The sequence below is a fragment of the Vibrio sp. J1-1 genome, assembly GCF_021728395.1.
GTDB lineage: Bacteria > Pseudomonadota > Gammaproteobacteria > Enterobacterales > Vibrionaceae > Vibrio.
On record NZ_JAKKCM010000012.1, the window covers coordinates 57,672 to 115,342 of the forward strand.

The 57,671-nt window shown below is 43.1% G+C and carries 52 protein-coding genes (2 of these 52 cut by a window edge); 27 read left to right on the forward strand and 25 right to left on the reverse strand.

All coding sequences use genetic code 11. The annotated features are described in order from the left end of the window. Positions 1-411, forward strand: partial view of an ACP phosphodiesterase gene (locus L3V31_RS17545; protein ID WP_237317868.1) — the 3' portion only. Its footprint begins 186 nt before the window's first position; the window shows 411 of its 597 coding nt (coding positions 187-597); its start codon lies off the left edge, out of view; it ends in the stop codon at positions 409-411. Positions 412-478: 67 nt separating this feature from the next. Beyond that, on the forward strand, positions 479-1,729 hold the full coding sequence (locus tag L3V31_RS17550; protein WP_237317870.1) for a DEAD/DEAH box helicase: 1,251 nt from the start codon (positions 479-481) through the stop codon (positions 1,727-1,729). Positions 1,730-1,784: 55 nt separating this feature from the next. Here L3V31_RS17550 and L3V31_RS17555 read toward each other — a convergent pair whose 3' ends face one another. After that, positions 1,785-2,573 (reverse strand): EAL domain-containing protein, encoded by a 789-nt coding sequence (locus L3V31_RS17555; protein ID WP_237317872.1) that lies wholly within the window; start codon positions 2,571-2,573, stop codon positions 1,785-1,787. Positions 2,574-2,754: 181 nt separating this feature from the next. Further along, on the reverse strand, positions 2,755-3,387 hold the full coding sequence (locus L3V31_RS17560; RefSeq protein WP_237317873.1) for a hypothetical protein: 633 nt from the start codon (positions 3,385-3,387) through the stop codon (positions 2,755-2,757). Positions 3,388-3,593: 206 nt separating this feature from the next. Here L3V31_RS17560 and L3V31_RS17565 point away from each other — a divergent pair, with 206 nt between their 5' ends. From L3V31_RS17565 to L3V31_RS17575, 3 genes are all read left to right on the forward strand, one after another. Next, complete coding sequence (locus tag L3V31_RS17565; protein ID WP_237317875.1) at positions 3,594-3,836, forward strand: DUF2164 domain-containing protein; 243 nt, start codon at positions 3,594-3,596, stop codon at positions 3,834-3,836. A gap of 169 nt (positions 3,837-4,005) precedes the next feature. Next, positions 4,006-4,545: a cytochrome b gene (locus tag L3V31_RS17570; protein ID WP_237317877.1), complete on the forward strand. Its 540-nt coding sequence runs from the start codon at positions 4,006-4,008 to the stop codon at positions 4,543-4,545. After that, a complete protein-coding gene (locus L3V31_RS17575; protein WP_237317879.1) occupies positions 4,542-5,111 on the forward strand; it encodes a YceI family protein in 570 nt (189 codons plus the stop codon). The genes L3V31_RS17570 and L3V31_RS17575 overlap by 4 nt, the downstream gene beginning before the upstream one ends. 86 nt (positions 5,112-5,197) lie before the next feature. Here the strand turns inward: L3V31_RS17575 and focA are convergent, their stop codons facing one another. Beyond that, complete coding sequence (gene focA, locus L3V31_RS17580) at positions 5,198-6,649, reverse strand: formate transporter FocA (protein WP_237317881.1); 1,452 nt, start codon at positions 6,647-6,649, stop codon at positions 5,198-5,200. 257 nt (positions 6,650-6,906) lie between these two features. Here focA and L3V31_RS17585 point away from each other — a divergent pair, with 257 nt between their 5' ends. Continuing rightward, positions 6,907-7,812 carry a LysR substrate-binding domain-containing protein gene (locus tag L3V31_RS17585; protein WP_237317883.1) on the forward strand — a complete coding sequence of 302 codons (906 nt, stop codon included), beginning with the start codon at positions 6,907-6,909 and terminating at the stop codon, positions 7,810-7,812. Positions 7,813-8,040: 228 nt separating this feature from the next. Further along, positions 8,041-8,526 (forward strand): DUF1097 domain-containing protein, encoded by a 486-nt coding sequence (locus tag L3V31_RS17590; RefSeq protein WP_237317885.1) that lies wholly within the window; start codon positions 8,041-8,043, stop codon positions 8,524-8,526. A gap of 119 nt (positions 8,527-8,645) precedes the next feature. Here L3V31_RS17590 and L3V31_RS17595 read toward each other — a convergent pair whose 3' ends face one another. After that, positions 8,646-10,280 (reverse strand): ATP-dependent endonuclease, encoded by a 1,635-nt coding sequence (locus L3V31_RS17595; RefSeq protein WP_237317886.1) that lies wholly within the window; start codon positions 10,278-10,280, stop codon positions 8,646-8,648. Between the two features lie 258 nt (positions 10,281-10,538). On the opposite strand from L3V31_RS17595, the gene L3V31_RS17600 reads away from it, so the two are divergent. Together L3V31_RS17600 and L3V31_RS17605 are read left to right on the forward strand one after the other, a co-directional pair. Next, positions 10,539-12,281, forward strand: coding sequence for a bifunctional UDP-sugar hydrolase/5'-nucleotidase (locus tag L3V31_RS17600; RefSeq protein WP_237317888.1), 1,743 nt, complete (start codon positions 10,539-10,541; stop codon positions 12,279-12,281). A gap of 709 nt (positions 12,282-12,990) precedes the next feature. After that, positions 12,991-13,182, forward strand: coding sequence for a hypothetical protein (locus tag L3V31_RS17605; protein ID WP_014234260.1), 192 nt, complete (start codon positions 12,991-12,993; stop codon positions 13,180-13,182). Positions 13,183-13,338: 156 nt separating this feature from the next. Here the strand turns inward: L3V31_RS17605 and L3V31_RS17610 are convergent, their stop codons facing one another. From L3V31_RS17610 to L3V31_RS17620, 3 genes are all read right to left on the reverse strand, one after another. After that, a complete protein-coding gene (locus tag L3V31_RS17610) occupies positions 13,339-13,899 on the reverse strand; it encodes an alkylphosphonate utilization protein (RefSeq protein WP_237317890.1) in 561 nt (186 codons plus the stop codon). A gap of 294 nt (positions 13,900-14,193) precedes the next feature. Then, complete coding sequence (locus tag L3V31_RS17615; protein ID WP_237317891.1) at positions 14,194-16,602, reverse strand: VolA/Pla-1 family phospholipase; 2,409 nt, start codon at positions 16,600-16,602, stop codon at positions 14,194-14,196. 21 nt (positions 16,603-16,623) lie between these two features. Further along, complete coding sequence (locus L3V31_RS17620) at positions 16,624-17,865, reverse strand: outer membrane protein transport protein (RefSeq protein ID WP_237317893.1); 1,242 nt, start codon at positions 17,863-17,865, stop codon at positions 16,624-16,626. Between the two features lie 415 nt (positions 17,866-18,280). On the opposite strand from L3V31_RS17620, the gene L3V31_RS17625 reads away from it, so the two are divergent. Then, on the forward strand, positions 18,281-19,309 hold the full coding sequence (locus L3V31_RS17625; protein ID WP_237317895.1) for a site-2 protease family protein: 1,029 nt from the start codon (positions 18,281-18,283) through the stop codon (positions 19,307-19,309). Between the two features lie 81 nt (positions 19,310-19,390). Here the strand turns inward: L3V31_RS17625 and L3V31_RS17630 are convergent, their stop codons facing one another. Then, positions 19,391-20,179 carry a M48 family metallopeptidase gene (locus L3V31_RS17630; RefSeq protein ID WP_237317897.1) on the reverse strand — a complete coding sequence of 263 codons (789 nt, stop codon included), beginning with the start codon at positions 20,177-20,179 and terminating at the stop codon, positions 19,391-19,393. A 170-nt stretch (positions 20,180-20,349) separates the two neighbouring features. Between L3V31_RS17630 and L3V31_RS17635 the strand changes: the two genes are divergently transcribed. From L3V31_RS17635 to cutA, 5 genes are all read left to right on the forward strand, one after another. Continuing rightward, positions 20,350-20,778: a hotdog fold thioesterase gene (locus L3V31_RS17635; protein WP_237317899.1), complete on the forward strand. Its 429-nt coding sequence runs from the start codon at positions 20,350-20,352 to the stop codon at positions 20,776-20,778. Positions 20,779-20,789: 11 nt separating this feature from the next. Next, entirely contained in the window at positions 20,790-21,023 is a 234-nt protein-coding gene (locus tag L3V31_RS17640) for a DUF3389 domain-containing protein (RefSeq protein WP_237317901.1), read from the forward strand. A 79-nt stretch (positions 21,024-21,102) separates the two neighbouring features. After that, positions 21,103-22,794 carry an SgrR family transcriptional regulator gene (locus L3V31_RS17645; RefSeq protein ID WP_237317903.1) on the forward strand — a complete coding sequence of 564 codons (1,692 nt, stop codon included), beginning with the start codon at positions 21,103-21,105 and terminating at the stop codon, positions 22,792-22,794. Between the two features lie 13 nt (positions 22,795-22,807). Continuing rightward, complete coding sequence (locus L3V31_RS17650; RefSeq protein WP_237317905.1) at positions 22,808-23,059, forward strand: hypothetical protein; 252 nt, start codon at positions 22,808-22,810, stop codon at positions 23,057-23,059. Positions 23,060-23,069: 10 nt separating this feature from the next. Then, a complete protein-coding gene (cutA, locus tag L3V31_RS17655; RefSeq protein WP_237317906.1) occupies positions 23,070-23,402 on the forward strand; it encodes a divalent-cation tolerance protein CutA in 333 nt (110 codons plus the stop codon). Here cutA and L3V31_RS17660 read toward each other — a convergent pair. After that, positions 23,364-23,960, reverse strand: coding sequence for a DUF2238 domain-containing protein (locus L3V31_RS17660; RefSeq protein WP_237317908.1), 597 nt, complete (start codon positions 23,958-23,960; stop codon positions 23,364-23,366). The two genes, cutA and L3V31_RS17660, sit on opposite strands and share 39 nt — an antisense overlap. Positions 23,961-24,221: 261 nt before the next feature. On the opposite strand from L3V31_RS17660, the gene L3V31_RS17665 reads away from it, so the two are divergent. Both L3V31_RS17665 and L3V31_RS17670 read left to right on the forward strand, forming a co-directional pair. Next, positions 24,222-25,061, forward strand: coding sequence for a 2OG-Fe(II) oxygenase family protein (locus L3V31_RS17665; protein ID WP_237317910.1), 840 nt, complete (start codon positions 24,222-24,224; stop codon positions 25,059-25,061). Positions 25,062-25,135: 74 nt separating this feature from the next. Next, positions 25,136-25,753 (forward strand): DNA-J related domain-containing protein, encoded by a 618-nt coding sequence (locus L3V31_RS17670; protein ID WP_237317912.1) that lies wholly within the window; start codon positions 25,136-25,138, stop codon positions 25,751-25,753. 43 nt (positions 25,754-25,796) lie between these two features. Here the strand turns inward: L3V31_RS17670 and L3V31_RS17675 are convergent, their stop codons facing one another. The 4 genes from L3V31_RS17675 to L3V31_RS17690 all read right to left on the reverse strand — a co-directional run bounded on the left by L3V31_RS17675 (position 25,797) and on the right by L3V31_RS17690 (position 31,629). After that, complete coding sequence (locus L3V31_RS17675; protein WP_237317914.1) at positions 25,797-27,452, reverse strand: ABC-ATPase domain-containing protein; 1,656 nt, start codon at positions 27,450-27,452, stop codon at positions 25,797-25,799. A gap of 132 nt (positions 27,453-27,584) precedes the next feature. Further along, positions 27,585-29,507 carry a GGDEF and EAL domain-containing protein gene (locus L3V31_RS17680; protein ID WP_237317916.1) on the reverse strand — a complete coding sequence of 641 codons (1,923 nt, stop codon included), beginning with the start codon at positions 29,505-29,507 and terminating at the stop codon, positions 27,585-27,587. 184 nt (positions 29,508-29,691) lie between these two features. After that, complete coding sequence (gene fabV, locus L3V31_RS17685) at positions 29,692-30,891, reverse strand: enoyl-ACP reductase FabV (protein ID WP_237317918.1); 1,200 nt, start codon at positions 30,889-30,891, stop codon at positions 29,692-29,694. 135 nt (positions 30,892-31,026) lie between these two features. Further along, positions 31,027-31,629 (reverse strand): arylesterase, encoded by a 603-nt coding sequence (locus tag L3V31_RS17690; protein ID WP_237317920.1) that lies wholly within the window; start codon positions 31,627-31,629, stop codon positions 31,027-31,029. Here L3V31_RS17690 and L3V31_RS17695 point away from each other — a divergent pair. From L3V31_RS17695 to L3V31_RS17705, 3 genes are all read left to right on the forward strand, one after another. After that, positions 31,628-32,320 carry an ABC transporter ATP-binding protein gene (locus L3V31_RS17695; RefSeq protein WP_237317922.1) on the forward strand — a complete coding sequence of 231 codons (693 nt, stop codon included), beginning with the start codon at positions 31,628-31,630 and terminating at the stop codon, positions 32,318-32,320. The two genes, L3V31_RS17690 and L3V31_RS17695, sit on opposite strands and share 2 nt — an antisense overlap. After that, positions 32,320-34,776 (forward strand): FtsX-like permease family protein, encoded by a 2,457-nt coding sequence (locus L3V31_RS17700; RefSeq protein WP_237317924.1) that lies wholly within the window; start codon positions 32,320-32,322, stop codon positions 34,774-34,776. The genes L3V31_RS17695 and L3V31_RS17700 overlap by 1 nt, the downstream gene beginning before the upstream one ends. Positions 34,777-35,119: 343 nt before the next feature. Beyond that, positions 35,120-36,553 (forward strand): FAD-dependent oxidoreductase, encoded by a 1,434-nt coding sequence (locus L3V31_RS17705; RefSeq protein ID WP_237317926.1) that lies wholly within the window; start codon positions 35,120-35,122, stop codon positions 36,551-36,553. 24 nt (positions 36,554-36,577) lie between these two features. Here the strand turns inward: L3V31_RS17705 and L3V31_RS17710 are convergent, their stop codons facing one another. The 3 genes from L3V31_RS17710 to L3V31_RS17720 are packed head-to-tail and all read right to left on the reverse strand — an operon-like array spanning position 36,578 to position 38,948. Beyond that, complete coding sequence (locus L3V31_RS17710) at positions 36,578-37,513, reverse strand: biotin-dependent carboxyltransferase family protein (protein ID WP_237317928.1); 936 nt, start codon at positions 37,511-37,513, stop codon at positions 36,578-36,580. Next, a complete protein-coding gene (locus tag L3V31_RS17715) occupies positions 37,510-38,193 on the reverse strand; it encodes an allophanate hydrolase subunit 1 (RefSeq protein WP_237317930.1) in 684 nt (227 codons plus the stop codon). The genes L3V31_RS17710 and L3V31_RS17715 overlap by 4 nt, the downstream gene beginning before the upstream one ends. Then, entirely contained in the window at positions 38,193-38,948 is a 756-nt protein-coding gene (locus L3V31_RS17720; RefSeq protein ID WP_237317995.1) for a 5-oxoprolinase subunit PxpA, read from the reverse strand. Before L3V31_RS17720 ends, L3V31_RS17715 begins: the two co-directional genes overlap by 1 nt. A gap of 472 nt (positions 38,949-39,420) precedes the next feature. Here L3V31_RS17720 and galE point away from each other — a divergent pair, with 472 nt between their 5' ends. Together galE and L3V31_RS17730 are read left to right on the forward strand one after the other, a co-directional pair. Next, a complete protein-coding gene (gene galE, locus L3V31_RS17725) occupies positions 39,421-40,440 on the forward strand; it encodes a UDP-glucose 4-epimerase GalE (protein WP_237317932.1) in 1,020 nt (339 codons plus the stop codon). Positions 40,441-41,019: 579 nt separating this feature from the next. After that, entirely contained in the window at positions 41,020-41,907 is an 888-nt protein-coding gene (locus L3V31_RS17730) for a LysR family transcriptional regulator (RefSeq protein WP_237317934.1), read from the forward strand. 114 nt (positions 41,908-42,021) lie between these two features. Here the strand turns inward: L3V31_RS17730 and L3V31_RS17735 are convergent, their stop codons facing one another. Then, complete coding sequence (locus L3V31_RS17735) at positions 42,022-44,655, reverse strand: bifunctional acetate--CoA ligase family protein/GNAT family N-acetyltransferase (RefSeq protein ID WP_237317937.1); 2,634 nt, start codon at positions 44,653-44,655, stop codon at positions 42,022-42,024. 243 nt (positions 44,656-44,898) lie between these two features. Here L3V31_RS17735 and L3V31_RS17740 point away from each other — a divergent pair, with 243 nt between their 5' ends. The 4 genes from L3V31_RS17740 (at position 44,899) to yciH (ending at position 47,413) form a co-directional block, all read left to right on the forward strand. Next, positions 44,899-45,468, forward strand: coding sequence for an SPOR domain-containing protein (locus L3V31_RS17740; RefSeq protein ID WP_237317938.1), 570 nt, complete (start codon positions 44,899-44,901; stop codon positions 45,466-45,468). Between the two features lie 149 nt (positions 45,469-45,617). Then, on the forward strand, positions 45,618-46,607 hold the full coding sequence (locus L3V31_RS17745; RefSeq protein ID WP_237317940.1) for a D-alanine--D-alanine ligase: 990 nt from the start codon (positions 45,618-45,620) through the stop codon (positions 46,605-46,607). Between the two features lie 112 nt (positions 46,608-46,719). Beyond that, the gene (locus L3V31_RS17750) at positions 46,720-47,097 is read left to right on the forward strand and encodes a DUF3319 domain-containing protein (protein WP_237317942.1); all 378 of its coding nucleotides are present in this window, start codon (positions 46,720-46,722) and stop codon (positions 47,095-47,097) included. 4 nt (positions 47,098-47,101) lie between these two features. Continuing rightward, on the forward strand, positions 47,102-47,413 hold the full coding sequence (gene yciH, locus L3V31_RS17755; RefSeq protein WP_237317943.1) for a stress response translation initiation inhibitor YciH: 312 nt from the start codon (positions 47,102-47,104) through the stop codon (positions 47,411-47,413). A gap of 405 nt (positions 47,414-47,818) precedes the next feature. On the opposite strand, the gene L3V31_RS17760 is transcribed toward yciH, so the two are convergent. From L3V31_RS17760 to potE, 8 genes are all read right to left on the reverse strand, one after another. Further along, positions 47,819-48,322 carry a porin family protein gene (locus L3V31_RS17760; protein WP_014234784.1) on the reverse strand — a complete coding sequence of 168 codons (504 nt, stop codon included), beginning with the start codon at positions 48,320-48,322 and terminating at the stop codon, positions 47,819-47,821. 562 nt (positions 48,323-48,884) lie between these two features. Next, positions 48,885-50,240, reverse strand: coding sequence for an FUSC family protein (locus L3V31_RS17765; protein ID WP_237317945.1), 1,356 nt, complete (start codon positions 50,238-50,240; stop codon positions 48,885-48,887). Between the two features lie 14 nt (positions 50,241-50,254). Beyond that, a complete protein-coding gene (locus L3V31_RS17770; RefSeq protein ID WP_014234797.1) occupies positions 50,255-51,118 on the reverse strand; it encodes an HlyD family secretion protein in 864 nt (287 codons plus the stop codon). 10 nt (positions 51,119-51,128) lie between these two features. Then, on the reverse strand, positions 51,129-51,341 hold the full coding sequence (locus tag L3V31_RS17775; protein ID WP_014234796.1) for a DUF1656 domain-containing protein: 213 nt from the start codon (positions 51,339-51,341) through the stop codon (positions 51,129-51,131). Positions 51,342-51,515: 174 nt separating this feature from the next. Beyond that, entirely contained in the window at positions 51,516-52,454 is a 939-nt protein-coding gene (locus L3V31_RS17780; RefSeq protein WP_237317947.1) for a cation transporter, read from the reverse strand. Continuing rightward, complete coding sequence (locus L3V31_RS17785) at positions 52,447-53,787, reverse strand: amino acid permease (protein ID WP_237317949.1); 1,341 nt, start codon at positions 53,785-53,787, stop codon at positions 52,447-52,449. Before L3V31_RS17785 ends, L3V31_RS17780 begins: the two co-directional genes overlap by 8 nt. A gap of 97 nt (positions 53,788-53,884) precedes the next feature. Further along, complete coding sequence (locus tag L3V31_RS17790) at positions 53,885-54,757, reverse strand: transporter substrate-binding domain-containing protein (RefSeq protein ID WP_237317951.1); 873 nt, start codon at positions 54,755-54,757, stop codon at positions 53,885-53,887. A 49-nt stretch (positions 54,758-54,806) separates the two neighbouring features. Next, complete coding sequence (gene potE, locus L3V31_RS17795) at positions 54,807-56,150, reverse strand: putrescine-ornithine antiporter (protein WP_014234791.1); 1,344 nt, start codon at positions 56,148-56,150, stop codon at positions 54,807-54,809. Between the two features lie 581 nt (positions 56,151-56,731). Here potE and L3V31_RS17800 point away from each other — a divergent pair. Then, positions 56,732-57,671: the beginning of an Orn/Lys/Arg decarboxylase N-terminal domain-containing protein gene (locus L3V31_RS17800; protein ID WP_237317953.1), read on the forward strand. The gene runs 1,355 nt beyond the window's last position; 940 of the gene's 2,295 nt are visible here — the first part of the coding sequence; its start codon is at positions 56,732-56,734; its stop codon lies off the right edge, out of view.

Genomic DNA, 57,671 nt, shown 5'->3' on the forward strand with positions numbered 1-57,671 from the left:
CCTCACTTTACTGGTGTTTCGCGACGTTTCGCTCCCATTGCTCTCGATATGTTTTGGGACCACTGTTTAGCAAAACGGTGGTCTACATTTCATCACAACTCGCTGGATCAATTTGTAAACGATGCCTTTCAACGGGTCGAAAGAGACGTTTGTGATGAACTGCCAGAGCGATTTCTTGTGCTGCATAGTAGAATGTGGAGTGGCGGATGGCTTCAGTCTTATCAGGATTTAGAAAATATCGAATTTGCTCTGCATCGGATGTCACAAAGAAGTCCAAGAATGTCAGATCTTACGACCACATTCGCAGTGTTAGATGAGGAATATGCGACCTTAGAAGCAAAATTCCCAGCTCTCTACAGCGATGTGCTTCGACAAGCAATTGAGTTCCACAAGCAATTAATCAATGCATAGAGTGTAAAGGTAGTATGGTCAGGAGTGCTCTGGTAAACTCTGCGCTCCAAAAATTATGAGGTTTATCATGTCCGTTAATTTTGCTGACCTTGGCATTGAACAAAAACTGGTGGAAACGCTAAGCACGTTAAACATCTTGACTCCGACACCGGTGCAAGAAAAGTCGATTCCCCATGTTCTGAAAGGAAAAAACTTGCTCGCGGCAGCACAAACGGGTACTGGTAAAACCGCAGCGTTTGGACTGCCTATTATTCAAAGCGTACAGCAAGAAAAACGGAACGGAACGCCAAAAGCTCTAATTTTGGTACCTACGCGTGAACTAGCTCAACAAGTCTTCGAAAGCTTGTCTCAGTATGCGTCGCAAACGGAATTACGCATTGCCTGTGTATACGGTGGTACCAGTATTGGTGTTCAGAAGAAAAAGCTGGAGGATGGTGCTGACATTCTGATTGCTACCCCAGGGCGCCTATTGGATCATTTGTTTAACGGCAACGTAAACATCTCAAAAACGAACACGCTTGTACTCGATGAAGCCGATCGCATGTTAGATATGGGCTTTTGGCCTGATTTGCAACGAATCCTGCGCCGTTTGCCAGATGAAAAACAGATCATGCTATTTTCCGCAACTTTTGAAAAGCGCATTAAAACCATTGCTTATAAGCTGATGGACTCTCCGATTGAAATTGAAGTTACCCCGCCAAATACGACCGCTGAAACGGTTAAACAGATAGTTTATCCCGTCGACAAGAAGCGTAAACGTGAATTACTCGCATACTTAATTGGTTCAAAAAACTGGCAACAAGTACTTGTGTTTACCAAAACAAAACAGGGTAGTGACGAACTGGCGAAAGAGTTAAAGCTTGATGGCATAAAAGCGGTGTCGATTAATGGTGATAAATCTCAAGGCGCTCGTCAACGAGCATTAGATGAGTTTAAACAGGGTAAAGTTCGTGCCTTGATTGCGACTGATGTTGCAGCCCGAGGGCTTGATATTCAGGAACTTGAGCAAGTAATTAACTTTGATATGCCGTTTAAAGCAGAAGATTATGTACACCGTATCGGTCGTACAGGACGAGCAGGTAACTCTGGACTTGCCGTATCCTTAATGAGCCGAGACGAAGAGTATCTGCTGCATGCGATTGAAAACTTATTGGATCAGCGTTTGCCACAAGAATGGTTAGCGGGTTTTGAGCCAAGTCTAATCGAAGAGGTCGAGCCTGAACGTCACGGTGGTGGTCGTAAAAGCCGCTCGGCTGAAAAACGTAAACTTAAAGCCAAGTTAGCCATCCATAAAAATCGTGGTAGAAACCGTCGCTAACGTAGGTTTGTTTATTAACTCTAGTAATCTATTCATGCCTTTGACCTAAAATAAATTAGGCTGTTTTTGCTTGATCATAAACGGCTAATGATTCTGGGAGAGCAAGGAAGTAGCCTTGGTACATATCGAATCCGAGTTTCTTCATTAAGTTAAGTTGACGCTCGGTTTCTATTCCTTCGATAACGGTTTTCGCGCGTAATTTTTTTGCCAGTAAAAGCGCACTCGTCAGTGCAGATAGGTCCCCCTTTTCGTATTTAACCAGCAACGAACGATCTATCTTAATTATGTATGGTTGCACAGACTCAACTCGCTTTATTGTCGATGCATTAACCCCATAATCGTCTATTGCAAGCTTAAAGCCGCACTTGCTGAGTTCTTGCGTTGATTGATAAAAATAAGATTCATCGTTCGCATCCAACTCAATAAACTCCAATACAACTTGCTCTGCTTTTAAATGAGACTGACTGATGGCTTGCTTGAGCAACTGACAGTAAGAAACATTCTTTAACATCATTTCGGCTGCTTTAGGAAGCACATTGAGGAACAGCTTCTTATGATTGTAGCGAGATTGGCCAAAGTTCTTTATATGTATCAATCGACTTAAACGTTCGACATTAAATTGGTCAGACACCGGAATGGTATCTGATTGGAAGAAATAGTCCGGCCGAATCATAGAACCGTCAAGATCGGTGATTCTTACTAGTGCTTCCAGACCAACAACAGAATGATCCTTTTTATAAATGGGTTGAAATACACTTCTCAGTGTTAAATTTTCATACTTTGCGATGTACTGTCCATCTGCCTGTCTAGAAATGCAGCGAGTAAGCTGCGAGATACTCATCATTATTACAACCTAAATTAATGCTTATCATTGATGCGCGTACATCTAACTTCATTGATTATTAAGAATCTAAGCTCGCGCAGCCTAATGAGGCAAGCTCGTTAGTCTGTGTTAATAAGATTTATCGAGCTGTATCAAACAAATGTTGTAGATAGATTGATAAGGTACGCATTTCAATTTGCAGCTACCACTGCAATACAGCGTACAACTGCAGATATTTTCGAACCAGTTGCTGTTTGTTTGAACGGCGCAATGGGTGGCCAAACTTTATATAGCATGGGTTGATGTCAAACCGGGAATTGAGGGATTGCGTGAGCTGTGACTCACTGGTGTATAAAGTAATACCTTGTTCAGTATATTCATTTATTGGGTCTGGCAACGCTCCCATCCACCAATGTAGCAGCTCTCTGCTGGTTTTACTTCTACTAATCCAATGGTCACAAACAAGGAAAAGTAAATCGTTAGGTTGTAAGGCGTAGCCATATTCACTTTGCCATTCGGTTATCGAGGATAGCATTTTTTCTCGACAAGGCTTACCAGCACTGACCATGTGATAGCTCAAAACCCAAACTGTGCCGATCTCTGAAGTAATGCGGTAATGGTGGGGAAGATCGGGAGCATTAAGCACTTCAAGTGATTTAATGACACTACTGTGACCAAAGTGACGCAGTGTATGGTCCATTCGTCTCGAAAATGCAAGGCCTAAATGATGTTCACTCATTCCTTGATTATGAACCGTAGGGTAATGCTTTTCGCAGATCTTGAGGCAGTCTTCCTGAAAATCATTAACACTTTGTATTACTAAGTCGAGTAGCAAAGAATATCCCTTAACGGTTATCACAACGATGAGAAAAAGTTAGCATAGTCTTTTTAGCATAGACTAAGTTGGGTCCGCAACTTCTTGATCTAAACATCAAAATTAGGAATTCTATTCATCAATATCTTAGATAATACGAACGATTGTTGGATAGAACGAATTGTCGAGATTTCGATAATTGGACGATGACACTCAAAGGGCAGTAAATGATTAAATTAGACAGAGCGCAGAAAGAAACCCTAGCAACAGCGATTCAAGATTATATGGAAGATGAATTAAGTATCGACATTGGCCAGTTTGATTGCGAATTTCTTATTGACTTTATTACTGAAAAGCTTGGGGCAGTGTACTACAACAAAGGCGTTGAAGATGCTAAAGCCTTGTTTGAACGCCGCATGCTAGAGGTTTCCGACGAACTGTACGAGATAGAACAGGAAGTAAAACTATAAAATTCACGAATTCTTACATTTAACTTATTCAAGAAATTCGAACGGGTTGGTAGATGTGCTGTAATTGGCTAGATGTAAATATTGGTAAATAATCTGTTTCATATAAAGTAAATCGGTTAATGTGTTGTTTCTTATTCAATATCAACACAGAAAACTCTTGGGAATTGAGATGGATACATCCGTAAAAAACTACAACCTTCTGACCCGCGTCATGCACTGGCTATCAGCCATATTTATTATTGGCTTATTTGCGGTTGGTTTATGGATGGTTGATTTAAGTTACTACAGCGAGTGGTATCAAACTGCACCTCATTATCATCGCTCTGTTGGTATTTTGCTCGCGATCGTCACTTTATTCAGGATCGTTTGGAAGCGCATGAGTGCAACACCTAAGGTAGAAGGTAAACCTCATGAAATCATAACTGCTAATTTGGCGCACAGTTTGATGTACTTGTTACTTGTCACCATTTTTGTCTCGGGTTATCTCATTTCAACCTCGGACGGTCGAGGTATCGAAGTATTTGAATGGTTTACCGTACCAAGTGCTGGTGAGTTGTTCCCAAATCAATCGGACCTCGCAGGCGAAATCCACTTTTACGCAGCTTGGGCTCTCGTCCTAATTGCTGGTTTACATGCCGTTGCTGCACTTAAACATCACTTTATCGATAAAGACAACACATTAAAAAAAATGTTAGGAGCTTCAAAATGAAAAAGTCACTCTTTGCTACAGGATTAGCGATCGCTATGGCACTTCCGTTTGGTGCGCAAGCAGCAGACTACGTTATTGATACGAAAGGCGCTCACGCCTCTATTAACTTCAAAGTAAGTCACTTGGGTTACAGCTTTATCAAAGGTCGTTTTAATACATTTTCTGGTGACTTTTCTTTTGATGAGAACAACGTTGCTGATTCTAAAGTGAATGTTGTTGTTGATACTACAAGTCTGGATTCAAACCATGCAGAGCGTGATAAACACATCCGTAGCGGTGATTTCATCGATGCAGGTAAATTTGGTCAAGCAACGTTTACTAGTACAAAAGTAACGGATAAAGGCGACGGCAAACTTGATGTAACAGGTGATTTGACACTTCACGGTGTAACAAAACCTATCACTATTGAAGCAGAGTTTGTTGGCGCTGGTAATGATCCGTGGGGTGGTGAGCGTGCTGGTTTCATGGGTAACACCCGACTAGAGCTTGCGGATTTTGATATCCCTGTAATGGGTTCTTCAAGCTATGTTGATATGGAACTTCACATCGAAGGCGTTAAGAAGTAATCCATTGCTACTTGTATATTAGTAAGGCGCTCTTCAAACGAGGAGCGCCTTTTTAGTGCCAACTAACTAAAGTTAGTGTTTTATTGTTATGCGGTTTCTAATTCATCTTGTTCTACTAGATTCAAGCGTTCACCGTAAACGGTGCGCAACGCATTCAGTATTTCGACGCGTGTTACTACGCCGACTAAGATTCCATTCTCTAATACTGGAAGCACTTGCGGTTTACTGACGTTCATACTCTTGGCTCGTTCTTCTAGTGAAAGAGAAGTTAAGCGTGTTGCAATACCCATATTGCTTGTTGGGAACAGCTTTTCTTTGTCGATGCACATGAACTCCACCACATCGACTAAACGGTCGTGAGCATCAATAGCGACAATGTCACGGCTCATCAAATCAACCACTTTCTGACCGTTAACTGGAATATAATCCTCACACCAAAGATCGACCATGATATCGTGCGCAGATAAAAAGCCCACTAAGCGGTTATGTACGTCAACGACAGGGGCACTGGTTAAGTGATTATCAAGTAAAGTATCAAGTGCGGTTACTACAGGGGTTTCTGCGCTGATAGTCACTAGTGCAGGATTCATTATGTCCTTAACAAAAGAGCTGTTTTTCATGTTGGATTCCTTAACTGACATGAGTGGTGTTGTTTTAGTGATGGTTTGAATGTTGGCGGCTTTTAGCTCAGGTCGACGGAAAATACACCAGTTTGATAAGCCAACTAGTACAGCGCCACCGACTATATTTCCGAGTGTTACTGGGATTAAGTTTGCAGTGACAAAGTGAAACACATTTAGGTCTGCGTACTGGGAGGCTGGAACGCCAATAGAGATCCAGAATGACTCTGGAGCAAAATTAGCGATAACAATGCCAAGCGGGACCATGAACATATTGGCGACACAGTGCTCAAAGCCACTGCTTACGAACATAGCGACAGGTAAAATCGTCATCGCTGCTTTTGTCATCGCATTAGCAGAGCTAAATGTTAGCCAGATTGCGAGACAGACCAAAAGATTACATAGAATACCGAGTGCAAACGCCTGAACTAACGTGTGATGCAGTTTGTGCTGTGCAATGTTAAGCGCATTCAGTCCCCATTGGCCGTCGTCCATCTGGTATAAACCTGCTGTAGCAACCAGTGTGAGTAACAACATTGCTCCAATAAAGTTACCCACATAGACCTTGCCCCAAATTGAAAGCATTTTTCCAAAAGATATCTGTTTGTTCGCCCAGGAGATGCTTGAAAGCACTGAGCTCGTAAACAGTTCGCCCCCACAGATAACGATGAGGATCAGACCCATACTGAAAGCCAACCCGCCTGCAAGACGACTCAATCCCCAACCTGCACCTGCGCTACCCGTTGTTACGGTGATATAGAACAAGAATGCTAAACCGATAAATGCGCCAGCCATTGCGGCAAGACTGAGTGTCATTGAGCTCGTTTTTTGGGCTTTGCTCAGTGCAAACTTCTCTGCTTCAGCCATCATTTCTTTGGGAGAAAAATACTGGTGATTGTCAGAGTTGATCACCGCCATACTGACTCCTTAGTTTTTGATGCCATAAAAACTCCTTGGTTTATAAACTCAAAACTATTGTTGTTGTATTTAGAACTGCGGTATTCCTGAACCGCACAATCAGGCTAATAGGAAAACGTCGATAGGGAAAATTGATATTATTTAAGTTTCACATCAATTACATTGATAACTAATCTAAGATGAGTAAAATGAACGCCGTTGCTTATGTTTTTAATCAGGTGAGGGTATGGGAATACTCGCTCGTAAAGGAGGACACATTGCGCTATTCACTAAAGCAATTAGCGGTTTTTAATGCAGTTGCCGATTCTGGAAGTGTAAGCCAGGCAGCAGACAAGCTGGCTCTGACACAATCGGCGACAAGTATGTCACTCTCGCAGCTAGAGAAAATGCTTGGTCGGCCATTATTTGAAAGGCAGGGCAAACAGATGGCGTTAACGCATTGGGGAATGTGGTTGAGGCCAAAAGCAAAACGTTTGTTACAAGACGCTTTACAGATTGAAATGGGCTTTTACGAGCAACATTTATTAAGCGGGGAGGTTCGTCTCTGCGCAAGTCAAACGCCAGCGGAACACCTAGTCCCTGACCTTATCAGTATTATTGATAATGACTTTCCTGAAATGCGCATTTCTTTGGATGTGAAAAGCACCAAAGGTGTGATCGAGGGAGTATTAGATTACAAGTATGACTTAGGCATTATTGAGGGCCGTTGTGACGACAACCGATTACACCAAGCAGTATGGTGTCGTGATCATCTTACTGTTGTCGCGGCTTCACATCACCCTTTTGCAAAAAATAAAATCGTCAGTCTAGCCCAGTTAGAACAAGCAAAGTGGGTATTGCGTGAAGATGGTTCAGGGACACGTAAAACCTTTGATAGTTCAATCAATAAACTAATAGAAGACCTTGATGTTTGGCGTGAATACGAACATGTACCAGTACTTCGTAGCCTTGTTGCTAATGGGCAGTATTTAACCTGTTTACCTTATTTGGATGTGGAGCGTTATATCCAAGCCGGTTTACTAGTTGCGTTAGATGTTCCAGAGCTCAAAATGGAGCGTATGCTTTCCTTTATCTGGCGAGCTGATATGGCAGAAAACCCGCTAGTAGACTGCATTAAACGTGAAGGCTTACGTATGATGAAAGGGAAACCGACAGTTTTATAGTACTTGCCAATATTACATGATCGATAGCGTTTTCCTATTTACTAAATCTGTTGATTTATCGTTTGCGTCATATTAATTGTGTAACAAATGAAAGCCTGGGTGCCGCCATTGTGATCAATGTCACCGATAAGCTGTAAAAATACTTCTAATATCGGTTCTTGATTTCAATGTTTGAAGCCAGTTATCAAACCAGAAGGGTCTGATACTAGCTAAGCAGGTACGAATACCATGACGACACTACTAGCGATTTCTATTACCACTGGGATTTTGTCCGGCGTTTGGGGGTGGATAGCTATCTCTTTAGGCCTTCTATCCTGGGCGGGATTTTTAGGTTGTACTAGTTACTTTGCCTCCCCAACAAGTGGCCTGAAAGGATTGGCAACCAGCCTTATTACTAATTTAACCGGCGTTTTTTGGGCTATGGTCATTATCTATGGTTCAACTTATGCAGGGCTAGAAATTCTCGGCTACGTAATAACGGCTATTGTGGCCTTCTTTATGTGTATTCAAGCTAAGCAAACTTGGTTATCTTACATTCCTGGTACGTTTATCGGCTCATGTGCAACCTTTGCAGCGGATGGTAACTGGCAACTTGTCGTACCATCTCTGATACTAGGTGGTGTATTTGGTTACCTAATGAAAGCCACTGGTCTTTGGTTACACTCGAAATCAAATGCGACTTCTCCTTCTTCGCTCGCTGAGCAAGTGCGGTAGGTACCCCGAGCGAATTGGCCCCCCACTGAGTATTCTTCTTCTCAATACTGTTAATCAAACTTATTGATATTGGATACAAGCACACTGTAATAGTGTGCTTTTTTTACTAATTTTCCGTTTTAGGTATTACCGCTTGCCATAGTAACGATACGTTTTAGTGTCCAACGCAGGAGCACAGGAATGCATTCCACGCCATTCTCTTCACAATGCGAAACAATTGCTAAGGCTAAGTCTGGCTTCGCATGTTTTTTTAAGACTCGGTTTACCACTTTTTTAGCGGGAATTTGATGATCGTGAGGAACCTTTATCATGTCCTTAAAGAATACTTCAAATCCATGGTTGTAAAGAAAATGCTCAATATCTCGATCAGGTAATTCAGTTAAGCGATGGCGCTCTTGATCATTTTCTAATTGTGAACGAACCGTATGAGCGTATTTTTTACCGGCCGCATCGCCGTCGGTTACTACGTGCCAGTCGATACCAAACTCTTTTGCTACTTTTATAATTGAACGCAAGCCTGATTGGGCAAACTCTACTATCTGAACCCCCTCAGCCGCTAAATCATAACCACATTGACGTGCTAATTCGTTAAACAGCCAGACTTCGGTTTCACCTTCAACTAACAGCCAGCAACGGGCAAAAAGCGCACCTGCTCGGTGAAAGCGAATGTGGAAACCTATTCGCCTTAGTTCATCTCGTCCGAATTTGGATGGATTGAGGCTCTTAGCGATGGTTCTATCAGACAAACGGTACAAACGTCGGATTGAATAGAGCGGAACCGAGCCGAGTAAACTCCCACTGTTAGTGGTCAGAATTTTTTGCATCGGTAATAGCTGAAGCAGGGACCAGGCTCTCGCTAAATGAGTAGGGTGCAAGCGACCTTCAGGATCTTCAATTATTAAGATTGGCCGTGCACAACGCCTTAGCTCCGTTGGTCCTTTCGCTTGTAGGTAAGTGTTGAGCAAGCCCATGAGGAGTAATCGACTATGTTTATCGTTAGTTTCCTTCAAGTATTGGCTCAGGCCTTTATCTGACGGGTGGCTGTTATAAAGCAGACTGTCTCTTGGCTTCCTTGGATTCCCTCTGCTGGTACTACGGAACGCGAAATAGTGATCGATCAGCGTTTGCATAGAAGAGAGGCTACTGCGGATTTCCCCTTTATTGACTTGACCAGGCATGGCTAATAATCGTCTACATGTGTTATCAATTCGCTTTTCGATCCGTGCGTTTTTATTGTCACCGTTGACATGAGATGGGTGAGGGAAGCGACGAGAGTCTCTTAAGCGAATGACTGGATGTAGAGTCATTAACTCAATAGCAAGTTTCTCAGAATGATGGATCTTTATTGTTTTTCCTTCATGATTAAGGAATGTATATTGAGTCGTAATATCATTCTCGACACGAGAACCACTGATTCGATAATAGATGACATGCTCACCATTGTCTTTGGTGCACCAGGCAGGCTTAATCCTACGGTAACGGCCCGCTGTTACCTCTTGCTTTTCTTGTGCTTTAAAGCAGAGGATAATCTCGATGTGTTGAGATTGGGGGTGGGAGATAGAGTAGTCAACGTGAAAATCTTTCAGTTCAAACTCATATAGATTCCCATCTGGTGGTAATGCGATGGACAGGGCATCGATCAATGAAGACTTACCCCATGTATTCTCACCGATAAGCGTGGTGAGTTCGTCAAAAGAGAGTGAAAGGCGTTTAATGCCTCTAAACCCGGAGATTTCGATGCGTTCTAGTCTCATCTCAATCCTCCTCGCAATTATTTGAATTATAGAGAATTATCTTGCTTTCTATAAGAATATATGAATTCTAAGATGTTGCTATAAGCTCAGCTCACAAATTTACGAGAGCCTATGTAGGAAGTGGATCGATACTTTTGTGAAGCGCGTATTCACCTATGTAGGGTCACGTAAATATGAAATAGAAATTCGCTGTTTCATAAAATTCATGATTCTGTCATGATCCACTCCTTATTATTATAAGGAATGAAAAGAGAGAAGATGAGAATGAATAAAAATCATAAGCCAGTAAGAATAAAACTGGCACACATCAATGACACTCATTCCTACTTTGAGCCAACGTCATTACAGCTAAAATTACAAATCAATAAAGAAGTTACGCTAGAGCCTTACGTAAGTGCTGGTGGCTTTTCGCGCATTGCAACACGCGTTGAACAACTCCGTGATGATGCTAAGCGTCAAGGGCACGGAATGTTATTTCTACATGCCGGTGATTGCTTTCAAGGCACGCTGTACTTTTCTTTGTTTAAAGGCAAAGCCAATGCTGATCTTCTAAATGCGTTACAAATCGACGCGATGGCATTAGGCAACCATGAGTTAGACATGGGGAATGAACCGGTAGCGAAGTTCTGTCAGCGTACCAATTTTCCGTTGCTTGCTGGCAACTGGGATTTATCCAACGAATTAGCCTCGAAATCGCATCGAGTGAGTGATTGTGGCAATGTATTGAGTTATCAGCATCAAACTCAAAGCGCTCAATACATAGTGAAAGAATTTGATGGTGTACCAGTGGCAATCTTTGGTCTGTCGATCGATAAAATGAGTGATATTGCGAACCCCGACGCAGATACTCCATTCGTGGCAGCGATTGATACAGCCAAAGCGACGGTGGAGCAAATCCACGCAGCGGGGATAAAAAACATTATTTTGCTTAGCCATCTAGGTTACGAAGGTGACTTAGAGTTGGCGGAACAAGTTAAGGGTATTGGTATCATCGTTGGTGGCCACAGCCATCGTCTGCAAGGTGATTTCTCACCAATAGGTTTAGGCAAAGACGACCAATACGGTGTAAATATTAACGGTACTTATGTGGTCCAAGCTGGTTTTCATGCGCTGACTATTGGGCATTGTGTACTTGAGTTTGATGAAGAGGGTAAAGCGACGATGTTAAGTGGTCAAAATGAGTTGTTGCTTGGCCGTCGCATATTCTGGGATTCCTCACTAGATCAACAGCTGGACCAAGGCGTATTTGAGACAGCCTGTGACTTCATTCATGGTCAACCAAATGTCGTCGTGTGTAAAAAACACCCGGAGACTCAGGCTATTTTGACGGATAAGTACATACCGCGCGTGCGTGCACTTCAATCACAAGTCATCGCTCATGTCGAAAGCAAAAAGCGCCACGTTCGTATCCCAGATGAAATGGGAGGTAGCGAGCTTGCTTCCGCGGTTGCACATTCATTCTTGCACAGCTTAAATCAGCGTGGACATGAAATTCAGTTTGCTATTCACAACGCTGGTGGCGTCAGAACGTCCTTAAATCCGGGTAAACTTACGGTTGCCGACGTTGCCGGACGTTTATTGCCATTTGCCGTTCCTATTGGTTTTTATAACGTACAGGGAAGTGTGATTCGCCGAGCTTTGGAAGGGGCAATTAATAACGCGTTGAACAATGGTGTCGAAGGCACCGGTTCAGGCAGTTACCCTTACACATACAACCTGAGCTTTGAGTACAAAGCTCATCTTCCCAAAGGGAAACGTATTACCGTATTAGAAATATTCAACAAGAATCGTTGGATTGAGGTTCAAGATGACGTTTGGTACCGTGGTACGTCTTCCGCATATACAATGAAAGGTAAAGAGGGTTACGAAGCCTTATTGGATATGGAAGGAGAGGGAAGTGTCAGTAACCTGTCTATGGCAGACTGTTTCATAGAATTGCTTACTGACGATCCTAACTGTTTGAACCAAAATCACAAATTATACTCTCAGCAGCGCCGTTAGCCATTTTTGGTGCCTATCTTGCTTATCTTTCTATGTTAAATGTGGTGAAGGTAGTAAGGATGTGGAATAAAGACTGGAGTTATGTTGCGGTTGTTGTTGCATGGGTTGCAGCATGGTCAGTACTAATACATGTTGTGCCGGTGATCGTATCTTAACCTGATCAAACAACTAGCAAGAAGGGAGCACTGCTGTGCTCCCTTTTTTATATCAGGCTTGTATTTTTCATATTAATTCATTGAATATTTGCCAGTATTCTTACCGGTTATCTACAGAAGAAATTCCTCAGTGTTGATAATCTGTTTGTTTTCACGATTATTTTTGCCGTCACACGCGAACCTTTCTCGGTAATGATATCTGCCGCTTTCGCTTCGGTTTATAAGAGCAAAGAAAATACAGTATCTAGGGTTAATATTACTAATCAAAAATATTGATGTACTAGGCATTAAAATATGAGATTGAAAAAATTTTGGTTAACAGAATGTTGAGAAAATCTATTGGGAATATCGAGTAAGTTAAAGTTATTCAAGCAATCTTAAGCTTTTTTGAATAGTTATGCGCCAGGTGAGTATTAGTATCTTTAGAGTTTGTAATGGGTTTGTTTCATTAGAAAAATTAATGCGAGTGAGTAATTTTTGTCATTTTTTAAAGTGAAACGATGTGACTATTATACAACCAACAACACAGATTACTGCTTTAAAGAGAGGCAATCATGGCACAAGCAATGCAAATGACAAATGTAGCTTTACCAACCTCTATGGATAAGAAGACCTACTCGGTCAACTTCAAAGGATTGATTGCACACTTACTAGACATTCTTTTTGTAGATAACTCAACACCACGTGGTTACTACGCAGAAGACTTGTCAGCACATATTCAGAAAGATATCGGTATGTATCGTTAATCTGAAGACAGTAAATGAACAAAGCCAGCTTAATAGCTGGCTTTTTTGTATTTATTTGATGGCCACCGCGAGATGATATAACTAGCCATAGCTAAAGTGGCCTGAAACAAAAACAGGGCTCCAACTGGAACCCTGTTTACGAAAAAGTAATGCTTATTACTTTTTACGACAGTACTCAGCGATCACATACATAGACTGACCACCGTTTGCCTTACCTGAAACTAACTTTGGATCATCACCAAGGCTGATACCACGGATAACCGTACCTTGCTTAATCACTTGGTTTGTCCCTTTAACTGGTAGATCTTTGATTACAGTTACGTCGTCACCTTTTTTAAGTTCGGTGCCGTTACAATCAAGAGTTTTGTCATCTGCAGACATCCCCTTCATCGCCCAATTCATTTGCTCTTCTTCCATGTACATCATGTCAAGAGCATCTTGAGCCCAGCTTTCACTGTTTAGGCGAGTCAGTTGGCGCCATGCAGTCACTTGTACTGCTGGAACTTGGCTCCACATGCTGTCATTTAGGCAACGCCAGTGGTTAATGTCTTTAGTAGGCTCTTCGATCTCGCTTAGGCATTTGTCACAAACCATAATAGCGGTATCAACTGTTACGTTACCGTGTGGCGGAACAGCGTAAGCAGTTAATGGAGATTCAGAAGAACATAGTTCACATTTTGACTCGCAGCGTGCAAGCAAAGTAGCTTCGATAGACATAAGGACTCACCTTAGTAATGTTATTTTGTGGCGGTATTATCCACTTTATCCTGATAAATAAAAGGGTGTTAGGAAATTTAGGTTTGGTTTTTACAATATTGCAACCTGATTAATGTAAATATGTAAATTATTTGGTAATAGAATTGGTGTCGGGATATAAAAGTTCCTCATAACTACAAAGAGATATGAATCTATCAGCGGTTAAACCGTGCAAATGCCCCCAATAATTGAATCTCAACTATTGAGGGCATGGGGATAAGACTTGTGTTCAGTCTGAGGTTTTTTATCTGATGTTTATTTCAACACTGATGTGTTAGTTACACCCGATAACATATTATCCATTAAGAAATTTGTGTTCTCTGTTTGCATTTCGATGTGGTGATCGAGGTCAGCCAAGGTGCCACTTGGTGAAGCAAACGTACTGTGTGTCGCGGTTGAGTTGAACTGAACGAAGCTTGCAGTCGGTGACACGGTTGTGTTTGAACTGTTTACGGTCGTTAAGCCAAGTTTCTCTGCTAATGGTTCAGTACCTGCGAATGGTGCGTTAGACACGCTATTTGGTACCACTGAGTCACCATTCGTTTCTGTCATAAAGAATGGCGTCGATAGTGTGCCTGAAGACATCAAATCACTAGCGTTGGTGAATGGGTCAACAGTATCGAGCGTTGTCTGTGCAGCGTAGATGAACTGAGAGAAACCAGAGCTTAGTGCAGCAAGTTGTCCTGCAGTAGCCAGACCTTCAAAATTCTCAAAACAGGCTTTTGCATCTAATTGGGTACATTGTGCATCAGCAAATGACATGTAGTCCGCCGACGCAGAGTATGCCACGCTATGCTTTATCTGAGGGCCGAATTTCTCAGAGCCCAGTAACAAGTTGCCAATTTGACCACCTGAGTTTTGGATAGAGGCGGCACTAAATGAATAGAGTGCATCTGCCGTTGGACTACCTAGCGAATTATTTGCTGCTGCAACCGCTGATGTCCCAACGATACCGCCAAGAGAATGACCCAGCATTTTAACCTGTGAGCCAGCCATTGGGTTGAATCCCTGAAGAGGCCCATTAGCTAAAAGACCGCCTTGCGCAGATACCACCAAGCTCGCACGAAGGCCTAAAACATCCAGCACACTTTGACGTAAGTTGTCACGCGCCACCGCTAAGTTCGACAGGTTCAAATAAGCAAGCACGTTTGCATTCGCAGACCGTTGTGCGTCAAGACTGCGTGTTCCATGGATTGGCAAGTCGATAGCAATAACGGCTACGCCGGCTTTCACCATGTTGTAGGCAAACGCATAAGCCGTTTCTTTTGATGACGCGATGCCGTGCTGATAGACCACAACGTCTGTAGCAACACCTGACTGAGGCGTGAAGAGAAGAAACTCAACATCTTCAACAGACTTGACCGCAGGTACAGGTGAATAACGCGTAATAATACGTTCACTGTCTAACTGCCTGCCGTCGTTTAGATACAGGGTAGAGCCAACCAGTTTCAACTGTTCGGTAGGATCACTTGCCAACTTAGTCACATCCACAGGGTTATCCGCGAAAACGCCGGTAGAAAGCTGCTGAACCATATTCGCTTGCTCGTTCGGGTCGGCTAACGCTGCGCTAAGTTTTGCAAGACTTGGCATTGCAGAAACCATTGGTTGCATGTTCCAATCTGCACCTTTATCAAGGTAGTAAGGCAGTTTTACCGAGCCTTGAGTCACATTCACGCTAGCACCAGAAGCATTATAGAGACCTTTTATTGCGGTCTTAGCTGCGTCTAGATCACTAACGTATTGATTGAAATCTTGGTCATTATCCAGAGCCGTTACGAAATCCTGAGTCGTATCAAACGTCATCGTATAAGCGGCCGCGAGATCAACAGAGTTGTCATTTGAATCTGCTTTGTACACGTCATTAAGCGTGTTTGTGCCAGTAGAGAAGCCCGTTGCCGTCACCCCTTTAACAGCAGCTAGCGTGTCGCCCACAGATTGCGTGCTGAACCAGGATGAATAAACAATGTCATCAGGGTTAACACTCGCTAAGCCAAAAATACCTTCGACTGCCTTCGTCACCGCTTGAACGGAAGCCAAGTCGCCGGTTTCGTACACGACTTCCTTACTTTTCGCAATAGCGTAGTTCGAAGACGTACCGATCGGGTCGCCATTAATATCAGTGACGTCTTGCGTTACGGCAAATATATACTCACTCGATTCGTCCAGAGCATCCATAAACTGGATGTAGAGCGAGTTACCATTGGTTTGTGCAACGTAATCCGTGCCGAGTGTAAGAACTTCTTCGATCGGATTACTGGTGCCGTCCCAATCTGTCAGACGCGTATTGATTTTGATGACTTTTACACCCGATGTCACCATGCCTGAAGAAAAACCATCGCCATTGAAGTTTAATACGATAGGCATTGATGTAGACCAACCATCCATGGTGTTCATAGAGGCTCTTGGGTTGGTTAGTGCTTCATCGCCTTCAGTTGGCAGCCCTAAAGTGCCGTCAGTTGAATCCATCAGTAGGTAAGATGGAGCGGGAACCACGGCATTAGCGCCTTGAAGGGTAAATTGAATTGATGTTTGGCGATCGAGTAAGGCCTGAACCGCAGGTTCAAATCCTATTTGTTCCGATGTGCCTCGACTAGCCGATTCGTCACCACAACCAGCAAGTAGGATTGCAGAACACAGCAGAGATAATTTAAAAGTATGTTTCATTGGTTTACTCCGTTAGACCGACTAGTTGAAGGTGTAATTCATTTGTACTGAACTGATGTACGCCACACCGTCAGAATCGAATGTGAGTTCTTGGCCAGACGCGTTAGTTTCAGTGAAAGAACTATCGTCACAATGCACCAAAGCGAAACCAGCATCAAAAGTCAGGTTGTCGTTCCACGCGTAAGTTAAACCCGCGCTATACCAATAGCGATCAGTATCTGGGATACTCAATGTTGCCTTACCTGCTTGCTCGTCGTAAGCCACACCCGCTCGGAATGCCCAGTTATTGTTTAACGTGTAAGTAGCACCAACTGAATAACGGTTATTATCATCGTATTTTTCCTGTTTAGAGAAACAGACGCCGTTGTTACATTGGTCACTGGTAGCACGAAGCTCTGTAAATTGACTCCAGTTGGTTAACATCCAACTGTAGTGAAACGCCCATTGATCATTGACTTGGTGAAAGCCCGATAGCTCGAAGATAGGAGGAAGGGTGATCTTGATACGTCCGTCAACTTTGGCTGCGGTTGCAATACCTGAGTCGTAACTACGGAATTCACCCTCTTCGAAATCAAGGTCAATTTGTGAACGGTAGCCAATACCAAAGCGGTTATTCTTATCCACTTCATAGAGAGCACCAAGGTTCCAACCCCAAGCAAATGTCTCATCTTCCATGCTGATCAATTTGTCAGATTTTTGGCTTCCTGGTCCAAACAATGGAGCTAAGGAACCTTTATGGCGTGTTAACTCAGCTTCTGCGTAAACCAGACTAAGACCGCCAGCGACGCTAAATGAGTCATTAATGCGGTATGCAAGGTTCGGGTTTACGTTAACCGACATCAACGAAGTGTCGCCAGCTAGATCGCCTGCAGAGATGTCATCCGGGTATTCCGTTGAAACACCATAAGTTGTGAACATGCCGATGCCCCAAGCAAACTTTTCGTTGATAGGGCTGACATAATAGGCTGCGGGTACGGCAGCCAAAGGTGCAATATCGTCAGAGTGTTCATCATAAAAAGTGTCATAAATATTTACTTCAGGGTCAACCACGCTTATAGCGCCTGAAAATTGAGCTTGTTCGAAAAGTGTCATGGCTGCCGGATTTCGTGCCAGAACACTGGCATTGTCTGCGACAGCGGCTTCGCCTGAAAATGCTCGACCAAGACCAGATGCTGAATGTTCAACAACCTGAAAACCCGCTGATTGGGCATTACACGCAAACAATATAGAAATTGTAAGCAGAGAGCAGCGCTTCTTGTTCATCCTTGACCCTCCTAGGGTGTCTTTATCTAGACCGTAGTCCTTTTAATTATTGTGTAGTGGTAAGAACCATTGTTTTGTTATGGAATATATGCACAATGTAAATGCAATGTTAAACGTATGTTTAATTAATTGTCAAAGCTTGAGGTGGATTTGTTTTTTAAATTTGATGCATGGGTCAAACGTTGGAAGGTAAGGCTATGTATTGACTTTATATTTTTTAAGCAAATGGTTAGACCAGAATTATTTCGTAACACTAATGGATAAATAGCGCTCAAAAGGCTTACATTTAGGCTTTATGAAAGCCATATAACCTCTGATAAACTTGGTATTTTGAATTTTACGGTCATTAGGCTAGAGCACGTTGGAATTACTACATATTGAATTTTTAGGACGATCACTCAGATTGGAAGGGTCAATGGCGGGGTGGCAGCAGTTGTATTGGGACAACAAGTTAGTCTCTCAGATTGATGCCAACGAAAACGAGTCTGAGCAAAGCGCACATCAGTTTAATCTTATGGCTGGTGAAGAGGTATTAAAGTGTGAGCTAGATTGTGCAGTGCATTGGCAGCCTTTCAGTTTGTCATATCAAGTCAAAATGAATGACACTCTAGTGACAAGTGGTTCGCGCAATGAGAAAGATATCGAACGTCAGACACCACAAGTGGCACCTCCAAGCGAAAAGCGCTTAAGCCTAATTGGTATCGTGTCGTTAGGTATGAAAGCGTTAAAAAGCGCAAAAGTTATTAAAGTGGCGTTTGCCTCTGCTAGTCTGGCCGCATACTCTTGGTTGTTCTCAATCGAATTCGCCCTTGCGCTCATTGCCTGTCTTGTGTTTCACGAGTGGGGGCACATTAAAGCGATGAAGTACTTTGGTATGAAGACGAAAGGCATCTACCTGATTCCATTTCTGGGTGGACTCGCGTTAAGTGATGAAAAAATCAACACTCGCTGGCAGGACGTGGTTATCTCCATCATGGGACCGTTTTTTGGCTTGGTGTTAAGTATTGTATTTACCATCTTGTATTGGGTCACTGGTGAGATTACATTCGCTGGTCTCGCCGTGTTTAATGCGTTGTTAAACCTATTCAATTTATTACCAATTTTGCCTTTAGACGGCGGGCACGTCCTTAAGAGCATAACGTTCTCAATGAACACTTGGGTTGGGTTAGTGGGGAGTGTAATTACAGCGATACTTGGTATCGTCCTGAGTTATTCACTTGGCTTAACGCTACTTGGCTTTTTATTGATTATGGGGATGTTGGAAGTGGTGATGGAATGGCGGACACGTCATCACAGCCACTTGTTGCCGCTAACGCGCTACGGGCAACTGTTCTCTTTTGCTTGGTATGTTGCGTCCGTTGGTGGGTTCGTGGCTATTATTTGGTATTTCGCGAGCCTAGGAGATAGCTTACTCAGTTTACCGATGCAGATTTTAGGGACTTAAACCCCTACCTCCGAATGCTAAAAAAGCTCCAAAAATGGAGCTTTTTTATGTTTCTGTAAGGACTTGTTATCTTCGTGACCGTTAACCACACTTCGGCGCTTTAACGTTGTAACTAGGCAGCTTTCTTATCGTCGCTTGTAACTCTTTAATACGCGTGTTGTGAGAAGGGTGGGTGGAGAAAAATTCAGGCGGTTGAGCACCACCCGATGCCGCGCTCATGTTTTTCCATAGATCTATACTCTGGTTCGGATCGAAACCAGCTTTTGCCATGTAATCGAGGCCAACTATATCCGCTTCGGATTCTTGAGTTCTGCCGTATGGCAAAATCACACCGTATTGCACACCAGCACCTAATGCTGCCATGGTCATCTCTTGATATTGGCTATATTCAGAAGCGCCAATAGCAATATTCGCAAGTGATAGACCTGTGTTTGCTAACTGACTTTGGGACAGGCGCTCGTTACTGTGGTCTGCAAGAACGTGTGCGACTTCGTGGCCAATCACCGTTGCGAGTTGATCTTGGTTTTTTGCGACACCAAGAAGCCCAGTATAGACGCCAATTTTTCCTCCAGGTAAAGCAAAGGCGTTGACCTGTTTACTGTCAAACACGACGACTTCCCAGTCTTGGAACCCTGGTTGTGAGGGAATGACATCTGTCACGTGTTTAGCCACACACTGAACGTACGCATTCACCTTTTTATCTTTGCTAATTGGGATGTCTTTCTTCATTTGGTCGAAAGATTTCGCTCCGAGAGACGACATCTCTTGATCAGAAAACATTAAAAGTTGGTTACGACCAGTAGGAGATGCGCTACAAGCTGATAATCCTGCGACGGCCAAAAGAGCAGAAGCTTTAATCCATACCTTCATATTTGGTTCCACATATTTATTTCTATTTCGTTCAACAGTATATACGTAATTATCGCTTATTAAAGAGCATCTTGCCCTTGTAGTTATGCCTTGAAGTAGAGATGTAATAAGGACTATGCTAAGCAACTCCTAATCCATAATTACCAACACTTTAAAAATAAGAGCATAAAATGAGCATTTGGAAAAAGCCAATCAGTGTAGAGATACTTAATGCAACGTCAAAAAACACCATGATGGAGCATCTACAAATAGAATATACCGAGTTCACAGACGATTCTATTAGCGCAACCATGCCAGTGTGCAGCTTTACTCATCAACCATTAGGGATGCTCCATGGTGGTGCCTCTGTCGTGTTAGCTGAAACACTGGGTTCCGTTGCGGCAAATTTCTGTGTGAGCGAAGGGAGCTATTGCGTGGGTTTGGACATTAATGCCAACCACGTCAGAGCAATGCGCAGTGGTTATGTCGTTGGTACGGCAAAACCGTTGCATTTGGGCGTATCAACTCAGGTTTGGCAAATCAATATTACCGACGAGCGCGATCGTTTAGTTTGCACCAGTCGCTTGACTATCGCTGTGAAGCAGCAAAAATCTAAGTGAGATAAGCCAAGATGGTCATTGAATTTTCATTGGGTAAAATCATCGCGACACAGCGCGAAGTCGTCATTAAATTAACTGGCGCTTCGATGGTCACATTACAGGCTCAGACCGATGCGATACAACTTCTCGGCAGAGGGGCCAATGTGGTCTTGTGCCACGGAGCGGAATGTAAATGGTCTATAAAGTTGGATAACGAAGCGCAATTAACTGAGCTTTCACATGAAATTGGTTTGGATATTCAATAAATCACCCATCTAAATTTGCACTTTTTCATAAAAATGAGGAAACTTGTCGTATTGATATCTAAATATGAATTTCCTCTTTATGAGTAGTCCGCGCTTACGTGTTCAGTTTGAAACACTTTTTGAAAAATTTTCTGGAAACGATACAGAAGTTCAGCTCGAAGATATTACTGAAACTCTCTTTTGTACTCGACGTAATGCTCGTATTGTCCTCAATAAGTTAGAAGAAGAGGGCTGGATTGAGTGGCATCCTGCCGCTGGTCGAGGAAAGCTTTCGAAGTTGGTGTTTAAGCGCAACCGCAGTGATGTCAGTGAAAACCTGGCAAGACGTTATCTCGACGAAGGGAAAATTGGCCAGGCACTGGATGCCTTAGACAACGACGCGACCAGGCTCACTCAGGTGATTCAAGGCTATTTGGGGCTGCAAAACCGTCAAGGCGAGCAGGTTATCCGTCTGCCGTATTATCGTCCTCTGGCCATGCTCAACCCACAAAAGCCAATGCGTCGTTCAGAACAGCATATCGCAAGACAAGTTTTTAGTGGCCTGACCCGACTTGATGAAAATGAACAACTTAAACCCGATTTGGCTCATACCTGGGAATCGTTAAGTGATACACACTGGCGTTTCTATTTGCGCCGTGGTGTACGCTTTCATAATGGCGAACTTCTCACAACGGATTGTGTGTTGGAAAGTATTCGCGCGCTCAGTGGCTTAAATCTATTTGCTCATATATCGAAAGTATCGTCACCACTACCTTGGACTATCGATATTGAGCTCATGCGCCCAGACCGATACTTACCACTAGCGTTAAGTGAGTCTCAAGCTAAAGTCTTATTGCCCAAGACGCAGCGTTCTGGTGAATTTGATATAAAACCAATAGGGACCGGCCCCTTTCAGGTCAAAGTGAACGATGATAAACGCCTTATCCTAACAGCGTTTGATGGCTATTTCGGGTTTCGGCCTTTACTGGATCAGGTTGAAGTATGGGTGATAGATGAAGCCTACTCAAGCATGGTTTACCCGAGCTTGTCAAAGCCTCAGATGGACAAGCATGCTTCAACCGATGAGGTGGAGTTAGATCCTGGTTGTACATTTCTGTTACTGAACAAAAATACGGGTATAGCGAAAGATCCAAGATGGGCAGAATTGTTCAGTCAGGTGTTGAACAGCCATCAGATATACGCTCACGTACCACAAGATAAAGTCATAGAGCTTGGAGTTTTACAAGCCTTTGGTATAAAGCCGGGCTGGATTGATTTGAGGCCAACACAAGCGGGTACTGTGCCACAGCAGGGTAAAGTTATTTCCGTCGCGTATCAGAAGAAACACCCGATGTTTCCTGTTATTGCTAAAGCCATTAAGAACCTCTTAAAACCTCATGGTGTCGACGTTGAGTTCATTCGTTATGATAGCCAGCCGCCAGAGCCGTCCAGTGTTGACATTTGGATTAAAGCGATGGGAATCGCAACAAATCGTGATGATGCGCTTGCGGGTTGGTTACTGGACTATAGTGATATCGAGACGTTCAGTTCAAGTTACGACTTTTCCGGCTGGTCAGCATTAGTCGATCAATGGCGGGCTGGTGTTTATCCGGAGTTTCCCGCGCGTGAACTCGGTAGACAGTTAGTCAAAAGCCACCAGGTTATTCCGATGTTCCATTGCTGGCTGGGTGTGAATAAAGACCATAGCGGGGCATTACAAAACGCGAAGTGCAACGCTTTAGGTTGGTTTGATTTTAGTAACGTATGGGTAAAACCGGATATCCCCCAATAACTGATAAACAACGATGGCAAAACCGAATAAAAAGCAACCGACGAAAACCGTCGAGATTTATTGCTCAAAATGTAAAACCCAACTGTTTAAATACCGCAAAGGTGGTAAAGGCGCGTTGGTGAAATGTTTTAAAGAACGTATCGTAGAGGACTTTACGCAAACGCCTTGTATTTGCCCAGGTTGCCAACAAGAATTTGCAAGAGACACATTGGTAAGAGGCACACCAGCATATAAAATGATTGGTGGCAAAGTGACAATGAAGTAGGGAGTAAGTAATGACCGTAGAGCATGATTACTGCATAGTGCTAAGTACCACAGCTAATGAGCAGAACCGTGATCAAATCATTAAAGGTCTGTTAGAAGCAAAGTTGGCTGCATGTATTCAAACGATGCCAATCGAGAGTCATTACGTCTGGGAAGGCGAAATTTGTAACGATACTGAATGGCTGTTGGTGATTAAAACTCGGCGTGAATTATACGAACTAGTTGAAGAAAAAATTGAGAACTTGCACGAATATGAAGTGGCCCAAATCGTACAAGTTCCTATTGTTGATGGCTTTAATCCGTACTTAGAGTGGCTTCGTGAGTCGACGCTGAGCCGACATTAAAATTAACGCCACGATAGCCCCCAACGTGTCACATAGAATGTCTTTCTGGGCATCCCATATATCACCTTGTGAGCCCAGAAAGGCGATACCTTCATCGCCACCAGCAATAGCCGCATACCACCACTCAATGATCTCGTAGCCTGCCGCTAAAGACATTATGGCAAACAAGGCAAACCAACAAGAAAACTTAACATTGATCTTCTTTTTGTAAATCAAATATTCTGCGATCGGGTAGGCGTACAATCCAATCGAGAAATGTGCGACTCGATCAAAATGGTTTCTTTCTGAACCAATCAAATTGTTAAACCAGTCAAACGGGACTTCAGCAAACGTATATTTTGCTCCGATAGTATGCAGACACAGCCAGATAAACATCAAAACATAGGCAGTGTTACTAAATTGATATCGAATAGATATAACCCATATTGCTATCAAGATACCGATCGCTGGAAAAATCTCAGCAAACCAAACGGCCCGTGAGTTGGGCTCCAGTGCTGAAAACAAAAACACGACGGCATAGATAATCGTTAGTCCCAACAATGTAGAAATACTTTTCATAAGTTTATTCGATCCTTCACTTGGCTTTTTACGACAAGTCGAACAAAGTGAGTATTGCTTAACTTATCGATCTCATAATTACATTTAATTGAACGCTGTGCAATTCTTTGTTTCCGCTGACATTGATAACGATAACTGTTGGATAATGAATAGACCGCGCAACATTGAAGCGTTTGCGCGTGCACATTTCATTAAAGTTTGATTTACAACATGCCCGTACATAGAATCCGTGACTCAACCAAATAAAAAAGAAGTAAAGTCATGAAACTGGAAACTGTCGATTACCTTGCTGATGATGCCGCTCAGCAGTTTGTTGCATCGCTGCGCGAAACTGGGTTTGGTGTACTAAAGAACCATCCAATCCCTCAAGAATTGGTGGAATCAATTTATAATAACTGGCAGGCATTTTTTAGCTCTGAACAAAAAAATGATTTTCACTTTAACGTTGATACACAAGATGGTTATTTTCCACCTTCCGTTTCTGAAGTCGCGAAAGGGCACTCTGTAAAAGATATTAAAGAATATTTTCATGTTTACCCTTGGGGGCAGATACCAGAGCAGCTGAAAACCGAGATTCTAGAGTACTACCAGCGAGCGGATGCTTTTGCTCAAGAACTTTTAGGTTGGGTTGAGCAGTATGCACCTAAAGAGGTTCAGGACAGGTTTTCAATCGCATTGTCAGAGATGATCAATAACAGCGAAAAAACTCTGCTTCGAGTATTGCATTACCCACCGATGACTGGCAAAGAAGTACCGGGGGCAATTCGAGCTGCCGCGCATGAAGATATTAACTTACTCACTGTATTGCCTGCTGCGAACGAGCCGGGTCTACAAGTAAAGAGCAGAGAAGGTGAGTGGATCGACGTTCCTTGCGACTTCGGTAACTTGATCATCAATATTGGTGACATGCTTCAAGAAGCTTCAGGTGGATATTTCCCATCAACCACACACCGCGTCATTAACCCAACTGGTGGACGTCAGGATAAGTCGCGTATTTCATTGCCGCTGTTCTTACACCCGAAACCAGACGTAGTCCTTTCAGAACGCTACACTGCGCATAGCTACCTTATGGAACGCTTACGCGAACTTGGCGTAATTTAAAACCTACTGCTGAGTACTAAGGCTGGTGGCTTTCTGCTATCGGCCTTTTTTGTTTTTATTTTAAGGAAGGAAAGATGGCATTGCCAAGCGATAAGCTCCAACACGGTGAGATGGACAATCCGTTGTTGTGGCCAATATTAGAGCTCCTTAGAAAGCGCCCTTCAGGATGGAAAGTACACACTTTAGCCAGTCAGCTAAGTGAACAAGGATATATACATCAGCTTGACCCATCCGCGGATAAGGATTTATTTAAAAAGAACTTTCTTATCATGAACGCGTTATATCAACTTCAAGAGCATTTATGTCCAGAGCAGTGGCTTTGTGTCGAAGCGATGAATATTACCCTGACGGGGAAAGTAGATTCATCATTTACCGCCATGGATCATCGCGATCCGTTGCGCGAATACTATCTCGATTGGGAGCACTATGAAGCCAGTGAGCGCGAAGTTCGCGGCCTACTCAACGAGTTTTGGCTCGCCTATAAAAGACATATTGGAGGAAACTGTGCCACTGAGTTGGACAGAGCCAAGGCACTTTATTTATTTGAGTTAGACGGCTCTGCAACGCGTACTGATATTAGAAAACGGTGGCGTAAACTGGCTTTTCGTTGGCATCCTGATTGTAAAGGTGGAGACGCAGAACGTTTTAGAACGTTATGTGAGGCGTGGAACGTACTTCGAGCGGAGCCATAAAGGCAGCGCAAATCGGCTACCTTTATGTTTGCGTTGTCGTCGGTTAGTGTGACGGCTTGAATTGAGATTTACGCATACGGTTTAAAGCGGCCATCACATCCAGTGTACGAGGCTTAGCTAAGTCACCTTGCTTTGGTAGCGTCGCATGCCATTCTGCTGATAGCATCTCTTCGATTTCTTTCGCTGGATTGTTACACCAACCTGGAAGTTGTGCCAGCTGGAACCAAAGCCATCCAATCGTATTCACTTCGTCAGCGGATTCCAACTGTTCTAGAGCACTTAAATCGGTAAACTCTTTGCCAAAGCGAAGTGAATCTTTGCCTTTGGCATTTACGCGGAACTTACCATCAGTAAGGATATTCATTAACGCTACACGGTTTAATGCTCGTGGACGGAACGTTTTTAACGCTTCTTCCGATTCGTTGTGACGCTGAGTAGGGTGCTGAGCGATGACCTGCTTCGCTTTCTCAGTCACATCGACAGCTTGGTAGTCATGCATTTGAATGACAGTATCAGCGACATCAAGGTAGTCACCAGAGCCACCCATAACGATGATCGTGGAAATATCGAGCTCATCTCTGAGTTGCCCGATACGGTCAACAAGCGGTGTAATTGGTTCGTCGCCTTTTGCAACCAACGCTTGCATACGCTCATCACGAATCATAAAGTTTGTTGCCGATGTATCTTCATCAATAAGCAGAGAAGTTGCTCCCGCTTCAATGGACTCTTGCAGCCATGCTGCCTGAGAAGTCGAACCTGATGCATCTTGAGTGGCGAAGTCTGCGGTATCTTTACCCATTGGTAGATGGTTAATGTAATTCGACAAGTTCAAATGATGAACACAGCGTCCATCCTCAGCGCGAATTTTCATTGATTTATTGTCAGTGACAACATACTCACGACCATCTTCCGGAATGTGATCGTAAATAGAGCGTTCGATAGCATTCAACAACGTTGATTTACCATGGAATCCGCCGCCTACAATCAGTGAGATGCCTTTAGGAATACCTAAGCCCGTAACATAACCTTTATTTGGCGCATGTAACGTGACTTGCAGTGATTCTGGCGCTTTGAATTCAACAGCATCTTTCATTGGCAAATCGCAGTTACCAGCCACGCGCGGAAGAACACTTCCGTTAGCAACAAACGCGACTAAATTGTGCGCTTCTAATTGATCTCTAAGCGCCTCTTGATCTTCCACCACCTGACAGTGTTTCATCAGCGCATCCTTATCCAGCTCACGTTCGAGCGTCGCGCGTCGAATAAACTTAGGTAAGTGGAAGGTCAGAATGTTGTTGGCTTTTTTACCAAGTACAGAGCGGCCTTCGGCCGGAAGATTTACTCGAAAACGCAGTTCAATACCTTCTTCAGTAAATAAAACGGCGGTACTGTCGAGTACCGTTTGGCCATTTAAAGCGATGGAAACCGAGTTCTCTTGCTTGGCAAAAAGGTCAAAACTGCGTGCGATAAAATCTCGTGCAGCTCGTTGGAAAGCCGCTGATTCATTTCTCAACCACTCAAGACCTGTTAAAGACCACTCGCGAGTTGCACGCAGGCGAGAAGCAGAAGCATAAGGGTCACCTTGAACATGGTCGATAAACAAAGTGAAATCAGTAAAGTCATATTGACCTTTGATTTGCTGGTAAGCACGGTAGTTCTGCTTTTCAATTTTCTTAAGCGCGGCAGTTAACTGATCCATGAAAATATTGGCCTTTTTATTAGAAGCGGGCGGCGATTATAGGAATCACCGACAATAGAGTAAAGCAGTATACAGAACTGACGGCAATATACAGGTAACAGTGGCTGCTAAACTGGAAAATCTAGAGCGAATTTATTTAGGCGCAAACTCGGATGAACAGGTGTGCCGCTCATCTAAGGGGCGCTGGCTGAGTAAGCCTTGTTCAAATTCATTACAAGGCATGGGTTTGCCGTAGAGAAATCCTTGTACTATGTCGCAGCCTTCTCTAATTAAAAAGTGCTCCTGACTTGTTAACTCCACACCTTCTACTACAACTTGAAGATCTAGTTTTTTTGCGATGTGGATAATGGAGCGAATAATTGCTCGATCGTTATCTGACTTATCCATTTGTTGGACAAAGCTCTTATCCACTTTTATGGCATCAAATGGGTATTTCTTTAGATAACTAAAGGAGGCGAATCCGGTACCAAAGTCATCAAGTGACAACGTCACACCAAGCTGGTGTATTTTATTGAGGGTTGTGACTGCAAGCTTTTCATCTGCGATTAGGGCACTTTCAGTAACTTCCAACTCGATAAACTGGGGTGGAAGGTGAAATGTTTCGAGAAGGTGCTCAACCTGATCGGCAAAACTAACGTTTTGTAATTGGATAGGAGACACATTAACCGCAATTTTAAAGTTGTCTGTCATCTCCGACCATTGTTTGGCTTTTGCTATTGCGGTACGAAGTACAAATAATCCGACTTCAAATATTAGGCCATTCTGCTCTGCCATGCGGATCAAAGCTTCGTTGGATACATCACCTAATACCGGATGCCGCCAACGCAATAATGCTTCAGCGCCAACCCATTCGTGAGTGTTGGGGTTAACCTTTGGCTGAAAATAGAGCATGAGGTCATCATTACGTACCGCTTGTAATAAGTAGCCTTCTAGTTGGCTATGGTTGTTAAGGTCGTTTGAGTGACTTTCGCTAAAATATCGGTACGCTTCTCCAGACTCTTTACATAACAACATTGCATAACAGGCATTTTGCAGCAGTTGCTTGGCGTTACTATTTCTTTGAGCCTTTACTACGCCAATGTAGGAGTGTAAGTGGACTTCGGTCCTATTATTATAAAAGTTGCCAACGCTTACACTAGAAATTTCTTCAAGTAATTGATGGAGCTTCTCCTCTACATCATCTCCGGAGATTAACAGCACTAAGTCATTGGAACTAGGTCTTCCTGTAACAAAGCTTTGTACACGTTTGGATAGGCGGGAGTGAAATTCTTTGAGTATTTCATCAAATGCTTCAAAGCCATACCTGGTTTGTATACTTCTCGCGTTACTAAACCCGATATTGATGACGACGAGAGATTGTTGATCGTCTTCAAGCGCTTGAAGTGATTTTTCAACCACACTCTCCAAAGCGGATCGATTTAGAAAGCCAGTTCCTTGATCATGTGTTTTTTGATAGCTAACTTGTTTCTCTGCCGCTTTACGCCGATCAATTTCTTTAGTCAGTGAATAACTGAGTTGCGCAAGATCTGTGGTTCTATTCTCCACGCGATTTTGTAACTCGTGGTTCAACCGCAGTAGCTTGTGCTGCTGAAATACAACGGCGAGCTGAGCTTCAATAGAGTCTTTGAAGGAACTTAGTAGTTGAAGGTAGGTTTCACTGAACGTATTAGGCTTAGAATCAAGCATGCAAAGGGTGCCGAAGACCTCACCATTGGGCCACAATAAAGGCAGGCCGGAATAGGAAATCATGCCGAGCTTTAAGTCAGGATTGTTGCTCCAAGTTTCGTCTTCTGGTGCGTTCGGGACGATAAGCCCTTGTTGGTTATTAATCACATATTCGCAATATAGTCCATTGCCGAGTGATTCTCTGTCTCCGGGCTTGTAGGGGTTTCCTCGTGTGTGACTTGAGGTATTCACTTCAAGATAATCTTGGTGAGCGCGCATAACAAGTGTGGTCGGCACTTCACCAATTTGCGCAAGCAGATTCACAATCTCTTGCCAACTTTTCTGCATGGAGTCAGGGATTTTATAATCTAATGTCTGAATTCTCCCCATATAATCGTCCTTTACTGTAGTTTCACATCCTGTGAATTGAAGCCAATTGTGACGTTCGCTTTTGTTGTGTTGTACGTGTTAAGTATAGAGGTGGGTCAGCGCGAAATATAAAAAAGTCCTGAAAATGATTCAGGACTCTTAATAGTTGATGATTGTCTCAAGTTTGAAACGTGTTAAATGGCGCTCAAGGCTTAAGTAATGCTAGGTCTTCGATTGAAATGTCTTGAGAGTAATCGACATCTGCAAAGTTAAAGCCATTGAGTTTCATGAATTCATCTTTGAAACCCTGATAGTCACCAATCTGCATGAAGTTATCACCGTTCATTTGCTCAACAAGCTGTTTTACCTCTTGTTGCACTTGAGGCTCTAACTCAAAGTTGTCGATTCTGATCAACCTTTCGCCATCCACCGGAACGGTCGTGTGACGGTACAGTTTGGTGGTGAACAAGCGTTGCATCTGCTCGATGCATCTCTCATGCATGCCTTTTTCTTTCATCACACGGTAAAGTGCCAGTAAATAAGGGGACATGGTTGGTATGAACACGCTCGCTTTGGTAACAAGAGCTTTACAGACGGTCGCATAAGCTCCGCCTCCAAAGTTCGTCAGCTTGAGGTTTAACGCATGGCTGGTCTGGTGTAGATCGACTTTTGCACGACCTAATGTACCGTCTAAATAAATAGGGTGAGTGAGTTCCGGCCCCATATATGAGAATGCGATGGTTTGGCAGTTTTCAGCAAGTGACTCTGCATTGATTAACATATCAATCCAGCTTTCCCAGTCTTCGCCGCCCATCACTTTAATGGTAGCTTCTGCCTCTTCTTCGGTTGCAGGCTGTAAAGTTGTTTCTACCCACTGATCATTTTCCAGCATGATAGAAGCACCGGTGACTGGTTCACCAATCGGCTTGATGACACTACGCCAGAACTCGTCACTGTTTGGTTTTGGACGAATACCCGTCGCCAGGCTGTAAATCACTAAGTCAACTTCGCCTTCGAAATAGGTTTCTATGGCCTCAATGACATCGTGACGTACAGTGTCCGAAAATGCATCACCGACAATATTGATAGCCGTACGACCAGCATTATTCGCTTCTTGTTTAAAAAAGATATTGTTGTACCAGCCAGCACTACCAACGCCTTTCTCCGATGGGCCATGTTCAAACGAGACGCCTATTGTATCGGCTTCTGCACCACCAAAAGTAAGGGCAATGCGAGCGGCAAGCCCGAAACCAGAGGAGGCACCAATAATCAAAACTCGTTTTGGTCCGTTTTTGATTTGCGGTGCTTGTTTTACGTAATTTATTTGCTCTTTGATTGATGCATGACATCCGTATGGATGTGCAGAACGAGCAACAACACCTTGAATTAAAGGTTCTATTCGCATGTTGTTATCTAACCTCGGTGAATGAAATCTTGTTCAGAATAACCTAAAGTTAAGTAACACTTATTGAGCTAGACCATTAAAAGTAGGGTCTATTCACCTTTAGAGCAAAAATCAACCGTGAAAGATAAACAGTCCCTAGAGATGTTTAATCAATTCTTGAGCAACGAAATCAGCGATCCATGGCTGCGCTTCCGGTTTAGGGTGCAGACCGTCATCCATGATCCAGTCTGGTTTTGTAACCAATTGCTCCAGAAAGAACGGCATTAATTTTACTTGTTGATGTTCTGCTAATTTTGGATATATATCGTAAAACATGTCACTGTAACGTTTGCCGTAATTCGGTGGAACACGAATTTGCATCATGATGACTTCCGCTCCAAAATCTTTGATCATAGTAATCATTTTGGAGAGATTTGACGTAATAAGGTTAGGCGGGAAACCTCTTAGGCCGTCATTTGCCCCCAGTTCAATTAGAACGATGGAGGGTGAATGTTGTTCTAGAAGCTGCGGAAGGCGTGCCAGGCCGTTACCTGTGGTATCGCCAGAGATGCTGCCATTAATAACTGTTACATTTTGTCCATGTTCGAACAAAACGTCAGGGAGTAAGCTAGGCCAACTCTTCTCAATCGGCATATTGTAGCCAGCACTCAGGCTGTCACCCAAAACAAGCAGTTTTTCGTTAGCGAACGCCGCAACGGAAAAACAAAAAAAGAGAACTAAGGAAAGTAATCGAATCATGCAAACACCTGTACTCAAAGCACCTATTGTTCAAGCGAATTTAGTTTCTAAACAAGTCTCTACTAATAACGAACGATTAACAATCCTTAAAGATGTAAATATTGACATCAGAAAAGGAGAAAAAATTGCAATAGTCGGCACTTCGGGGGCGGGTAAGTCGACGTTAATGACGCTTCTAGCTGGCCTTGATACGCCAACATCTGGAGAAATTACCTTACTCGGTAACAAACTTTCAAAGCTAGACGATGAAGAGCGTGCGAAGATTCGGGCAGATTCATTGGGCTTTGTTTTTCAAAGTTTCTTGCTAATCCCGAGTCTGACGGCACTACGCAACGTGACCCTGCCATGTTTATTGCGTGGTGACGCGGAAGACGAATCTAGAGCAGCGGAATTACTCAAAGCGGTTGGATTAGACAAACGTCTTGATCATTTACCAAGTCAGCTTTCTGGTGGAGAACAGCAGCGAGTGGCGCTTGCACGAGCATTCATGACACAGCCAGAACTTCTATTTGCGGATGAACCAACAGGCAACTTAGATCACCAAACCGCCGATAAAGTGATTGAGCTGTTATTCGATCTCAATGAGCAGCATGGCACCACACTCATTTTGGTTACGCACGATAGTCATTTAGCTGATCGATGTGATCGTATATATCGCATGGAGGCGGGTGAGCTTAAGGAGGCGATATAATGTCTGCATTATCTTCAAGTAACCAGAGCTCCACAGAGCAGGGTGCAGCCCAGAAACACTCTTCAACCAAAAGCTTAATTCGTTGGAGCTTAGGGGAAATAAAACAAGGTAGCCTCTGGCCGATAAGTGTGGCGCTTGTACTCGTTATCGCCAGCATTTTTGCACTCTCTGCATTAGCGTCACGGATGGAGCAGGTAATCGTAAAACAAGGCAAAGATGCGCTGACCGCAGATGCGGTATTTGTTTCTGCTAATCCTTTAACCGAATCCATTCTGAGTGCGACAGAGTCGCTTGAAACCTCCCAAATGACGCGGTTTCCAACCATGGCATTTAGTGACAACGGTATGCAGTTGATATCTGTGCGTGCGGTCGATGAACAATATCCACTAATGGGTGACTTAGCTCTAACTGACCGTCCTTCTGGCCGTGTTAAAGCAGGAGAGTTATGGCTAGATGAACGAATTTTGGCCCAGTTGGATGTTAAAAAAGGTGACGCTGTCACCATTGGCGATGCGGAGTTTATCGTTTCAGGCGCAGTTCTGATGGAACCGGGTTTAAGCTTTAATCCTTTTCAACAAATGCCTTCCGCGTATATACATCAAAGTGATGTAGTTAAAACAGGAGCGATACAAGTCGGAAGTCGAGTGCAATATCGTTTGTTTATCAAAGCAGACAATAGCACACTTAAGAAACTACAAGACACCACGCCACTATCACCTAGTGATAGATGGCGTACTCAGGACAGCGCTAGTCGTAGTAATGAAATCTTCGAAAGGACAACGCAGTATTTATCTCTCACTGTCGCGATTGTAATCATCATGGCATCGACGACACTAGTTCTGACCTGCCAGAATTATGTTAACAGCCGAACTCAAACTATCGCCATGTTAAAGAGCCTAGGAGCTAGCCGACGTTGGATTGAAAAATGGCTATTTATTCAAGTGGCGATTTTGCTCATCAGTGCGAGTTTGGTTGGGTTGATCTTAGGAAGTGGCCTTGAGTATCTGTTACGTATTCCATTGAAAGACTTGTTACCTGATCCACTACCTAGTTACGGCGTCACTCCATTTCTAGTCTCTTTCATTTCAGCGGTGTTGATCACCATTCCTGCGCTGGGCATCCCGTTGTTAGGGCTGATTAAAACACCTGCATTAGAAGTGCTTCAGCAAGGTAAAGCGCAACGCTCCTGGAAGCGGATGTTGCTTGTTTTAGTACCAGTTGTCCCTTTGTTAATGTTATATGCAAACAATACGCTAGTATGGATTGTCCTTGTTGGTATCGCAGTACTCTTTGTTGTTCTGGCATTAGTGAGCGTCTCTCTAACTAAGTTATTTGCAAGGTTCTCGACACAGCCAGCAATGAAACTGGCGCTTAGCCGGATAAACCGAACACCAGTAACCAGTGGACTGCAATTTGGTGCTTTGGCTTTATCACTCATGCTGTTATCCATCATCTGGCTAGTGCGCAGCGATATACTCGCAGATTGGGAACGGACACTACCAGCCGATGCGCCCAATGTTTTTGCTTTAAATATCGCTGAATATGAACTCGCGGATTATCTGGAAACTCTGGATAAAAATGGCGTTACCCGGTCACAAGCTTTCCCTATCATTCGAGGACGTTTGACAGAAATTAATGGTCAAAACGTAAAAGACATAGAGTATGAGGGTGAAGAGTCTGATGCAATCAGTCGCGAGCTTAATCTAACCTGGGGAGACAGCCTGCCGGAATATAATGAAGTAGTTACAGGGAGGTGGACGAACAAGACCAGCGTTTCAGTAGAAGCCGACGTGGCAGATGAACTCGGCCTTGAGCTAGGTGACAAATTACGTTTTGTTATCAACAGCCAAAACTTTGACGTGACAGTCGATACGATACGACACGTTGAATGGAGAGATATGAAGCCAAACTTCTATTTTATATTCTCTGCAGATGTTATGGAGAGTTTGCCAGGTTCATATCTCTTAAGCTATCGAATTACTGAGGATAACCAAGCGTTATTGACATCGATGTCTCGATCGCATCCCACGGTATCTGTCTTAGATATCCGTACTATGGGTGAAAAAATTCAAGCATTGATTCAACAAATCGTAACTGCGATTACTATTCTTGCCTTGCTGGGAGTCGTTGCGGGGCTGTTACTCATATTCACACTATTACGTTTGAGTCTCTCGCAGCGTCAGCAGGAAATTCGCTTATATCGGACGTTAGGGTCAAGCAAAAAGCGTATCAGTACCACATTGTGGGCAGAGTATGGAATCATGGCGTTAATTGCGAGCTGTGTAGCTGTATGCGCGGCAGAACTCTGTGTTGCTGCAGTGATGACGTATGGACTTGAACTTAATGCTCAGATACACCCCGAATTGTGGATAGCTTTACCGCTAGCAACCTTCGCGACGTTAGCATTGGTTGTCATGAGTTTACTGAAAAGATTGCTAACACCAATAAACACTTAATTGGTCAAGCCCTAATACAGTGATAACTCATCCATGACACTTTTATTGTAGTTATCCACAAAAACAGTGGATAACTTTTGGGATAACTGAAGAGTGCAAAAAGTAGGGTATTTCGACAGGCTTTATGCCGTGGGTGTTGTGGTAAATATCTTATTCACATCAGCCTAAAAATTGCTTTTACAGAGAACGCAGTCAAGCACTTTTTCGCACTTTTTTTCCTTTTTAAAAACACGTTTTGAGGTCTATGCAAACCCATGAACTTTTTGTGATTTTAATCATTCTCAAAGACGAGTAGAATTAACTACTAGTAAAGAATTTCCCTTATAAAATATTCAGTGAAGCAATGAAGTCTGAGTTTCCAAGTTATAAAGAAAAACACATCGTTGTTGTTGGTGGCGGAGTAGCCGGATCTACAGCAGCCATTCATTTTGCAGAGCTAGGGTTTAAAGTATCCGTTATTGAAAAGGGTGTGTCCTTAGTGAATGGTCCACCAATCTGTCATTTACACGCAGGCGGTAACTTGTATCGAGAGATCTCTGAGCAACAGTGTTTAGACTTGCTTTCTCAATCGATTGATACTATTCGGCTGTACCCACTATCACTGAATATCCGCCCAACTATTATTGCAGTTCCACATTCTGATGGTGGTGATCCTTCCACCCTTATCCCACGCCTTGAGGTAATTAAAAGCGCATATCAAACATTGGTGGATAAGGATGAACGTAACCGCGTGCTTGGTAAACCTAGTGAATATTACAAACTGTACTCGAAAGAAGAGTTAATCGAACTTTCGAAGCGCACTCAACCAGCCGAGCCGGTCAGTTTTGATGACTGGGCTATACCGTTCGCTCAACACGCCAACTTAGATTCATTGAAATACCCAGTGGTATCTGTCCAAGAATATGGTTGGAGCGTGTTCAGACTTGCTGCAATCGCATCTCTTACCTTAGAGCAGCTACCTAATGCTCAAGTGCTCACTCAAGCTGAACTTACACGAACCGAGTGGGTGGGCGATCACTGGCAGTTGAACTATCAGCACAATGGGGCGGACTGTGAGTTGAGTTGTGATTATCTAGTGAATGCCTGTGGGTTTGAAACGGGTTCCGTGGATAATGCTGTCGGAGTGAAACGCGACCGATTGGTTGAGTTTAAAGCCGCTTACATCACACAATGGCAAGCCTGTGATCAGCAATGGCCAGAAGTCATTTTTCATGGCCCTCGTGGTACTGACAAAGGAATGGCACAGTTAACGCCCTATGGGGATGGTGTTTTCCAATTGCACGGTATGACAAAAGGCATAACGTTATTTGATGATGGGTTGGTTGCAAGCACAAGCACGTCAGCTCAGCCTGAACTACCCAATCTTCTGCTGTCAAAAATCCGTCTGGGTTGGAAAGAAGAGGCGCTAGAGGCGAGAACCAACAATGCCATCCAGCACATGGCTCAGTTTATCCCTGCATATCACACGGCAGTGAAAGGTGGTAAAGCGCTATTTGGTGCCCAGCAGATCCCGGGAAGTGACCCTGTATTAAGAGCTGCGGACGTTACTTTTGAGCAAAACAACTATGCGCGAGTGGAAATCGTAAAAGCGTCTTCTACTTTGTTGGCCGCACAAAAGATACTGCATCATTGGTTTGGTATCGAACCGCAACAAGATGTCGAGTTACAACACCCAGTTGCCATTCATTGGAGCGAGCAAGAAGTTGAGCAATATGCAATACAGCTAACTCAAGAACGTGATTATCCCAAGTCGCTCGCTGAGCGTTACGGCATGTAATTATTTTCTGTGCAGTAGTAGGGCTCAGTAGCCAAAAAACTGAGCCCATTGACACCACAAGTCTTGCAACCTCAATCTATCACCCTTTACAAAACTCACCTTTTGACCAGGCTTTGCTTGCGCCAGTCTTGGTAAGTCTATTCGTGCCACACACCCAAGTTTAGGGTAACCACCTATTGTTTGATGATCGTTCAACAGTACTATCGGGTTACCATCATTTGGCACCTGTATCGCGCCAAGTGCGATACCTTCAGACAGTATTCCATCATACGGTGGATTAATTGTGTCGCCTTGGAGGCGGTAACCCATGCGATTTGAATCCGGAGAGATCGTAAACTCACTTGAGTAAAGTGCATCTAACGATTTGATATCAAAATCATCATATTGGTAGCTTTCGATCACTCTCAACTTAACGGGTAGGTTGTAATCGGGTTTAAAGCGAAAGGTCATTTGCCTTGGTTTATGTTGTGGTAATCGATGTGGGGTAAAGGGCAATGCATCACCAGCTTGGAGTGCACTGCCTTTAGCGTCAAGGCCACCAAGTAACTCTCTGCAAACCGTTGATGAACTACCAAGATGTTCTTCAATATCGAATCCGCCTTTCACTGCTAGATAAGCACGTAATCCATTTTTAGGCATACCAAAATGAAGTTTTTGTCCTTTTTTTAATATAAAGTCAGACCAATTCGCAATTGGCACGCCGTCAACTTTCGCATTTAAATCACCACCACAGATAGCCAAATGGCAATTGTGCAACGCTACAAAAGTCGCGTTTCCCAATGTAATTTCGACTGTAGAGCAATTAACCGGGTTTCCGAGCAGATAGTTTGCCCAGCTAAACGCGTAATCATCGACAGGGCCGCCTTGGGTTATACCAATATGCGCTAAACCAAAACGTCCAAAGTCTTGAATCAATGAAAGTGGTCCTGGTTTTTCTACCAACAATCCAGCATCACTCATAAAACGCCTCCTAAGTCGATAAACTCTTGTTTATTAATCGCAGAAAACGTCACCCTGTCACCTACGTCAAACGGAATAAAAGGAGGAGTATCTGAAAATAAAGCTATTGGACTTCGACCAATAATATTCCACCCGCCCGGGCTATCAGATGGGTAGACCGCAGTTTTACTATCTGCGATCCCTACGCTGCCAGCAGGAACAAGCGTTCTTGGGGTGGTGAGTCTTGGCATGATGAGCTTGTCACAAACATCTGAGAGAAAGGCAAAGCCTGGCGCAAACCCGATAGCTGAAACGCTGTAATCCGTTTGAGTATGTAAATCGATGACGTTTTGCAAAGACAACCCACAATCGTTAAATCGACCTAAATCCAATGCGGTTTCTTGTGAGTAATAAACGGGGATCGAAATATGGTTAGGCTGTCGACGGCCATGCACTTCAGGATCGAACTGAAGGAGTATATGGTTTACTGTATCAATCAGAGAGCTTTCATCGATTCTAAAGGGCAGGTAGTCAATTAGGACGGTTCTATAAGAAGGAATAACATTCATGATAACACTTGCCAGATGTTCCCTTATTTGGCGAGCAACTTCTCCAATGTGCTCCTCAAGAATACGCTCCTCAAATCTTACAAGGATACTGGATTCCGAGACAGCTGAAATACTAAACGTTTCCTGTTGCATTAATTCCCTCCAGAATACAGGCTCTGACGAATTTTTTTAATCAAAGCAATGGACTCTTCGTTATCTCCGTGCACACAAATTGTATCGGCTTCGAGAAGGATATACTTACCCGATGCGGTTTTTACACGGCCTGACTCCGCTAAAATGCGTACTTGTTCGAGTATGGCATGCTCTGTTTTTAAGACCGCATTTGGCTGCGTCCTTGGCGTAAGCATGCCATTGTCTTGATACAACCGGTCTGCAAATGCTTCGAACAGCAATGGCACATCAAAGTCATCAGCAATTTCTAAATATTTTTCATTCTCTTGGGATGCAAGAATCATCAAAGGCACTTTGAACAAAGCGACAGCCTTAACGACAGCCCGAAAAACAGCATCGTTTTTCATCATGTCGTTATACAGAGCACCATGGGGCTTGATATAACCAATATCGGTATACTGAGCTCGGCAAAGTGCTTGTAACGCGCCAACCTGATAAACAACCATGTTAGTGATCTCATCACCCGTCATGCTCAATGAACGACGCCCAAAACCCTGTATATCCGGATAGCCTGGATGAGCACCAATTTCGACATCATTCATGTTGGCAAGAGTGATGGTTTCATGCATTACGTTTGGATCGGATGCGTGAAATCCACAGGCGATATTGGCCATATCAACATGAGGCATCACCTCGTCATCGGCTCCCATTTTCCAAGAACCGTAGCTTTCGCCCATATCGCAATTTAATGTGAGTTGTTGTTTATTCAATGTCATACGTTCAATTTTACTCAAGCAATCAACTGACGATGCAGGAAGATACGCCTGGCTGCAGTGATTAAGTTCATTATTTCAACATTTAAACGAGGCTAATCTCGTTACAGTAATAACTTTAGACTATTTGAATTGTTTCGAAATTTCACCTAATTCATTCAATTTCAATCTATTTTTAAAGTTGTTTGCGATGAACTTATTAACCATCGCTTCACATTAAATTAAAGATACGCTGAGCATAAACGACAAGAAAAAATTAAAATCAATTCTGGATGAATGAGCTAAGCAAATCCGCCACGTCAGAATTAGACCTGTCGTTACACATATCAAGTAGAAATGACAAATGCAGAAATGTACCAAGGTAAAAAGTCGCAAAAGGGCGAGTAATATTAATGGGATATGAGCGGTAAGAGATAGTTTAAATTCAAGCGTTAAAGCTTTAGACTATCCTTATTCGCGTCAGAAGGAACATAAAATGAAAGTACTTGTTACAGGCGGTATGGGCTATATCGGAAGCCACACTTGTATTCAAATGATTGAAGCTGGTATGACACCAGTGATTTTAGACAACCTATACAATAGTAATCCTGCCGTACTACACCGCATTGAAAAAGTTTGTGGTGTAAGCCCAAAATTCATTAAGGCTGATATTCGCGATAAAGCGGCGTTGGTTGACGCGCTGCGGAGCAATGATATTGAAGCAGTTATTCATTTCGCTGGTTTAAAAGCCGTCGGTGAATCAGTCGCTAAACCATTAGAGTATTATGATAATAACGTAAACGGCACATTGGTATTGGTTGATGCAATGCGAGAAGCTGGCGTTAAATCATTAGTATTTAGTTCTTCAGCGACGGTTTACGGCGACCCTGCTTCAGTACCAATTACAGAAGACTTCCCAACAAGTGCAACCAACCCTTACGGACGCAGTAAATTGATGGTCGAAGAGTGTCTTGCAGACTTTCAAAAAGCGAACCCAGATTGGAGCATCACTCTGTTACGTTATTTCAACCCCGTTGGCTCTCATCCAACAGGTGAGCTTGGCGAAGATCCTCAGGGGATTCCAAACAACCTGATGCCATTTATCTCACAAGTTGCCGTTGGTCGTCGTGAATTCCTGTCAGTATTTGGAAACGACTATCCAACCCCTGATGGTACTGGGGTGCGTGACTATATTCATGTTATGGACCTATCTGATGGTCACGTAGCAGCGTTAGAGAAAGTCGGTCATAAAGCAGGATTGCATATTTATAACTTAGGTACCGGCAAAGGTTATAGCGTTCTTGAAATGGTCAATGCTTTCCAAGCCGCGAGTGGAAAAGAAGTACCTTACAAACTGGTTGAGCGTCGTCCTGGTGATATCGCGGAATGTTGGGCGGATCCATGTAAAGCCGCCACTGAATTAGGCTGGAAAGCATCCCGCACGCTAGAAGAAATGACGAGCGATACTTGGAGATGGCAATCTCAAAATCCGCAAGGTTATCCTGATTTGAACTAATGCTTTTAACAAGTTAATAACCTAAAAGGCGCAGTTCTGCGCCTTTTTTGATTTTAATCGTAAAAATCGTAAATTTGAGGTTAAAAGCTAGCAACAAATCCCAGACGTGCTAAACTATGCCCGACTTAAAATTTTGGTCTTTTCTTTCTCATAATCACTGGGGTAGTTCATGGAACTCGGTCTAATCATCGCTTTCATCGTAGCGGCAGCTGTAATGGTGAAAAAAGAGATGGCACAGCAGTAAATTTTCATTTTCCATACTTTTCTTTACCTTTTAGAAATGAAAATTTGATAAAAAGCCAGCATTTAGCTGGCTTTGTTGTATCTAGCGATAAAGTTGTCATTTTTTATTAAGTTCCCTTCTGATTCTATTCATTTACCAGTACCTCCCAACTGCCTTAATTCGTGACTAACTCAAACAAGTCTAACCAGAAACTGACGAGCGTATATTCACGAAAACGTTGCAAAATAGGCATTTCTAGTCATTACTAATCAATGTGTTATATTGTTGTTTCTTGATTTATTAACTGTCTGATTAGGCACCACTAGTATGGTGTGCATCAGGTAAAGGAAGTTAATGTGCACAGTCCGATCACTTTAGAAGCGCTCCATATTTTGGATGCAATCGACCGAAGAGGCAGTTTTGCTGCAGCCGCTAATGAGTTAGACAGAGCTCCTTCATCACTTAGCTACCAAATTCAAAAGCTTGAGCAAGACTTAGATATCATTATTTTCGATCGCTCAGGGCATAAAGCTCATTTTACCGAAGCTGGTAAACTCATCCTTGAACGTGGGCGAGACATATTAAAAGCGAGTGAAAAGCTGGTAAACGACGCTACGGTATTGGCAAATGGGTGGGAATTAGATATCACCGTTGCATTCGATGGCATTATCCCAGTTTGTAACTTTTTTCCGATGGTGGATGCGCTATCTGAAGTCAGTTCTACTCGAGTCAGATTACAAGAAGAGATTTTGGCAGGCGGTTGGGAATCGCTCAACACTGGCCGTTCCGATCTATTGATTTGCCCATCACTGGACATGCTGCCACAAGAAGTGAAGTCAGAAAAAATTGGTAAGATGGCCATGCTTTGGGTAGCTGCTGCAGACCACTACGTACATAAACGCAGTGGTGATTTCGATGAAGCAGCAAGAGAAAAGTATCGCATTATTGCAATCGCAGACACTGCGCGAGAGCAACCAGCACTTTCAATAAATATAATACAAAAGCAACCTCGACTAACGGTCACCAATTTTACAGCGAAGGTTGATGCACTTAGAGCAGGCTTAGGAATCGGAACACTACCAAGCCAAATAGCCCAACCACTGATTGATAGTGGTGAGCTCAAGATGATCGAAGGTACGGAGCCATTACCTATGGACGTCATTCTTGCTTGGCGCCGCAACACAATGGGAGAGGCTAAATCCTGGTGTATTCAATATCTGAAAAAAAATTGGACACTAAAGTGACTTTGTCACGTAAATGTTGAATTTTGCATCGCTAAGATTTGTTTCTTGAGAATAACAAAGCCCAGTTAAACGATTCTAACCAATTTAGAAAACGTCCAGCGCTGGGCCTTCATTCTAATTTAAGGCTAAGATCATATCCGCAATACCATCCTCAAACTGAACATCAATATCAAACCCTAGGCTTTGGGCTAACATCAGCATTCCACGGTTAGTTGGCATTGTCATTCCCGATATTTGCTTAGTGCCTTTAATTTGGCAATAGCTAATAATCTTTTTCATCAATACCTTACCGAGGCCTTTTCCTTTTAGATCAGAGCGGATGAGAATAGCAAACTCAGCGTCGCTATTATCAGGAGTTATCAGGGCTCGTGCTACGCCGATAATTGACGGACCGCTCTTATCAAATGCGACGGCAACAAATGCCATTTCTCTGTCGTAATCAATTTGAGTAAAGTTAGCCAAAGCCTCGTGGTTGAACTCACCAACTTCGGAGAAAAATCGCTTGTAAAGATCTTCTCTGGATACATTATTGATGAATTGAGCATGTAGAGGCTCATCTTCAGGCAAGATAGGGCGAAGTAAGACAGGTTGACCGTCGCGCAGAGTGACCGTTTCAACAAACTCTGCCGGGAAAGGGCGGATAGCAAGACGTGTTTGAGCATCGCCTTCATATTTTGTTAACGTCAAATCCGCATCAATGATCGTCAAATCGTTTCCAGATACGAGTACTGGATGGATATCCAGTCTGTGTATTTCTGGTAACTCAACCGCCATCTGCGAAATACGAACCAAGAATTTCGACAGTTCGGTAATATCGAAAGCATCTTTATGCTTTTGCAAGCGGATCTTGCCTGATTTCAAAGCAACCACCACTAAATAACGCGCCAGAGTCATGTTTAATGGCGGTAACGCGGCTACGGCATCTTGAGCAATATTCCATTCAGAACCGCCCTGACCAAGCAGAATCACGGGCCCGAACACTTTGTCGACAGCAATACTGATTCGTATTTCTTCAGCACTGCCAAGTTTAGCCATACCTTGTACTAAAAGGCCGTGGACGTTAGCAGATGGATAGCTAAGTTTGACAGCATCTAAAATCGAATTTGATGCACTCGAGACTTCATTACTGTTTCTCAGGTTGAGGGCAACACCATGAACGTCTGACTTGTGTGGAATATCAGGAGAGCGCAGTTTTACCGCGACCGGATAGCCGATATTTTCCGCCATATGTACCGCCTCTATTGCATCGGACGCGATCCACGTTGGCAGCACATTGAAACCAAACAGTTTAAAAAGTGGGCTAGTTTGGTGTGTATCTAGCGATACTGTGTTTTTATCCAGTAGTCGTTCATTTACCCATTCCATAGCAGAATTGATGCTTCCCGAGTGCAACGGTTCTGCCGTTGTTGGTGTTTCCATCAGTTGCTTTTGGTTTCTGCGGTATTCCACAAGGTGCATATAGGCGACAACAGCACTTTCTGGTGTTCGATAAGTCGGTATTCCCGCTTGAGTGAAAGCAAGACGAGCCTCACGAGACGTTTGTTCTCCCGACCAGTTAGTAAGGATGTTAAAGTGCTTATGCCTCGGATGGGACTTAATCGCTTCAATCACATCGTACGCCGTATCTAGTGGATCAGAAACAGCAGAAGGGCTGTGCATAATCAAAATTGCATCAGCACAATCGTTGTTCATTAAGGCATTTATAGTGTCGACGTAGCGCTTTTTGGTCGCATCACCAGAGAGGTCGATGGGGTTCACTTCTCGCCAGTTTGGCGGCAGAACGGCTCTCAATTGCTCGGTTGAAGCTTCATCAAGCGTCGCTAAATTACCGCCACGTTCGAAAAGCGTATCCACGGCCATCACTGCAGGCCCACCGCCATTGGTAATGACCGCTAATCGTTCTCCACGCAGGGGCACTGAGTGAGTTAGAGTTTCTACCGCTGCAAATAACTCATGAGTATTGCTAACCCTCAACATACCTGTTCTGCGGATCGCAGAATCATAAATGATGTCTAAAGTGTCACCATCTTGCTGCTCGAGCGTGTTCATCTCTTTTGAGCGTCCTGCTTTTAAAACAAGAATACGTCGATTTCGGGACGCCGCTCTGGCCGCTGATAAAAAGCGGCGAGCATCACTGATCGAGTCAACGTAGAGCAAGATGGCCTCGGTATGTCCGTCCATACTCAAATGATCAAGCAGATCTGCAAAGTCTATGTCTTGACCCCGCCCAATGGAAATAAACGAAGAAAAGCCGATATTCTTATCGTTCGCCCAATCTAACACGGTAGTACAAACAGCAGCGGACTGAGAGATAAATGCAATCTTACCGGGTTTGGCGGCAACAGGAGAAAATGTACAGTTGAAGTTGTGCCAAGGGAGAATGATTCCCAGGCTGTTCGGACCTAATACCCGAATATTCAATGAAGAAACATCAATGATTTTAGCGTCGTCGGAGATCACGATTGCAAACTGAGTTCCACGCTCGTCTAACTCCTGTAAAAGACTTTCGTTGCGTGAAGCATTAGTGCAAAGGATCGCGATATCAGGGGTTAAGGGTAGGGAAGCGATGTCTGGGTAAGCAATAACGCCCAAGACACTTTTGTGTTTTGGCGTCACGGGCATAATCGCGCCACCGAAGCCACTTTGGAGGAGGTTGCGCATGACCACGTGCCCAGCGCGTAACTCTCTCGGTGATGCGCCAACTACCGCGACTGAGTCAGGTTTAAAAAGCTTATGTAGTTTATTCATGCAGATTCCTTGCCTTTAACACGATATTACGTGGAGCTTTACTGTATGGATATCAACAATCATAAACGAATACGTCATAGAGAAAACATACGAACAATAAACATCGAAGAAAATCTATACGAAGCTTGAAGAGTTTGTGTCACTCATCACATCAAAAAGGCAGTTTATTGTATTTGATGCTTGATAATCGAGCCTCCTATCGGCATGATTTATAGTAATATTTGTTCAGAGCGTTTGTTATTCATGAAAAAGACCGCAATCATCGGCTTAACCCTTCTTCTTTCCGCTTGTGCATCTGAAACCTACACTACGGATGTTACCTCAGAGAGTTTTCGCGAGGACTATTCTTCAGATGTCATATCAAAACCAATTATGGCGTCTGAAAATGCAGTCGTTGAGAAAGATGTAACACCAACAGTAGTTAAAATGACCCCTCAAGTTGCACAGAAAAAGGTAGTCAAACTGACGCCAAATGAGCAGGTAAAACCAGTTAAGATCTTACCGCCAAGCGCTGAGAAGTCATCGACTCAGCGTTTCGGATACACAATTCAAGTAGCCGCTGTTGGCAGCGAAGAAAAAGTTGCTCAATTTGCCAATAAATTACCGCAAAGTGATCAACCGATATGGGAAAACCACAAAGTGGTTAATGGTACCAAGTGGTATTCCATTTTGTACGGTGATTACGCAACGAGTGCAGAAGCGCAGCAGGCGATTTCATCTCTTCCGGCTCAATTTCGCCAGTTAAAGCCATTTGTTAAAAGCATTGACACGATTAAAAACTCGGCTTATCCGACGCTTAATAAGCTCAATTGATCAAGTTAAGTAGGGGGCATACCGCTCCCTTTTTATTTTGTTTAAATCGTACCCGAACGAAACGCCTCACAGTAAAATAACTGTACGTTACTCCTCAAAGGGTTATCATAAAAGCAAGTATCTTTTGTAGGTCACGGAAAGATTGATTCATGATTAAAAATATTCTTCTATTATGCGGTGGTGGCTCTTCAGAGCACGAGATTTCCTTGCTGTCAGCTAATTTTGTTGAACAGCAACTGAATCTTATTGAGAACATCAAGGTTACGCGCGTAGAAATCAAAAACGAAGGCTGGATGACCGATCAAGGCGAATTGGTTTACTTGGATCTCAATAACAAATGCTTATGTTCTAATGATTCTAATCAGGCAATTGACTTCATCGTACCGTGCATTCATGGTTTTCCTGGCGAAACTGGTGATATTCAATCCCTGTTTGAACTTTCAGGCATTCCTTATCTCGGCTGCGGACCAGAAGCGAGCAGCAACAGTTTCAACAAAATCACATCAAAGCTTTGGTACGATGCGTTAGGTATACCGAACACACCATACCTATTTTTAACTAAGAATAATGAGCAGGCTCACATTCAAGCGCAGCAAGCATTTGATAAGTGGGGGAAAGTGTTTGTCAAAGCCGCAAGGCAAGGTTCTTCAGTAGGTTGTTACAGTGTCACAGATAGAGAGGCTCTTGCAGATTCGGTTAACGCCGCTTTTGGTTTCTCTGACCAAGTTCTAGTAGAAAAATCGGTTAAGCCTAGAGAGTTGGAAGTCGCCGCTTATGAAATGAATGGTGAACTCTATGTCACCAAGCCAGGCGAGGTGATCGCACCTGATGGCACGTTTTATTCCTACGATGAAAAATACAGCAGTGCCAGTCATTCGTTAACGGAAATTGAAGCAAAGAACCTCACACCAGAACAGATTGAGACAATCCAGCAAGAATCTGAGACCGTATTTAAACAGATGAACCTTCGTCATTTGTCTCGTATCGATTTCTTTCTAACCGAAGATGGTGAGATTTACCTAAACGAAGTGAATACGTTCCCTGGCATGACGCCAATATCTATGTTCCCGAAAATGCTTCAAAACAATGGTCATAAATTCCACGAGTTTCTTGAAGATTGCATCAATAGTGCAATGTAACTAACGCTACTTAACAAGAGTTTATGTTAGAAGTAGTTTTCCAGAGCATCGAGTTAAACATTAAACGTTGCTCACTAAGAACGATGATTTTAGAAACAGATGGGTCATTGGTATGGCAGTTACGACGTATAGAGGCTTTAACATAAAATCTAGCTTGGATCGGAAACTTTGGAAGGTAAAGATCAAAAGCCACGTTTTACAAGGCAGTCTAACCGCAGTTAAAAAGAGTATTGATTGGTGGTGTGATACTGCATCGATTATCGATCCGAAAGAGTTTTCTGCTCTTGCAGCGGAGAGACAAAGCACGACAGGATCACGATCAGATACGTTTAACGGCTATACTTTAAGAAATGACTCAGGTGAACCAAACGCATGGTACTGCATGTTTAATGGTAAACTGATTAAAGGTGGCAAAGTGGCGATTCAGCGTCACATCGAAGCTTATTTAGTCGCGAAACAAAAAGCGTTGCAAACTCAACAAAAGAAATAACAGTATGTCCTTAGTATATTCAACGGAAACCGGCCGAATTAAACCGGAAGAAGAGAAAATTGCTCGTCCTATAGGTGACGGTATCGTGCGTATTCAACGTCAAACTAAAGGCCGTAAAGGTAAAGGTGTTTGTATCGTCACTGGATTAGATCTCGATGACGCACCACTAAAATTGCTCGCCGCAGAACTCAAGAAAGTTTGTGGTTGTGGTGGTTCTGTCAAAGACGGCAACATTGAAATTCAAGGTGATGCCCGGGATAAGATCAAAGCGCACCTAGAAAAGAAAGGCATGACCGTGAAGCTAGCTGGTGGCTAAGAATGCAGATTGAATAAAAGCGTCGATACAGACGCTTTTTTTACATCTGTTTTCCGATGTATAGAAATCAGCACTCTTTAACGGCTAATTGAAGACAGAGTGATCGCAGGCTGAGGGTTCGATATTAGCCATTCTATGGTAGATAGGCGTTAAGTTTAATTACAAGCTTAAGTCTTGCGTTCCAGTGATAGTAAGTTTACTAATGCTTCTATTAAAACAAGTAGACTATCAATTTGTTGGATATTTGTTCTCAATTGTGCAGCTAAACGTAATAGGTATATATTAGTTTGTGTGGTTGATAGATTTATTACAATATGTGTTTATTATTTTCCAGTATTCCGAACGCTAGCTTTAAAATAAAAAAGCCACCTAAATGGTGGCTTAATATCAGAGTAATTCAGTAAATTAAAAATGGTAATCAACTGTTAGGAATACTTGTTGAGAGTTATCCACTTTTGTGTTTTTTTCGTCGTAGTCTTGCTCTAGGTAGCGATAAGTTAAATCTGTTGACCAGTTTTCATTGATTTTATAAGTAGCACCTACTTGTCCACCATAAACAAAATCTGTTGAGCTATGGTCGTTAATATCGTTCTTCGCTACGCCTGCTGACGCACCCACAAAAACACTGATGTCTTTGTATACTGGAACCATGTAGTCATAAGAAGCTAGAAAAGAGTGCTGTTCAGATTTATCCATGTAGCCATAAGTCCCCATCACACGATGATGGTCATTGATGATTGCACCACCACGAAGTTGAGTCGTTACGTCTTCACCATTTTGGTCATGAGATAGGTGATCATTTTGGTAACCCACCCCCACACCTGCGAACCAGTCGGTGTCAGCGGCGAATACAGGTGATGCGGCCATTGTTGCAAGAATGATAGCTGAAGCTGCTGCGAATTTTTTCATATTATGTCTCCAAAAAGAATATTTTGTCCCGCTAACGGGAGGCTATTTTTGCTGTCTGAGGTCATAATATTTAAATATGTGACTAATGAACAATCGCATATGTATGATCCAATCCTCTCTGGTAATTGGAAGTAAATAACCTGATTTGCTCATTACATTTAAACCCCTATAAATCATTGACTTATGAAATTCACACTGGTCTTAATTTGACGAAATAGACAAAATCTATAGTAAAATATCGTTGATGATTTTTTAAAGTTTTCATTTTTAGTGTGTAAAATACTATTTTAACAATTTATTTTTCTTAAAAGGATACTAGATTGATGCAGGTTTAGCGTTCAATGTTCTCCTGTTTAACTTGTTTTCTAAAGAGATGTGTGAATATATGAGCTTGAGAGGTTTAAGCGGGTTTTTATTGACAATACAGCGAGTGTGAGTGAACAGTGAGGGTGTTTTATGTTTGCTGATGAAAGCTAGAGAAATATTGGCTATAGAAAGGACCGTTGTAATAAATAAAAGCCTCATTAAACATTGCATTTAACGAGGCAGATATTTCGGATGTTTACGCTTTGCTAGGCATTCTGAATAAGTCGCTGAATACTTTGGCGATCATCAGAGTGAGCAAGATATTTGTCAGCATAAGAAGCGGTGTTTCTATTCTATATACCGGCGTTAGGTTTAAAGCTCCAGACGTAAGTACGACTAACAGGTTAATACCCAGAACTCGATGTATCATCAGTTTTGGCGTTGAAAAGATGTTCCAGATAACGATGACGTTAATGAAATAGAATAATGCCAGTTGCCACAACTCGGTCAATAACGGCATTAAAAATACGTATTGAAGTAAAATGACCGTTCCGGTCCCAATTACGCCCAAAAAACCGTCTTTGAGAACGCTAGGTGGCATTGTGGGTAAAACACACGAGAATACCCCAGCTAGCAACGGGAATATAAAGCCTCCAGGTATCGGTAGATATATCCAAATTAATGTAGATGTGACAAACATGGTCACACCTTGGAGAACTTTACGACCATCTTCATTAAGGTGCTGGAGAAAACTGCGTTTTTCTTTCTCCCAAGATGTCTGAACGTGTTGAATCTCAAGATCGTTCTGGTTATCAACTAGTGAGTATTGTGGCTTGTTTGCATCAAAGTTCTTTAGTCGTTCTATCAGCTTTTCGTCGTCGAGGTTATGTTTTGTATTGGACTCGGAACATTCAACCAAGGTTGCTTGAATATGAGCGAGTTCATCTACTCGATTGCGCCAAACTTTCCTATGTTGTTTTAAACGATAACTGCCTGTAAGTGGTAGATTTAAGAGTTGGTACAGCTTTTCAATGTTTGCTGTATTCGACTCCAAAGATTCAGTGCAGACTGAGCCTGGATTTGTGACCGATTCGAGTAATGTAGAGCGAACGGCCTCAAAACATTTGAGGAAGTGTTGTTCAGTGTTAACTGGCCATACGAGTCGATAAACCACAGAAAAAGTGATCACGCCTAATATGGTTTCTTGTACCCGTAACAACGCAAAGTGGAATGTTGCTTGGTTATCAAATCCACCCATACAAGCGATGATGGAGCACACAGAAAAACCCATCGTAAATACATAGCCATATTTGGCATCACTTGACATGAAAATACATACCCCAAGAAATAGGGTAAAAAAGGTTAAGAACAAAAACTGATCTTGAGAGAACATAGCAATGAGAAAAAAAGCGTATCCGATACCTACGACAGTCCCAAGTAATCGGTTGTAGCCTTTGTTCAGTGAATGCGCGAAGCTCTCGTTTAATGCCATGACGGCAACCGCAATCGCCGCCCAGTATGGTTTTTCCCATTGAAACCACAGGGCGAGGCAAATGGCGATAACAATAGAGAGTGCTGCTTTTATCGCTTCTTTCGTCGAGGCATTAAACATAGCAATCTACCTAATTAGTTTTTGATGATTTTAACGGAAGCCGTCATACCCACGCGTAACTGTAGATTTTCGGGGATTTTGTCTAGAGTCACTTTAATCGGAATGCGCTGAGCTAAACGTATCCATTGAAAATTAGGGTTTACGTTAGGCAGTAGATCGTTACCTGTACTGCCATCTTGCTTAGCGATGCCGTATCCAATACTCTTGATTTTACCCTTTAATACCACGTCATCGTGCATGAGCAAGGTGACGTACGCTTTGTCTTGTGGGTCGACACCAACTAAATCTGTCTCTTTGAAGTAACCCTCTATCCAAAAGCTATTTTCATCAATCAAAGCCACCACTGGTGAGTTAGCTACTACTTGTGAACCAACGCGCAGGTTTAGATTGGTAATATAGCCATCGGTAGGTGCATAAACTTTGGTAAAATCGAGATTTAGATGCGCTTCTTCTACCGTGGCTTTTGCTAGCTCCACATTCGCCATCGCCGTTTCGACCGCATTACTTAAATTATTCAGAGTCAGCACTGGCACTGCGCCGGGAGTACGCTTTTGTAGTTTTAAGGCACGCTGCTCTTCATTTTTCGCTTTAGATAACAGTGCGACTGCTTGTTTCTGACTTGCTAACGCTTTGTTGTAGGTCGCTTGATAAATACTCGGATCAATCTCAAACAATAGATCGCCTTTTTTAACCTTTGAGTTGTCAGTCACGTAAATATCGGTGACTTGTCCGGTTACGCGAGGCGTTATTGAGACAATATAAGCGCTAACTTGGCCATCTCGGGTCCAAGGGTTATTTTCGTATGTTTGGTAGTAGCTGTAAAACACAGTACCAGCGGTACAAAGTAATAGTAGAGTGATGAAATAACGTTTAATCACGGGGATCGCCTTAAAATATGGTGATGAACTGACCAACGAGGCCTGTAAAAATAACTATCAGACTTATCTCGGCTAACGCTGGGAAGGCAATGTACTTATGAAGCCCCAGTTTGGTTGCTATCGATCCCACTAACAGCGTTAGTATGTAAGCCAATGCGATAACCAGTAGTAGCGGAGGGAAATAGACCTCTCCCCAGACAAGTTCATGTGGCATTATGCTCATTGCGTTTATCTCTGTTTTCTTGATGAATGAAAAGATAAGGCAATCAGAATAGAAGAGGTAATCGCTTTTGTATGACAGTATCCATCAAAAGCTAAAATTGGGCAGGATCCCAGAGAGTACCTATCTTTTTGTTCTGCATTTTATAACCTCTATGTGATGTGTAGAAAAGGCGGACTAAGCCCAATAGCGATCATGAGTAAACGAGATAGTGAGCCAAAGATGGTTACTCAGTGGCTTTAGGCACGACTCGACATCAACACGGATTTTGTCCAGTTCCTGTATCTCAAACATTCGAGAAGGGGTGGTATCGATAAAGGTTATATCGACGAAGAGCTGTCGACCGGTTTTTGTGATACGCGCGACATGATCGTCAAATGAATAGCGTGACGAAAGTGGGCGCAATATGTCCTCGATTTCCTGTTGAACCGACTCATCGGGTGCCATGACAAGTAGTTCTTTGATGCTCTTAACCAATCTTGTGATAGGAACCTTAATAAAATAGAGCGTTGCAAGAATCACGGATATTGGGTCGACGTAAGAAGCAAGGTGCTTCAGAGAATCAGTTGTTGTCATCAGGTGGCTAATGACAAAAGAAACGACCACCAGAAGACTGAATATCGCATCGACTAACCATTGTTCACACTCGGCTTGTATGAGGTCGTTCTGCTCCTGACTGCAGTACTTTAAGTAGCCCCAACTGCTTAAACAAATCAATGCGGTGATGAGACCATAAGCAATGCCCGAGAAGCTTTCATTATTTTCTGCGCCTCCGTTATGCAAAACCAATACGGCGCTCACAAACCCATAGAGGCAGATGGAAATAATGACGAACGATTTAACCAGGTTCACTAACGGTTCAACAGCGGTTCTGCCCATATGAAAACTGCTCTGATGGAATTGGCTTGAGTCAAAGCTATTGTCTTTACTTATCATAACCAGTGCGTACATCGTCATCATCGAGAGCAATATCGACACGCCAGAATATATCGCATCGAAAAGAATGATCCCCGATTGTATGAGGAGTCCCCATACCACTCCTGTCGTCGTATAGAGACAACCCATCGTGATGGAAAATTGGATAAGTTTTTTGTCTTTTGTACTGTTACTACTCATTATTAGAATCTTGTGTTTCTTTTTCTATGATCAACCAAACCGGAACTGCACACATCAGAAGTAGTAAGCTCCACATCCCCGCAGTAGGACCACTTCCGTAAATAGTCGCAACAGAAAATACGAATGCGATGGCGCCAATCGGAATATAAGCGTTTATATTTAGCACACGAGAAAGCTTATCTTTTTTGACAAATAAAATACCTTCCACCACGCAACAGAATACATAAGGGATCATGGCCGCATCAGTCGATAAGTCGACAATGAGATTGTAAAACGTGGCCATTGCTTGTCCGCCTGAAACGTCGACGATTAACAGTAAGCTCGATAGGGTAGCCGAGATTAAAATGCCGTACTTAGGAGAACCAGCGCGGTTAACTTTGGCAAACACCTTGGGCATTGCGCCGTCTCGTGCTGCCGCCATAGGAACCTGACCCATGAGTAACGTCCAGCCATTGATGGCACCTAAGGACGAAATAACTGCGGCAATCGATATAATGGTAGCCGCCGTTGGTCCCCACATGACGTGAGCAGCATCGGCAAACGGCGCAGTGGAATGAATCAGAAACTCTCTTGGCAGTACCCCCAGTACTACGGTTGTCCCCAAAATATAAATTAGAGAAGACACCAAGGTACCGACAATGGTGGCGCGTGGAATGGTTTTATCGGCATTTTCTACATCGCCAGCAGGCACGGTCGCTGATTCAATACCCAAGAAAGCAAACATCGTTAACGGAGCGGTTGCCGCTAGAGCGCTAAAGAACGGCTTGTCACTTGGGTTTAATACGGCAAAGTGACTCCAGTCCACCCAGAATAACCCAAAGATACTAATACCAATAAACGGGATCAGCTTGGTGTACACGGTGACAGCCTGAAACATACCGGCTTCTTTGACACCCTTGATATTAATCGCAGCAATTAACCATATAGATCCGAGACCAATAAGAACGTTAACGCCTCTCAACTCATGAAGGAAAGGGAAAAGATTATTGAGATACCCAACCAGACCAGCAGCCATGGCGGGTAAAGAGGCCCAAATGGAAATCCAGTAACCCCAGGCCACTAAAAAGCCAGTAAATCGGCCAAAACCTAGTCGTGTGTAGGCATAGGGTCCACCTGTTGATGGGGAAATTCGTGCTAGTCGGGCAAATACAATGCCAAGACAAACCGCAGCCATTGCCATTAGGCCCCAACCAATAATCGCAACCGATCCGTAAGGGGCGAGTGCGGCAGGAGCTATGAAGAAACCGGAGCCAATCATATTACCAATGATCAAAGCCGTACAGGTCCAAAACCCTAAAGACTTTGTTTTGGCGGGTGTGTTATCAGTCATCATAAACCTTCATTGGTGTGTCAATTCAACAAATATTGGAGGGGAGTAAACAAGCCCACCGGAAGTTATCTCCAACAGTGGGCTTATTGTTCAGAGTCAGTTACTTCAATGAGTAAGATTGAATTACGTCCTGACTTTGCTGTTGACCAAAGTAACGTTGGAACAGTTCAGAGAACTCGTTAGTTTGGTATGCAGCACTTAATGCCTTATCCACGCTTAGTCTAAAATCATCGTTGTTACGTGGAACCGCTAGTGATTGAAGTGCTGTCTCATAGACACGGCCTGAAAGTTCTAGGTTGTCAAAACCGCCTTTCGCCATTTCACTGCTTAAAGAGTCTACTTCAGCGAAGTAAGCGTCTGCTTTACCGGAGTTAACCATGTCGAGTCCTTGCTCGTGAGTATCAACAGCGACAACCTTAGCAATAACACCAAGGCGTTTAACTTGCTCTTTAACCCAGGCTTCTGTCACAGTTTGCTTGTGGACGACGTAAGTGTGATTCGCAAGGCCACGGTTGACAGTGGCACGCCATTTAGGACCTTCGTGTGCAGGTTTACCTTCGAGTACACGTTTTAAGTCTTGCTGTGCATCTTGATTCAACACTGCGCTAACGCCACCTTGGAAGATGGGAAGCGAGAAGCTCGCCTGCTGACGACGCTCTGCCGTTGGTGTGATCGCGCTACATAAGATGTCGATTTCGCTGTTAGAAAGCTTTTGTAATCCAGAGTCTAGAGTAACAGGGACAAACTGAATATTATTGCTCTCTACGTCCATCGAATTGGCAACCGCTTTACAAAGATCAATCGCGTAGCCCTCTGGTTGGCCGGTTACCTGGCTTAAAGATGAGAACGGTGCTTCATCAGCAAGGTAGCCAAACGTTAGGCTGTTTTCGTTGGCAAAGGCAACGTTCATTGTCACAGGAAGTAGTACGGATAGTGCTAATGCACTCTGTACCAATGATTTTTTATTTAACATATCTATGTTCCTAATTCTTTAATCAATATGAGTGGTGTGTTGCCACTGATTAGTTATTTGATTCGGCTGATGCTTGAGTTGTGTCTTTTTTATCAAAACGGTAAGCAATGAAGCCGTAAAGAAGATAAGAAAGCATCATCACGACCATGCCGCCAAATACCGCTTCCATTCCTGAAGCGTAAAGTGCGTAAGCGCTGTAAAGAATCGCAACCAGCATGCAAATGATGTTCAGCGTAAATGCTTTACCCGTTACGTTTGCTTTCTTCATGACAATAACCAGTGCAGAGATTGCGGTGATGTAAGGAACAATGTTTGTTACGGCTGCAAGGTCAACCAATTTACCAAACTGCGCCGCGGCGTCAGGAGACATAGTGGTTACTGCGAACAGTGTTTGAATCACACCAGCAATCACCATACCAATTACAGGCGCGCCAGCTTTGTTTAGTTTTGCAAACACTTTAGGGAACATACGGAAATCAGCCGTAAATTTCGCTGTTTCTGCCAGCGTGAACTGCCAGCCTAGCAGAGAGCCTACACAAGCAATTACCGCTAGAGCCATGATGATATTACCCACGAATGGGTTAAACATTTGAGCGTAAACGTAAGCAAAAGGCGCACTAGAGTTAGCTAACTCAGCATTAGGAACAATACCTTGAATGACGGCAGTAGATAGAACATAGATAACTGCAGCGCCCAGCGTACCTAACAGACACGCAAGTGGTACATTTTTCTTAGGGTTTTCGACTGCGTCGGAGTTTTGCGCAGCAGACTCCATACCGAGGAATGCCCATAGTGTTAGTGGAATACTTTGCGCGATTGCATCTGACATTTTCAGGTTTTGTGGGTTCCACGCTTGAGCAAAAGTATCTGCCGAGAACCAGAACCAACCGATAATACCCAAACCAGCAACAGGGATGATTACGCCCCAAACTGTAATTGCACCAATTTTACCGGTTAAACGTGCCCCGCCAAAGTTAGCAACAATGGTCAGCCAAATTAAACCTACTACGCCGACAAACAGTGGCGTTGCTCCGGTACCCAGCCAGGGGAAAAATGGTGTCAAGTATCCCACCGCTGAGATAGCAATCGCAACGTTACCAATTGCTAGAGAAAGGTAATAAAGAAATGACGCCATGAAAAAGCTGGATTTCCCATGCGCTTCCTCAGAATAGGCAGACATGCCACCTGAGCGGTTACAAAATACGCCGAGTTGCGCAAATGAGTAAGCGATTGCCATGGAGCCAATTGCGGTAACAATCCACGAAAGGAGTGAAATTGCTCCTATTTGTGCCATAGATGATGGAAGCATGATAATGCCAGAGCCCATCATATTTACCGCAACTAACGTCGTTAGCCCGGTAAGCGTCATCTTTTTGTTATTAGAATCGGCCATTTTAAACTCCTAGAGTTAAGTTTTAATTTTGAAAGATTTATTTTCTGTGTGTAAATAGAAATTCGCGTATTTTTATTTACACGTATTTATATTTTTAACTCACAAAAAATGGAAAATGGTTATAGATTAAAAATGATTAAATCAATACAAATTAAAATTGCGACTAGTTTTATTGATTACTGATATTAAAAATTAAACAGTATGAAAACTACGAAGTTGATTTAAATCGAGTAGGGATATTAGTAGTAATTAGACGGCTGTCATAATCGCATTTGGATGATTGCGTCCGTCAAAACCTGAAGCTTAGTCGGTTTTGGAAGGGATGCTTGGTCATGGGTTGAGTTTTATTGTCTTAATATCAATGATTTAATTTTGTTCGGAGTGAGGGGGTACTAATTTGGATGCTTAGGAATTAATGAGAGGATAAACAAAAGTTCAATTATCTAATGAGTGTTTTTATTTATTGATTATTTGAATGATCTGATCCGTCATAAGCGATTTAAATATCCTTGCGTTAGCGAACATAATGGCGTCCTGATGTGAAACAACAATCTTAAATTAATCCTTATTAAGGAGGATCTGTGAATAAGAATTCCCACAACCTACCAGAGCGTTTGGCAAATCAGTTTCCTGTATTGTTAGTCGCTGATTTAAGTGACAACAATGCAAATGCAAAAAGTGTCGAATCAATTACTAATTATCTAAAACAAGATAATATTAATATAGAAGTGTGCAAAACATTAGATGATTTTGCAACTTATGCTTCTTCAAGTCCTGCATACAGCGCGGTGATTATTAGTTGGCACCTATGTCAGTCAGATCAAGAACTAGCATTACAAGTCATTGAAAATATCCGTTTGCGTTGCTCGGGGATTCCCATTTTGCTTGGAATGTCTAAACACCATTCATCTTCGATCCCACTTAGATTTGTTGAAGCTATGGATGGTGTTATCTACGTCCCTGAAGATAGCCCTAAGTTTATAGCAGGCCGAATTAAGGCGGCCGCTAAGCGTTATCTCGACACTATCCTACCGCCTTTTTTTGGTGCCATGGTGAATTTTGACGATTCGCATGAATACTCTTGGCATACCCCTGGGCACACAGGTGGCACGGCTTTCATGAAAACGCCTGTCGGTAAAGCCTTTGTTGATTTCTATGGTGAGCAAATGCTGCGTTCAGACCTCTCTATATCGGTCGGCGAGCTTGGTTCCCTTAATGATCATAACGGTCCTGTTGGAGAAGCGGAGAAAAATGCGGCTCGAGTATTTGGCGCAGACCACACATACTTTTCTGTGGGTGGGAGTTCATCAAGTAATGAAATTATCCTACATTCCGCCGTCACAGATGGCGATACGGTTTTGGTTGACCGAAACTGCCATAAGTCATTGAACTATGCATTAAATATGTCCGGGGCAATGCCAATTTATATGGTGCCTAAGCGTAATGCTCGTGGTGTGATTGGCCCGGTACCTTCCAATCAAATGACACAAGATGCTATCAAACAGAAAATGGATGAAAGCC

Bases quoted from the DNA above. Each gene is read 5' to 3' on its own strand.
- L3V31_RS17550 (WP_237317870.1), top strand. From the start codon at position 479: ATGTCCGTTAATTTTGCTGACCTTGGCATTGAACAAAAACTGGTGGAA.
- L3V31_RS17555 (WP_237317872.1), bottom strand. From the start codon at position 2,573: ATGATGAGTATCTCGCAGCTTACTCGCTGCATTTCTAGACAGGCAGAT.
- L3V31_RS17565 (WP_237317875.1), top strand. From the start codon at position 3,594: ATGATTAAATTAGACAGAGCGCAGAAAGAAACCCTAGCAACAGCGATT.
- L3V31_RS17570 (WP_237317877.1), top strand. From the start codon at position 4,006: ATGGATACATCCGTAAAAAACTACAACCTTCTGACCCGCGTCATGCAC.
- L3V31_RS17575 (WP_237317879.1), top strand. From the start codon at position 4,542: ATGAAAAAGTCACTCTTTGCTACAGGATTAGCGATCGCTATGGCACTT.
- focA (WP_237317881.1), bottom strand. From the start codon at position 6,649: ATGGCGGTGATCAACTCTGACAATCACCAGTATTTTTCTCCCAAAGAA.
- L3V31_RS17590 (WP_237317885.1), top strand. From the start codon at position 8,041: ATGACGACACTACTAGCGATTTCTATTACCACTGGGATTTTGTCCGGC.
- L3V31_RS17595 (WP_237317886.1), bottom strand. From the start codon at position 10,280: ATGAGACTAGAACGCATCGAAATCTCCGGGTTTAGAGGCATTAAACGC.
- L3V31_RS17600 (WP_237317888.1), top strand. From the start codon at position 10,539: ATGAGAATGAATAAAAATCATAAGCCAGTAAGAATAAAACTGGCACAC.
- L3V31_RS17605 (WP_014234260.1), top strand. From the start codon at position 12,991: ATGGCACAAGCAATGCAAATGACAAATGTAGCTTTACCAACCTCTATG.
- L3V31_RS17610 (WP_237317890.1), bottom strand. From the start codon at position 13,899: ATGTCTATCGAAGCTACTTTGCTTGCACGCTGCGAGTCAAAATGTGAA.
- L3V31_RS17615 (WP_237317891.1), bottom strand. From the start codon at position 16,602: ATGAAACATACTTTTAAATTATCTCTGCTGTGTTCTGCAATCCTACTT.
- L3V31_RS17620 (WP_237317893.1), bottom strand. From the start codon at position 17,865: ATGAACAAGAAGCGCTGCTCTCTGCTTACAATTTCTATATTGTTTGCG.
- L3V31_RS17625 (WP_237317895.1), top strand. From the start codon at position 18,281: ATGGCGGGGTGGCAGCAGTTGTATTGGGACAACAAGTTAGTCTCTCAG.
- L3V31_RS17630 (WP_237317897.1), bottom strand. From the start codon at position 20,179: ATGAAGGTATGGATTAAAGCTTCTGCTCTTTTGGCCGTCGCAGGATTA.
- L3V31_RS17635 (WP_237317899.1), top strand. From the start codon at position 20,350: ATGAGCATTTGGAAAAAGCCAATCAGTGTAGAGATACTTAATGCAACG.
- L3V31_RS17640 (WP_237317901.1), top strand. From the start codon at position 20,790: ATGGTCATTGAATTTTCATTGGGTAAAATCATCGCGACACAGCGCGAA.
- L3V31_RS17645 (WP_237317903.1), top strand. From the start codon at position 21,103: ATGAGTAGTCCGCGCTTACGTGTTCAGTTTGAAACACTTTTTGAAAAA.
- L3V31_RS17650 (WP_237317905.1), top strand. From the start codon at position 22,808: ATGGCAAAACCGAATAAAAAGCAACCGACGAAAACCGTCGAGATTTAT.
- cutA (WP_237317906.1), top strand. From the start codon at position 23,070: ATGACCGTAGAGCATGATTACTGCATAGTGCTAAGTACCACAGCTAAT.
- L3V31_RS17660 (WP_237317908.1), bottom strand. From the start codon at position 23,960: ATGAAAAGTATTTCTACATTGTTGGGACTAACGATTATCTATGCCGTC.
- L3V31_RS17665 (WP_237317910.1), top strand. From the start codon at position 24,222: ATGAAACTGGAAACTGTCGATTACCTTGCTGATGATGCCGCTCAGCAG.
- L3V31_RS17670 (WP_237317912.1), top strand. From the start codon at position 25,136: ATGGCATTGCCAAGCGATAAGCTCCAACACGGTGAGATGGACAATCCG.
- L3V31_RS17675 (WP_237317914.1), bottom strand. From the start codon at position 27,452: ATGGATCAGTTAACTGCCGCGCTTAAGAAAATTGAAAAGCAGAACTAC.
- L3V31_RS17680 (WP_237317916.1), bottom strand. From the start codon at position 29,507: ATGGGGAGAATTCAGACATTAGATTATAAAATCCCTGACTCCATGCAG.
- fabV (WP_237317918.1), bottom strand. From the start codon at position 30,891: ATGCGAATAGAACCTTTAATTCAAGGTGTTGTTGCTCGTTCTGCACAT.
- L3V31_RS17695 (WP_237317922.1), top strand. From the start codon at position 31,628: ATGCAAACACCTGTACTCAAAGCACCTATTGTTCAAGCGAATTTAGTT.
- L3V31_RS17690 (WP_237317920.1), bottom strand. From the start codon at position 31,629: ATGATTCGATTACTTTCCTTAGTTCTCTTTTTTTGTTTTTCCGTTGCG.
- L3V31_RS17700 (WP_237317924.1), top strand. From the start codon at position 32,320: ATGTCTGCATTATCTTCAAGTAACCAGAGCTCCACAGAGCAGGGTGCA.
- L3V31_RS17705 (WP_237317926.1), top strand. From the start codon at position 35,120: ATGAAGTCTGAGTTTCCAAGTTATAAAGAAAAACACATCGTTGTTGTT.
- L3V31_RS17710 (WP_237317928.1), bottom strand. From the start codon at position 37,513: ATGAGTGATGCTGGATTGTTGGTAGAAAAACCAGGACCACTTTCATTG.
- L3V31_RS17715 (WP_237317930.1), bottom strand. From the start codon at position 38,193: ATGCAACAGGAAACGTTTAGTATTTCAGCTGTCTCGGAATCCAGTATC.
- L3V31_RS17720 (WP_237317995.1), bottom strand. From the start codon at position 38,948: ATGACATTGAATAAACAACAACTCACATTAAATTGCGATATGGGCGAA.
- galE (WP_237317932.1), top strand. From the start codon at position 39,421: ATGAAAGTACTTGTTACAGGCGGTATGGGCTATATCGGAAGCCACACT.
- L3V31_RS17735 (WP_237317937.1), bottom strand. From the start codon at position 44,655: ATGAATAAACTACATAAGCTTTTTAAACCTGACTCAGTCGCGGTAGTT.
- L3V31_RS17740 (WP_237317938.1), top strand. From the start codon at position 44,899: ATGAAAAAGACCGCAATCATCGGCTTAACCCTTCTTCTTTCCGCTTGT.
- L3V31_RS17745 (WP_237317940.1), top strand. From the start codon at position 45,618: ATGATTAAAAATATTCTTCTATTATGCGGTGGTGGCTCTTCAGAGCAC.
- L3V31_RS17750 (WP_237317942.1), top strand. From the start codon at position 46,720: ATGGCAGTTACGACGTATAGAGGCTTTAACATAAAATCTAGCTTGGAT.
- yciH (WP_237317943.1), top strand. From the start codon at position 47,102: ATGTCCTTAGTATATTCAACGGAAACCGGCCGAATTAAACCGGAAGAA.
- L3V31_RS17760 (WP_014234784.1), bottom strand. From the start codon at position 48,322: ATGAAAAAATTCGCAGCAGCTTCAGCTATCATTCTTGCAACAATGGCC.
- L3V31_RS17765 (WP_237317945.1), bottom strand. From the start codon at position 50,240: ATGTTTAATGCCTCGACGAAAGAAGCGATAAAAGCAGCACTCTCTATT.
- L3V31_RS17775 (WP_014234796.1), bottom strand. From the start codon at position 51,341: ATGAGCATAATGCCACATGAACTTGTCTGGGGAGAGGTCTATTTCCCT.
- L3V31_RS17780 (WP_237317947.1), bottom strand. From the start codon at position 52,454: ATGAGTAGTAACAGTACAAAAGACAAAAAACTTATCCAATTTTCCATC.
- L3V31_RS17785 (WP_237317949.1), bottom strand. From the start codon at position 53,787: ATGATGACTGATAACACACCCGCCAAAACAAAGTCTTTAGGGTTTTGG.
- L3V31_RS17790 (WP_237317951.1), bottom strand. From the start codon at position 54,757: ATGTTAAATAAAAAATCATTGGTACAGAGTGCATTAGCACTATCCGTA.
- potE (WP_014234791.1), bottom strand. From the start codon at position 56,150: ATGGCCGATTCTAATAACAAAAAGATGACGCTTACCGGGCTAACGACG.